Source organism: Singulisphaera rosea (assembly GCF_054877945.1).
This window is the reverse complement of record NZ_JBTYIP020000008.1, coordinates 288357-337545: the sequence shown is the minus strand read 5'-3', so window position 1 is coordinate 337545 and position 49189 is coordinate 288357. Positions and strand designations below refer to the sequence as shown.

Genomic DNA, 49189 nt, shown 5'->3' with positions numbered 1-49189 from the left:
TCACGGTCCCGCTCGGGTTGAAGCCCCCGCTGATGATCGCCTTGTCGGCGATCGAACTGCCGACGGTGGTCGAGGCGGGCTGCTGGATCGTGACGATGGAGGGCGATGCGGGGCTGACGATGACGGGTTCATCGGCGACGCCGCTGATCACGCTGGAGTTGTTCGAATCACCGTTATAGGTGGCGACCCAGTAGTCAGTGCCTGTGGCGGTGGCGGTATAGCCGGCGCTGGTTGCGACGCCGCCGACCAAGGTCTCGGTGTCGACGAAGAGCGGAGTGCCTGTGGCGTTGGGGTTGGAGTAGAGGCGGAATGTCACGGTCCCGCTCGGGTTGAAGCCCCCGCTGATGATCGCCTTGTCGGCGATCGAACTGCCGACGGTGGTCGAGGCGGGCTGCTGGATCGTGACGATGGAGGGCGATGCGGGGCTGACGATGACGGGCTCGTCGGCGAGGCCGCTGATCACGCTGGAGTTGTTGGAGTCGCCGTTATAGGTGGCGACCCAGTAGTCGGTGCCTGTGGCGGTTGCGGTGTATCCAGCGCTCGTGGCGACGCCACCGACGAGGGTCTCGGTATCCGTGAAGAGCGGAGTGCCAGTGCCCGCCGAGTTGTCGTAGAGGCGGAATGTTACCGTCCCGCTCGGGTTATAGCCGCCGCTGATGGTCGCCGTATCGGCGATCTGTGATCCGACGGTGGCGGTTGCGGGTTGCTGTACCGTCACGATGGAGGGAGATGCGGGGCTGACGATGACGGGCTCATCGGCGAGGCCGCTGATCACGCTGGAGTTGTTGGAATCGCCGTTGTAAGTGGCGACCCAGTAGTCGGTGCCTGTGGCGGTGGCTGTGTATCCTGCGCTGGTTGCGACGCCGCCGACCAAGGACTCAGTGTCAGTGAAGAGCGGAGTGCCCGTGCCGTTGGGGTTAGAATACAAGCGGAAGGTGACCGTGCCGCTCGGGTTGTATCCCCCGCTGACGACGGCCTTGTCGGCGATCTGTGCTCCGACGGTGGCGGAGGCGGGCTGCTGGATCGTGACGATGGAGGGCGATGCGGGGCTGACGATGACGGGCTCGTCGGCGAGGCCGCTGATCACGCTGGAGTTGTTGGAATCGCCGTTGTAAGTGGCGACCCAGTAGTCGGTGCCTGTGGCGGTGGCGGTATATCCGGCGCTGGTTGCGACGCCGCCGACCAAGGTCTCGGTGTCGACGAAGAGCGGAGTGCCGGTGCCCGCCGAGTTGTCGTAGAGGCGGAAGGTTACCGTCCCGCTCGGGTTAGTGCCCCCGCTGACGATCGCCTTGTCGGCGATCGAAGTCCCGACGGTTGCCGACGCCGGCTGTTGGCTCGTCACGATCGATGGCGAAGACAGAAGCGTGTTCATGAAGCTCAGGCTATCGGTCGCCAGGATCCCCTGCTTGCCGCCTGTGGAGGAAGCGCCGTCGACGACGAGGAACATGGCCAGATCTTTGTGGTTCACCGATTCCACCCAGTAGGCCTGCGCCTGGGTCAAGACGGCAGTGAGATCGGCGGCACTGGTCCCCGTGGCTGCGGTGACGTTGGTGAAATTCCCGGTGGGTAGGCCGTGCTGGAAGTCCGGGACGCTCGCATCGTTATCGTACTCGAGTCTCCAGATTGCGAGCTGGAGGGCGGCCGCTTGCACTTTGGTAAGGCTTGTCGTGTCGTATTTGCTGAACAGGTAGGCGATCCGCCCCGAATTATAGAGCTGGGAGCCGGCCGGCGCGTTGCTCGGCAGAGCGGTCGATGTCAAGGCGCTGAGGTCGGTGCTGGGGAGGACCGGGTACGTGTTCGTGCCGAGGGCGAACCCGTTATTGATGTCGATGCAGAAGGTAGGGAACGTGTTCGAGTTGGCCGTGACCGGGAACTGCCCGATGCTGGAGGACACGGTCTGTCCGAAGAACTTGAAGCTAAGGTTCTGATAGTTCGTGTAGGCCGTCGAATTGAAAAGGACCGTGGCGTTCAAGGGAGAGGATGGGAGTGTGACCTTGATGGTCTTCGTGTCGACCACGGACGCGGTGTTGAGCTGGGAGTGGACCTGGGTCCCGGTGTTGGTGTATCCCGTCGGGGCGGTCTCGACGAGTTCGTAGTTGCCGGCAGCCAGGCCGGTGAATTGGTAGGCTCCGGCGGGCAAACTCGGATCGCTGCCCGTGACTCGAGACCCTTCCGGGGTCAGGGAGTTGTCGGGGTTGATCAGGTAGAGGTTGACCGTGGCCCCGTTGAGTGGGCTCCCGCCGCCGTCGTAAGCGATCCCCTGCAAGAATTGTCCCGTGGCGAGCAACTCTCGACGCTCGAGACTCTCCAGATTGAGGCTCAGGCGGTTCGAGGCCGAGGTACGTCGGGAGATCTTCGACGGGCGGCTTTTCCGGATGGAGATCGCTCTCATGGTCGTTTCCCTGGTGGTAGGCGGAATATGATCCTTCGACGCCGGCCTCGACCGGGTCGTGCTCGGTGCGCGCAGCCTCCCCCACGAGGGCGGGCCACGTTCGCTTCAAACCCAGAGGCTGGGATCGCCCGCCGCGAGCGCGCAGCCGGCGAGCAAGGCGTTGGTCGTGGCGTGGGCGACAACAGCGTCGCTCAACTCGCCGCGACGATAGTAAGCGTATGCGTAGAGCATTCCCGCGAGGGTCCCGGCCGCCCACATCTCGTGGAGCGCCCCGAACATCAACGACGAGATTAGAAACGACAGCCAGGTGAACCGGCCGGGGGAAACGTTTAGGAATTCGGTCGCGATCAGGCGACGGGTCAGATAGCCGCGGAATGCCAGCTCCTCGGCCAGGGGCACGGTGACAACCGCGCCTACGACCCGTGATACTTGCCAGAAGACGGCCCAGACCGTCGGTAGGGACGCGAGCCCCTGCCTAAGTTCAGTCGATGGAGGCGTGTGCGGCCTCAGAGCGATCCAAAGGGCAAAGACCGCAACCCCGATGGCGAACGATTCCCAGGACCACGACCATCGGAGCTCGGTGTAGTGGCGCCGGAATGCGCAGAGCAGCGTGCCTGCGGCCAGTACGCGCACCGGGTAAAAGCGGTCGAAGCCCTCGGTGATCGCGGCCGTGACGAGCGTCACGGCGAGGATCGCGAACATCGGCGCGAGGAACACGACCGTGGGGTCGGCCGTCCGGGTCCCCACGGCGATCGTACTCTCCCGCTTGAACACGCCGACGCGCTGCGAAAGGAGGATCAGCCCGAGCGCCACCGCATTGAACGCGATCCAGCCGGCCTGCGAGTGGAACCCGCCACGGGCCAACTCGGGTGACCACCAGGTTCCGATCGCGATGAGAGCCGAGATCCGGAGCACATTGACCAACCAGATCAGGGCCGTTCCCAGCGGCAATAAGAGTAGTGCGGCGGGGAAGCGGAGGGTCCCGCGGAAGAGCCGGAGGTATCCCGCCAGCACGACCAAGATCAGGCCGATCCCCTCATAGCCGGAGCAATGCGGGGCGATCTCGACTTGGAACCCTGGAGTTCCCAGGATGCCCGTCTCGGGGAGGCTGACCAGATCGGGCATGAACAGTCCGAGGAGCTCCTCGACCGTTCGGAAGGTCGCCCACCGTAGTGGCCTCCAGAGTGTCACCGTGAATCGTCCCGCGGCCCAAGCGGCTACGCCGAGCGATGCCCCGACCAGCAGGGCTACCCGGCCGCGACGCCAGAGCGACATCCAGCGTCTCGGAGGAGCGCAGGCCCCGACCCAAAGCCCGATCGCCAAGGAGCCGGTGATGATCCAGGCGGCGACGGGGACAAGGTGCTCGATCCCGTCGCCCTCGAAGAGCCAAGTCGTCAGAGGGATCAACGCCCCGCTGGCCGCGAGGTGGCCAAGCAGGCAAGGCCAGAACCACGGGTGTCGGGAGCCCACCCCCTCCGCCACGGCAGTGCGGGGGGACCTGGACACACCCGAAGCCCACAACACCGCGACCCCCGCGGTGATGGCCACGAGCAGTTGGATCAGAAGCGACGGCCCGATGTTCATCCTGTAAAACCACGCATAATTCGATACCAACTTCTGGGCATCGAACTTTAGCGTGAAGGCGATCATCTCGCCGAAGAGGAGCGCGACCAACAAGGCCTGCCGGACGACCGAAGTCCGCCGCAGTCGGGACGATTCGATAAGCTCGAAGGTCGGAACTTCGATAGGCATTCACGTCGATCCCGATAGAGGTGGTTCGCCAGGTGCGGGCATCGTCGAGCGGCCGCGGTCGACCTGGGAATGTGGTCGTACCGCGGCGCGGGGGGATTACTTGCGGCGGACCCGGTCGGTCAGCATCAGCAGACCGGTGGTGGTCAGGGTTAACGCGCTGAGCATCGTGCCCGGGTCGATCTCCGGCGCCATCAAGGGGGGCACAGCCTGTGCGATGCCGCTCATCGCCGCAAGCAGCAGCGCGAACCCGCCGCCCTTCCTGGCCAAGCGCGTCACCCGACCCGACGATTGTTGATTCATCATGTGGTCCTCGTGCAAGAGTGATAGGAAACGGTCGACGACAAATGGTCCCGCCGGCGGACGGGCCGCCCGGATTTCGCCGTAGCAATGCTCGCGACACGGACCACCTGGGGAGGTCGTCGATCCGGCACGAAGCCCGGGCAGGCTCTCGAGCTGCGACTCGCTACGCGTCGTTGCGTTCCGGCCTTCCGCAGCCGTTCGAGCACGTTTGTCGGCGTACACTCGCGGTGCACACGAGAGCCAAATCTATCGAGACGCATCCGCGCAATTCAAGGGTATGCCGGAAATATTTTTGTCCTAATGCGTATCATGTTGCCCAATTGCCACATCAGTTATCAACGAAAGTCATAGAAGCCGAATGTCGACATCGAATGTCGACAGTACATCTATATGATGGCGACAGGATTCATCGATTAAGATCCCGGTTTTTGGCCGGCGGCGATGCCTTGTGACAAGCAGGTCACAAGCCTGATCCGTCGTCTCCTCTTCCGTATCAAGGATCGACAATCTCTCCCTTCACCCGGGATCGGATCGAGCCCGGACCCGTATGTCAGAGACGTTGTCCGAAGGCATGATCGTACATGCCGCCAGACTGGCGGAGTCTCCGATCGCGAAGTCTCCGTGCATATGAACATTATTGTACATCGATTGTAAAACGTATCGTTGGCCGATGTTGTGGGGGAATCAATGCCCATAGCTCGAATTGGACCAATGAGCAATCGTGCGATGAAGGGTTATCCTAAAGTAACCGGCCGGCTATGGAGCCCTCTTTGTTGGCGACTCGCAATGGGCAGAGGTCCGGCCCGGGGCTAACAGGCAGCCAACGGTGGATTGGGCGCGATGCAGGAGTGGCGATCCTCAAGGGCGGATCTCGCATGCGTTGTACACGTCGGAGGAAGACTGTGAATGGTTCTTCCTCATCGCTGTGGAGCCGATCCCGTTATCGTCCACGCCCTCGGTTGACAGGCACGCCGTGCCCTGAGCAACCGATCCGCAAGCTTCTCTGAAGCGGCTAATCGTCGAGTGGCACTTTTTTGATACAAGCCCGAAGCACCAGCGAGTGAATCTCTTCGATGTCTCGAGAGGCGAATCACTCGCTGGCGCTTCGGGCTTGTAAAGGCCATCCCGCGGGAGCGGTCATGTGGATGTTATCCGAGCATGATGCGCTCTGTGGGAGCTTCTGCCGCCCCAGACGGAGACACGGACAGAGAGGCTTCGTCGTCTCGTCGGGGGCTCATGTTGCCAGACGACAGGAGGTTGCCCTTGAGGGGCAGGAGGAAGAGAAGTGGATGAGTATGTGGTGATGGGAGCGTGATCCCTCGCCCATGTTGTCATGTAGCGGGGGGGGGCGAGCATGCCGGTACCGAGAACGTGCGAAGGATCAGGCGTGGTCGATGCCTTCGGGCGAAGGCGCTGAGGCGTGGGACATCGGGGTGGTGGCGCGGCGGAGGGCTTCGTGGAGGAGAGCGATGACGGTCATGGAGTCGGTGATCTCGCCGCGATTCAACATCGCCCAGACTTCGGGCCATTCGAAGAGACGAACCTGGAGGCGCTCGGTCCCTTCCGGGGCGCTGGTGCCTTGCTCGAGGTGGGTCGCGCGGAAAATGTAGGCGATTTCGTCGCTGACGGAGTTGGACAGGTGCGAGATCGCCAGGAGCTCGAGGCTCTTCGGGTTGAGCCCGGTCTCTTCACGCAACTCGCGGCGGGCGGTCTCTTCGGGGGTCTCGGCGCCGTGGCCTCCGCCTTCGGGGATCTCCCACGAGTAGCGGCCGAGCGGGTAGCGGAACTGACCGACCATCCAGAGTCGGCCCTCGTCGTCGACGGGCAGGACGCCGACGGCCTTGTTCGGGAAGTGGACGACCCCGTAGATCCCGGGCTGGCCGTCGGGACGAAGGACCTGGTCCTCACGCACCGAGATCCACGCGTTTTCATAAACGAGGCGCGTACCGAGGGTCGTCCAGGGATTTTGATGTTCGGGGTCGGACATGACGAAGGTACATCGGATGGGGCTAGGGACGAAGGCCCGAAGTCTCGGGCGAGCGGTGGAGTCTCGCGGGAAGTCTCCCGCTCGATCTCGGATCCGCCCTCCCGCGGCTTCGAGCCTTCGTTGGGGAAAACGTCACGTCAGCTCTTCAGCGAGGCCTTGAGCACGGCGCCCATGTCGGCCGGGCTCTTGGCGACGCGGATGCCGGCATCTTCCAGTGCGGCGATCTTGTCGGACGCCTTGCCCGAGCCGCCGGAGACGATCGCGCCGGCGTGGCCCATGCGCTTGCCGGGAGGGGCGGTCTGGCCGGCGATGAAGGCGGCCAGCGGCTTGGTGAACTCGCCCGACTTCTTGAGCGCAGCGGCCTTTTCCTCGGCGTCGCCGCCGATCTCGCCCATCATGAGGACCGCTTCGGTGTCGGGGTCGGCTTCGAAGAGGCGGAGGGCCGAGACGAAGTCCGTGCCGTTGACCGGGTCGCCGCCGATCCCGACGCAGGTGCTCTGGCCGATGCCGAGGTTGGTGAGCTGCCAGACGCCTTCATAAGTCAGGGTGCCCGAGCGGCTGACGACGCCGACCTTGCCGGGCTTGTGGATATAGCCGGGCATGATACCGATTTTGCACTGGCCGGGCGTGATGACTCCGGGGCAGTTGGGGCCGATGAGGCGGGTCTTGGGGTGATGGGCCTTGAGGTAGGCCACGGCCCTGGCCATGTCGAGGACCGGGATCCCTTCGGTGATCGCGATGATCAGGGGGATGCCGGCGTCGGCCGCTTCGAGGATCGCGTCGGCGGCGCCTGCGGGGGGGACGAAGATCATCGAGGCGTTCGCGCCGGTGGCCTTCACGGCCTCGGTGCAGGTGTCGAAGACAGGCACGCCGAGGGTGTTCCCGCCGCCTCGGCCCGGGGTCACGCCCCCGACGAGGTTGGTGCCGTAGTCGCGGCACTGCTCGGAGTGGAACGCCCCCGCCTTACCGGTGATCCCCTGGCAGATCAGCCGCGTGTTCTTGTCGACCAAGATGCTCATACGTCTAAAATCCTGAGTGGGGCGTGTGCCACACGCCTACGTTTCCCGGGAATCGTCGCCGTGCGGCACACGCGCGACGGATACGTTGGCGTGTCGATTCAGGCAGCCCCTTTGGCGGCGGCAACAACCTTCTGGGCGGCGTCGGTCAGCCCCGTGGCGGTGATGATCTTCCGACCGCTGTCCTCGATCAGCTTCTTGCCGGCCTCGACGTTGGTCCCCTCGAGTCGGACGACCAATGGGACGTTGAAGTCGAGCTCGTCGTAGGCGGCGAGGAGTGCGGACGCGATGATGTCGCACTTCATGATGCCGCCGAAGATGTTGACGAGGACCGCCTTCACCTTGGGCGTGGCGAGGAGGATCCGGAATGCCTCGAGGACCTGGTCCTTGCTCGCGCCGCCGCCGACATCGAGGAAGTTGGCCGGCTCGCCGCCATGGTACTTGATCAGGTCCATGGTGCTCATCGCCAACCCGGCCCCGTTGACGAGGCAGGCGATGTTGCCGTCGAGGCTGACGTAGCTCAGGCCGCTCTTGCTCGCTCGCAGCTCGGCCGGGTCTTCCTCGGCGACGTCGAGCAGGGCCGCGATGGCGGGGTGGCGGAACATCGCGTTGTCGTCGAAGTTCAGCTTGCAGTCGAGGGCGAGGACGTCGCCGTCCTCGGTCACGATCAGGGGGTTGATCTCGGCGAGCGAGGCATCCGTTTCGATGAAGAGGCGGACGAAGTTCTTGAGGAAGGTCTCGCCCTTCTTGGCGGTCTCGCCCTTGAGGCCGAGGACCTGGCAGACCTTCCTCGCCTGGAAGCCGGCGAGTCCCAGTCCGACGTCGATCGGCTCGCGGTGGATCTTCTCGGGGGTGTTGTGCGCGACGGTCTCGATCTCGACGCCGCCTTCGGTCGAGGCCATCAGGACCGGGCATTGCGTGACGCGGTCGATGGCCAGGCCGAGGTAGAGTTCGCGGGCGATGTTGTGGCCGACGGTCACGAGGACCTTGGCGATCGGCTGTCCTTCGGCGCCGGTCTGGTAGGTGACGAGGGTCTTGCCGAGCAGGCTCGCGGCCGCCTCGATGGCCGCTTTGCGCGACTGGACGAGCTGCACGCCTTTGGCCATCCCTTCGGGACGAGGCTTGTGGCCGCTGGCGATCTCGAGGGCTTCCTCGCGGTCGAATTCGGGGCCGACGGCGACCCCCTTGCCGCGACCGCCCGCGTGGACCTGGGCCTTGACCACGATCAGGCCGCCCCCCAAGGTGTCGTACGCCGCGCCGGCTTCCTCGGGAGTCGTGATGACGATCCCCGCAGGGACCGCGACACCGGCGGCCTTGAGGAGGTCCTTGGCTTGATACTCGTGGACTTTCATGATCGCCAAATTCCTAACGTGATGAGTGCCGCCCTGATCCGGTGCGCGCGGGGCTTCCTCGGGGCGGTTTTACCATAGGGATTCCCCCGCCTTCCAGACCCCAGCGGGGCCAGAGTCGTCGAATCACCGGCCCGGGGGCGACCCGGCGATTTCGGCCTTCTCAGCGATCCTTGGGGTGGCGGCGGGTCGGTCTTGGGGGGAGGTCGTTTCCGGGTCGTCGGAATTCCTGCTCCACTTCGCGCTCGATCCTGGCGACGTCGACATCGGTCGGGATCCCCGCCGCTCGTCCGAGCTCTCCCAGGACGTCCGGGGTTTCCTGCAACTCGCTGAACTCGTTGAGCCAGTATTCCGACTCTCTCGGCGACAATGTCTTCTCGCGAGGGGTTTCGGAGTTCTTCGAGGGGGGGAGGTCGAACGGCCGGCGTTTGCGCTCGTCGAGCATGGTGAGGAAGTCGTCGGTGGAGAGGGCCTTGGCCCGTCGTCGCGTGGCCGCGAGGCGGATTCGGTTGTCGGAGGAGACGACCGTGAGCCGCTTGGGGGCCGAGTGCCCGGCGATCAGGGCCTCGATCCGTTCGTCGGCGTCGTCCTCGGCGACGGCGAAGACGACGCGGATCCCCTTGTGGCTCGACTCGCGAGGGAGGTCGCCGGGGGGCGAGGTGGCGTCGAAGACCACGGTCGTGAGGTGCGCGTCGACGGCGCCCAGGGAATCGGCCAGGCCGTTGAGGAACCTGGTCCGGGCCTTGCGGAAGCCGTCGAGGCCGAACCGTTTTCCCATCAATCCCTGGGCATGCATCAGGTTGTAGCCGTCGATGAGGAAACGCATGTCGGGACCGGCGCGACGGCGACCGAGGGACGTTGGAGAACTCTCCTTACCAGTGTCGCCGGTCTTGTTTGAGGCCGCAAGCCCGAGATTGAAAGCGGAGCGGATTCACCACAACGGCACAAAGGGGACAAAGTAGAACGAGAAAGTCTTTTTAAAACCTCCTTGTCTTTGTGCCCTTTGTGCCTTTGTGGTGAATCCTCCCCCGCCTTGATGGATCGAGTGTCAGAGGGTGTAGCGGACCTCGCCGCTCACGATGACGGTGTGGGCGCGGCCCTGGACTTCCCAGCCGCCATACGGGGTGTTCCGGCTCTTGGAACGGAACTTCGAGGGGTCGATGGTCCAGCGGGCCTCGGGGTCGATCAGGGTTACGTCGGCGTCGGCACCCGGGTTGAGGGTCCCCTTGGGGATGCCGAGGAGCTTCGCGGGGTTGACCGTCAGCTTGCGGATGACGGCGGGCCAGTCGAGGTGCCCGGGGGTGATGAGGCCGTGGACGGTGATCGGGATCAAGGTCTCGAGCCCGACGATCCCGAAGGGGGCCTGGTCGAGCTCGCGCATCTTCTTCTCGGGGGCGTGCGGGGCGTGGTCGGTCGCGATGATCTCGATCGTGCCGTCCTTGAGGCCCTCGATCACCGCGTCGACATCCTCTTGCGTCCGCAGCGGCGGGTTCATCTTGAAGTTCGAGTCGAATGTACGCAGCGACTTGTCCGTCAGGGTGAAGTGGTGCGGGCAGGCCTCGGCCGTGACGCGCACCCCACGCTTGATACCATCGCGGACGAGCTCGACCGAGCGTGCCGTCGAGATGTGCTGGATGTGGACGCGGCCCCCGGTGATCTCGGCGAGCCGGATGTCGCGCGCGACCATGATGTCCTCGGCGGCCGCGGGCATGCCGCCGAGCCCGAGCCGCATCGACTCGAACCCCTCGTTCATGACGCCGCCGACGGTCAGCTCCGGGATCTGACAGTGCTGCATGATGACCAGGTCGAACATCTTTGCATACGAGAGCGCCTGGCGCATCAGCGAGGCCGAGGCGACCGGGGCGCCGTCGTCGGTGAAGGCGACCGCGCCCCCCGCGACGAGCTGGCCGAGCTCGGCTAACTCCTCACCCTTCCTCCCCTTGCTCACCGCGCCGACCGGGTAGACGTGGGCCTTGCGCGCCCGCTGGGCCTGGAGGACGACGAACTCCGCCGAGGCCTGGTTGTCGAGCGCGGGGATCGTGTTCGGCATGCACGCGAGCGAGGTCACGCCCCCGGCCAGGGCCGCATCGGCGCCCGTGGCGATCGTCTCGTCTTCCTCGTTCCCGGGCTCGCGAAGGTGGACGTGTATATCGATCAGGCCGGGACAGACGATCAGACCTCGGGCATCGATGACGACCTCGGCGTCCTCATACGACTCGCCGATCGGTGCGATCCGTCCTCGGCTGATCCAGAGGTCGCCGATCCGGTCGATGTCCTGGCTCGGGTCGATGATCCGGCCGCCCGTGATATGGATCGTCCCCAAGGCTCACTCCCATCGGTCTCGAACACGTTCGTGGATTGGTGCGCTCTCGAAACCCGGTTTCTTCGTAAAAACCGGGTTTCTGACACTGTCAACGCCGACGGTCTCCTCGGTTGTCGTCACCTATTCCCTACAGAAACCCGTTCCCTACACAAAGCCGGTTTTTAAGAAAACCGGGTTTCGGGAAGGGTTTTTAGTCCGCCGCGACCTTGGCGTCCATCTTGCCGCTGAGCAGGTAGAGGACCGCCATGCGGACGGCCAGGCCGTTGGTGACCTGGGCGAGGATGGCGGAGTTCGGCCCGTCGGCGACTTCGGGGGTGAGCTCGACCCCTCGGTTGATCGGACCGGGCGCGAGGACGAGGAGATCCTCCTTCGCCTTCTCGACACGCCCTTGCGTGAGCCCGAAGAGCCGGAAGTACTCCGAGACCGAAGGGAAGAGCGCCTTCTGCTGCCTCTCGAACTGGATGCGGAGCACGTTGACGACGTCGCAATGGGGCAAAACTTCGTCGAGGTGATAGGCGACCTCACACCCGATCTGCTCCATCTTCTTCGGGACGAGGGTGGGCGGCCCGCAGAGGATCACCTTGGCCCCGAGCTTGAGCAGACCCCAGATGTTCGACCGCGCCACGCGCGAATGGCTGATGTCCCCGACGATGCCGACGGTCAGACCGTCGATCCGGCCCTTGGCGCGTCGGATCGTCATCAGGTCGAGCAACCCCTGGGTCGGATGCTCGTGGGCCCCGTCGCCGGCGTTGATGATCGAGGAGCGGACGTGCTGAGAGAGGAGGTGGGGCGCACCCGGGGTCGGGTGGCGGACGACCATGACGTCGGCCCCCATCGCCTCGATATTCTTGGCGGTGTCGATGAACGTCTCGCCCTTCGACAGGCTCGAGACGCTGGCGGTGAAATCCTGGGTGTCAGCCGAGAGTCGCTTGGCCGCCAGGCTGAAGCTGGTCCGCGTCCGTGTTGAGTTCTCGAAGAAGAGGTTGAAGACGATCCGGCCGAGGAGCGCGGGGACCTTCTTGCGGCTCCGGGTCGAGATTTCGGCGAACGAGTCGGCGGTGTCCAGGATCGCGACAATCTCGTCGCGCGAGAGGTCCTCGAGCCCCAGGAGGTGCTTGCGATTCCAGGCCAGCGGGGTCGCCGACGCGGCGGGGGATTCCATGGGCGTGGTCGAACTCCCGTCCCTCCCGGGGTCCCGGCCGCCGACGGTCGGCGAAAGGGGCCCTTCTTTCTTTGGAGGGGGTTACTTGGTCTCAACGATCCGGATGATCTCGTCGACCGGGTCGACCGGGGTCACGCGTACGCGGACCCGCTCGGAACGCTCGGTGCGGACGCGAAGGCCGACGATGTCCGGCTGGATCGGCAGCTCACGGTGCCCTCGATCGACGAGCGCCGCGAGCCGCACGAGTGCGGGCCGCCCCAGGTCGCAGACCGCGTTCAACGCGGCCCTGACGGTGCGGCCGGTGTAGAGGACGTCGTCGACCAGGATGATCTCCGTCTGGTCGACCCCGAACGCGATCTCGGTCCCCCGCAGGACGGGCCAACGTTCGCCCTGGTCGAGGTCGTCGCGGTAGAGCGTGATATCCACCGCACCGACCGGGACCTCGGCGCCGATCATCGGGGCCAGGAGCCTGGCGAGACGCTCGGCGATCGGCACCCCCCGACTCCGGATGCCCACGAGACGTAGCGGAGACCCGATACACCTGCCCTGGACGATGTCCTTCGCCATCGCGTCGAGGAGGCCGGCCAGCCCTTCCGCGTCACAAAGGCGGGTGTCCGGCTCGTTCATGGGCGATCTCTCGGGGTGATCGAACCGTCGTCCCTCCTTCACGTTCGGATCGTAGCACTCCTCCCCTCCCCTTGCAAGCCGATGGGGCGGCCCTCGAAAACCTCGGGACGCTCGCAGGATGGTGCTCGAGGGGAACCCCTCGCTTTGCATCAGCCTCCAGCATCATGAGGTTTCCTCGGGATGCTCGGGTCATGCAGGCCGATGGCGAGGCGTCGGTAGAGTTTGCCTGTTTTACCTGGGTTCCGGCGATAAACTTCGGAGTGGTCCAGCATCACGAAGGTCGCTCGGAACGGAAGGGCAAACGCACCTCAGCCTTCGCCCGCTCCGCCTTTTCGTCCGGGGCCAAAACGCTTAGGATGAGGGCGTCATGGATTCGATCCCGCCGGAGGATTCCCCCGCGATGAAGATCATTTTGGCCAATCCCCGAGGCTTCTGCGCAGGGGTCAACATGGCGATCGAGAGCCTCGAGCGCGCGCTCGAATTCTTCGGGGCTCCGATCTACGTGTATCATGAAATCGTCCACAATAAATATGTGGTTGAGCGATTCCTTCGTCGCGGGACCGTCTTCGTCGAGTCGCTCTCGGAGGTGCCCGAAGGCGCCCCGCTCCTTTATAGTGCGCATGGCGTCTCGCCGCAAATTCGGGAGGAAGCGAGGTCCCGAAAGCTCCAGGCGATCGACGCGACCTGCCCGCTGGTCACGAAGGTCCACCTCGAGGCGGTCAAGTATGCGAAGGAAGGGTACACGATCATCCTGATCGGGCACGAAGGCCACGATGAGGTCATCGGGACGATGGGCGAAGCCCCCGACCGCATGATCCTCGTCGAGACGGCCCAGGATGTCGAACACCTCGAGATCGCGGACTCCTCGAAGGTCGCCTACCTGACGCAGACGACCTTGAGCGTCGACGACGCCAACCTCGTGATCAACGCGTTGCGGAAGAAGTTCCCGCAGATCGCCAACCCCCCGAAGGATGACATCTGCTACGCCACGCAGAACCGCCAGGAGGCGGTGCGAGAGCTCGCGAAGCAGGCCGACGTGGTCCTCGTGCTGGGCAGCCAGAATAGCTCCAACAGCAAACGGCTCGCCGAGATCGCCAACGCGCTCGGCCCCCACTCCCACCTGATCGACGGCGTCGCCGAGGCGAAGTCGGAATGGTTCGAGGGCGTCGAGACGGTCCTCATCACCGCAGGGGCCAGCGCCCCCGAAGACGTGGTGCAGGAGTGCGTCGAATACCTCCAACGGCAGTATGGGGCGACGATTCAGGAGGAGCGGATCCGCGAAGAGAACGTCCACTTCCCCCTGCCCCGCTCCCTACGCGAGTTCCTCGCGACGGCCGGTGCGTCAGCCAATGATGCTCAACTGACGGGATGAACCCGTCCGTATCCGTTTGACGCAGACGTTCGGAGGGGAGTCGCCACCACCGCGCCTGTCGGGGTCGGTGGGACAGTTCGAATTGTCGGTGAAGTGCTTTGCTTCACCAGGGGCTATTGGAGCGATTGGCGCCGTCGTCCTTCGCGTGCCACGAGTCGTCCGGCGCGTCGTGAGGCGTGAAATTATAATCCGTCGATGCGAAGAGGAGATCGTCGTCGCGTTCTTCGGCGTCCATCTCCGCGAGCACGCGCGTCGCCTGGCGAGTGGTCGCGATCGTCAGTGCGGTGACCTGGATGAGGGTGATCGCCCAGACCATCTGGAACGCGACGTAGAGTAGTTTCGACTCGGGGTTGAGGAACCCTTTGGCCTGCAAGGGCCAGCCTCGATTCCAGGCGGTCTGTTGGATGAAGTACAGCGTCCAGACCGAGGCACCGGTCGCGGCGAGGGAGCGAGTGGCTTTGCCGGCCTCGGGAGCCTGCTCGACCCCGAAGTGGGCCATGAGGTCGCAGGAAAGACCCGCGACCAAGGCAAACTCGGCCCAACCCAGGGCCTCTCCCAGCGACAGCCGGAGCCAGTGGTGCCCGACCTCGCCGAGGCGGAGCCCCAGGTCATCGCTGTGATTGAGGAACCAGAGGACGAGGTCGATGGCGCACATCAGCACCAAGAAGCCCGCGCGTCGCTGCCAACCCGAGTCGGGCCAACGGCCCCAGAGGAGGTACGTGCCGATCAGGCATCCCCAGACGATCGGGACATCGAGCCAATAAAACCAGGCGGACTGAGTAATCCAGGCGAACGTGTCGAAGTCGATGAATCGCAAGAAGAAGACCAGTGAGGTCAGCGAAGCGAGGATCAAGGCGAAGGCAAGTATCGCGAAGCCCAGGCGGCAAATTCGGTAGGTTTGGCGGAGTCTTTCGTGTTCCTGATCCATGGGAGTAGGCTCGAAGGGTAGGCCTTTCGCGGCGAGTCCCAAGGGGGCGACCCATTTATTCTAAGCGAGGTCGTTCCCCTCGCCAAGCAACTCCCGGCGCTCGCCCAGGGCTTTCGACTCGGCGGGAGGCCATTCCACCGAAAAGCCTAGGGGAAGGGGACCGAGGTCGACGCCGAAGCGGGCGAGCAGGATCCGGGTGATTCGCTCCGAGGTCCATCCGTCGCCGTATGGATTCGCCCTCAATGACCCGGGACGACTCCGGCCTTCGCTCGTCAACGCGGCGCGGACGGCGGACAGGATCGCCTCCGGAACCGTGCCGACGACCTGCACCGTACCGGCCTCGACGGCCTCCGGACGTTCCGTCGTCTCTCGGAGGACAAGGACCGGTTTTCCGAGCGAAGGCGCCTCCTCCTGCACGCCCCCGGAGTCGGTCAGGATCATGACCGCCGCCTTCATGAGCGCGACGAACGGTCGATATCCCACCGGGTCGATCAGGAGGATTCGGCCGTGTCCCCCGAGCCGGTCGAATACGCATCCTCTGACCTGCGGGTTCGGATGGACCGGGAAGACGACGCTCAGGGCCGGCTCGCTGTCGACGAGCTCGCGTAACGCCTGGCAAATCCGCTCGAGCGGGGCGCCGAAGTTCTCCCGACGATGGAGCGTGACGAGAAGGAAGTTTGGGGTCGCCGGCTCGATCGGGAGCGGGAAGTCGCGGTCGGCGGTTTGCTTCAGGGCGTCGATGACGGGGTTGCCGGTGACATGGATTCGGGCCTCCGGGATCCCTTCGCGGAGTAGATTCCGTCGGGCGAGCGGCGTGGGCGCAAAGTGGATGTCCGCGAGGTGGCTCGCGAGGACGCGGTTCTTCTCCTCGGGGAAGGGGTCGAAGGGGTGGCCGGTCCTCAAACCCGCTTCGACGTGCCCGAACGAGGTCTTGTGGTAGTAGCACGCAAGCGCCGAGGCGAGGACCGTCGTCGTATCTCCCTGCGCCAGGACGAGACCCGGTCGGACTCGCTCGAGGTACGCCCCGATCGCCACGAGTGCGCGAGCGGTCAGGCCCGTCAGGTCTTGCCCCGGGAGCATGAGGTCGAGGTCGTCGTCGGCGGAGAGCTCGAAGTCGGCCAGGGCCTGGTCGAGCAAGTCGCGGTGCTGCCCTGTCGCCAGCACCCGGACATCGAGGTGCGCCGCTTCTTTGCGGAGCCGACGGATGAGGGGCGCCATCTTGACCGCCTCGGGGCGAGTCCCCACCGCACACACCACGACCGGTCGCATCCTTCTGGCACCCTCCGTCGAGTCGACTTGGCGACACTTCGCCCCACCACGACGAGTACAACCGCTCTCATCCCTCGGATCAAGCCGCTTTCGCGATCCGACGACTGCTCACGTTTTTCCCTCTCGATTCGCGATACGCCAGTCAGATTTCGACTTGACTGGTTCCTCGATCTGCCTATAGTGATCCAAACGGCTGTTTGAAACAGGCGTTTTGCGATCTGAAGGAGACGGGATGGCGGACGCGGACCAGACGAAAGCACGGTTGCTGGAAGCGGCGGGCGAGGAGTTTGCCGAGAAAGGGTTCGATTCCGCGCGCATCCGGTCGATCTGTGACCGGGCGGGGGCGAACCTGGCGGCGGTGAACTACCACTTCGGGGACAAGGAGCAGCTCTACGTCGCGACCGTCCTGCATGCCCACCATTCGGGGTCCGAGCTGGTCCCCGGCACGGTCTTCGACGAAGGGCCACCGGCGGCCCAGCTCCGGCGTTACATCCATCATTTCTTGAAGAATGTGCTAGATAACACGGAGGGGCGTCGCTGGCACCACGCGCTGATGCTCCGGGAGATGGTCCAGCCGACCTCGGCCTGCGAGGCGTTGGTCCGCGACTCGATTCGCCCGCGATTCGAGAAGTTGAAGGGGATCATGCACCGCGTGTGTCCGGAGGCCGAGGAACGTCGGCTGAACGCGCTGGTCTTCAGCGTGGTCGGGCAGTGCCTGCACTACAAGATCGCGAGGCCGATCTCCGAACGGCTGATCGGCCCCGAAGCGTACGAGTCGTTGGATCTGGATTTCCTCTCGAATCACATCGCGTCATTCACCCTCGCGGCCTTGGGGCTGGTCCCGCCCCTGGACGTCGCGGGGGAGTCGGTCGTCGGTGACGAGGTTTCCGCGGGCTAACGGGAGGGGACGATGTCCTGGATTGCGCTGAAGATGTTGATGGGCGACCGGGCGAAGTTCCTCGGGATCGTCATGGGCCTGACCTTCGCCTCGCTCCTGATCACGCAACAGGGATCGATCTTCTGCGGGCTGATGAGCCGGACCGCCGGCCAGATTTACGACATCACGGGCGCGGACTTGTGGGTGATGGACGCGAACGTCCGTTACATCGACGACGTCAAGCCCATGATCGAAAACAACCTGTACCGAGTCCGAGGCGTCGACGGGGTGAAGTGGGCCGTCCCGCTCTATAAGGGGAACGCCCGGGCCAAGGTGAATTCGAGGAGCCTCGACCCGGCGACCCACCGGATGGTCAAGCACCAGATCATCGAGCAGGTGATCCTGCTCGGCCTCGACGACTCGTCGATGGTGGGGGCTCCGCCGCCGGAGCGGATGATCGTCGGCAGCCTGACCAGCCTTCGACAGCCCGACGCGGTCGTGGTGGACTACACCCGGCTCTCCAAGCTCTATCCGGGGGAACCCTGGGGGGAGCTCGAGAAGAAGGCGCCGATGGGGATCCGGGAGAGGGCCTCGCGGTTCGTCACGAGGGTTGCCGAGACCCCCGGCGAGGTCATCGACACCTTCCGACAGGCCCTCGGCTACGCCCCGGCCCTTTCGGCCAGCTCGGGCGTCCACGCGAAGCCGGACGACGCGGAGCGCGCGAAGCAGAAGGCATTCTACAAGCGGTTCCTCGGCCGGGAACTCGAGATGAACGATCATCGGGCGATCATCGTCGGGGTCTGCGAGGCCACGCGGACGTTCCAGTCGAACGCCGTGATCTACACGACGTATTCGCGTTCGAAGCTCTTCGCTCCGCAGGAGCGGAAGATCCTCTCCTACGTCCTGGCGAAGGCCGAGGAGGGCGTGAACCCGGCCACGGTCGCCGAGTCGATCCGGCGCCAGACGGGACTTAAGGCGAGGACGAGCCAGGAGTTCATCTGGGACACCATCATGTACTACGCCAAGTACACGGGGATCCCGATCAACTTCGGCATCACCACGTTGCTTGGGTTTCTGGTCGGGACGGCGATCGCCGGGCAGACCTTCTACAACTTCACGCTCGAGAACCTCAAGCAGTTCGGCGCCTTGAAGGCGATGGGTGCGACCAACCTCCGGATTGTGGGGATGATCCTACTCCAGGCGATGATCGTCGGCCTGCTCGGGTACGGCATGGGGGTGGGGCTGGCCGCCTGGTTCGGGAAGTCGACCCAGGGGGGTGAGCTCGCCTTCTATACGCCCTGGGAGCTGCTGCCGATCACGGCGGCCGCCGTCGTCCTGATCTGCATCCTGTCGAGCGTCCTGAGCGTCCGCCGAGTGATCGTGCTCGAGCCGGCGGTCGTCTTCCGAGGGTAACAGGTCGGTCAGCCCGAGACCGTTGATCACATGATTGTTTGATCTCGAATTCCCAAGAGTAGGAGGGGTGAGCCTCCATGTCGCATCCAGGGATCGTGACCGCGGGGGCCTCGCGGCCCAACACGGCGGCCGGCGAAGTGGCCGTCCGGATCCGGGGCGTATCCAAGCATTTCGGGGCGGGTGATCAGCGCGTCCTGGCGCTCCAGGGCGTGGACTGGGACATTTACCAGGGCCAGATCTCGATGATCGTCGGCCCCTCCGGTTGCGGCAAGACGACGCTCTTGTCGGTGATCGCCGGGATCCTCGACTGCGACGCCGGTGTGGTGGACATCTTCGGCGAGCGGGTCTCGGCGATGAGCGACCGGGGCAAGACGCGGTTCCGTGCCCGGCACATCGGGTTCGTCTTCCAGCAGTACAACCTCTTGCCCGCGTTGACCGCGGCCGAGAACGCGGCGATCCCGCTGGTGATCGCCGGGTGGCCCAAGGATCGGGCGGTCGCCCGGGCCCGGGACGTCCTCTCTTCACTCGGGATGGGCAAGAAGACCGAGAGCCTGCCTTCGCAGCTTTCCGGGGGCCAGCAGCAGCGTGTCGCGATCTCGCGTGCCCTGGTCCACGAGCCGAGGCTGGTCGTCTGCGACGAGCCGACCGCGGCTCTCGACCACGAGACGGGCTTGACGGTCATGGAACTCCTCCGCGAGGTCGCCGTCCGGCCCGATCGGGCCGTCGTCATCGTCACCCACGACAACCGGGTGTTCCACTTCGGCGACCGCATCGCCCACATGGACGACGGCAAGATCGTCGAGGTCGAGGAGCGGGACGGCGAGGCGGCCGCCTGAGCCTCGCATCCATTCCCCCTACGAAGAAATGAGTGGTCGGATCATGCTCAATAAATATCTGCTCCCGTTCTTTGCGGTCTTCGGCGTCCTCTTCGCGATCTTCACCGTGGTCCAGGCGAGGCAGGCGCCTCCGGTCTCGCACCCCGTCGTGATGCCCCCGTCCCACCCGTCGATGAAGTCGATCGCGGGGGCGGGGCTGGTCGAGGCCAAGAAGGAGAATATCCCCATCGGCACGAACGTCCCCGGCGTCGTCTGGGAGGTGTTCGTGAAGAAGGGGGACCTCGTCAAGAAGGGGGACCCCCTGTTCCGGGTCGACGACCGCGACCTGCGGTCGATGCTCAAGGTCCGCGAGGCCGACCTGGCCGCGGCCCAGGCCCAACTCCACAAGCTCAAATCCGCCCCCCGACCGGAAGACATCCCCCCGGCGCGTGCGGCCGTCGAGGAGGCGAAGGCGAAACTCTCCGACGCCGAGGCGGCGATGGGGCGTTCTGAGCGACTCCACCAGCGCCAGATGCTCGCCTCAAGTGACTTCGATAAGGACCGCTACGCCTTCTTTGCCGCCAAGGGTGCCGCCGCCAAGGCGTCGGCCGACCTCGAAAAGATCCTGGCGGGGACCTGGAAGGAAGACATCGACGTCGCCGAGGCCGCCGTTCTGCAGGCACAGAGCCAGGTCGAGAGCATGCGGATCAACCTCGAACGTTGCACAGTCAAGGCCTTGGCTGACGGTCAGATCCTCCAACTCAACGTCAGGCTCGGCCAATTCGCCGCGATGACCTGGAACGAGCCGATGGTCGTCCTGGGCGACGTCCAGAGGCTCCACGTCCGCATCGACATCGACGAGAGCGACCTTCCCCTGTTCGAGAAGGGGGCCGAAGCGATCGCCACTCTCAAAGGGCGTTCGCAGGTGCGGTTCCCGCTCAACTTCGTCTACGTCGAGCCTTACGTCATCCCCAAGAAGAGCCTGACCGGCTCCAACTCCGAGCGGGTCGACACCCGGGTCCTCCAGGTCGTCTACGCCCTGCCCGACCAGCGTCCCGTCGACGTCTACGTCGGCCAGCAGATGGACGTCTATCTCAAGGCGGCCAAGGCCCCGAAGGGTGTTTCGCTCGACGCGAGCCCCGACAACAAGCTCCCGTTCGACGACGAGCCCACGACGGGAACGTCCTCGGCCTCCCGGGTCGAAGCCACCCCCGTCCAACCCTCGACGCACTGATCGCGAAAGAGCTTGCGCCGATCTCGAGCCAATCAAATGGAGGTCGGTTTAGTCTCGAGGGGCACTGAATCGTGAAGTTCTAGGCTCATGTTCAGTGGGTGTTCCTCGATCGTGCGACGCATGAGAATCGGTGGGCAGTGCCCACCCTACGGGAGAGGGGTTCCCTTTCGTGTAGGGTGGGCACTGCCCACCGATTCGATTTACTCTGCCGAGTCGACATCCCGCACTTGCTCAGGAGCGAGGAGCAGTCGCGCGCCTTGCCTTTCGCTTCGGCTTCGGTTCCGTCGTCGGCTCGTCGGCCTCCTCGGGCGACTCTTCGGCCTTCGGCGGTTCTGCGGCGATCACTCGAAAGCGGACGGACTGGGTGACGGGCGGCGTCTTCGCGAGGAGGTCGTGGAGGATGATGTCGTACTCGTATTCGCCGGGCTTCAGCCCCTTCAGGCTGAAGGTATTCCGGTGATAGATGGGGTATGGGGTGTGGTCGACCGTGAATTCGTAGTCGAGAAGCTTGGCCTTTCGGAGTAGCACGGCCTTCTCCCCTTTTCGACGAATCTGACCATCCTGGGAAAGATGGACATGGTACGACGACTTCGCCTCTTCAACCTTGAATCCGTGCGGGCGGTAGTAGACGAGTAGCTTCTCGTCGCTCGTCAACTCGGGACCGGGGAGGGGCTCGTAGTCCTCGTAGCCTTTGATGGAGAGGCACGCGATGCCAGGCTCCATCGTGAGAGTCCCCTTGGCTTCGGCAGCCTTCTCTCCCTCGGGGGCGTTCGTCTTCGTGGCAGAACTCGTCTTCTCCTCGGCCTGAAGGGCCGGTGACAGGCACAAGGCGACTCCGAGGAGAATCCCGAAGGCCCCAACGGGCCCAGCGTGCGTCGACTTCATCGCGGCAGCCTCCACGCGTGATGAACCTATTGCGCAGATTAGCTGAGGATCACGAGCGACGCAACGTTTCGGAGGCAGGTCCTCGCGGCTTCACTTGCCTCACGAACCCTCAACGAGAAGCCTAGACGAGGCACGCTCGCCCTGAGTCTCCCGACTCGGTCGTGAGGACGGTCCCCCGGTAGAGTCGATGGTTGCGTCGCAGAGAGAGATCCCTGGTTTCAGCGGTGTCTCTGGGACGCAGCCATCCTCTCTATCAAGGGGAAGGCTCGGCTCGAGTCGGTGCGGGTTACCAGGGACGTCCGCGCGGACGCAAGCTTTCGAGGAGGGAGCGGAAATGATCACCGTCTATCCCGAGGCCGTGATTGACGGGGACGTCGGGAACCGAGGTGATGAGGGGCGTTGAGAGGGGGGAGGGAAGGCATACCTTGCCGGACGATTCAGGTCGAGGCAACCCGCAGAGTTTATCGGCCCGGAGGGGAAAACTCTGAGTCTCGGGGGCTCTGCGGAGGAGAATCGGGGATTGAGAGGGATAGCGGGGCGAGGGTGTTTTGGTAGGAAAAGATGTGAGATCGGCGGCGTCGATCGGGCCGATGTACAAGACGGTCACCCAAGGGATGGGTGACCGCCTTGCGTAGGGACGGAATCGATGGTTCAAGATCCGAACTTCCGCTCACTTCTTTCCACGTCGACGGAGCCGCGTCGCGGCGCCGCCGGCGATGAGCGACCAGGCGAGCCAGGTCGCGGGTTCCGGGACGTTCTGCTGGGAGAACGACGGGACGTGGAGGAAGCCGCTCGCCTCTTCGCCGATCGGACCGTCCTGGGCGGAACCGGCATAAACCTGGATCCAGAACCCTTGGGTCGGGTCGAGGCTGGGCGAGATCTTGCTGAAGTTGTTGACCGTGAACTCGAAGCCGGGATGGCTCGCCGAGGGGTCGAAGGCCAGCGCCCCTTGGTTGCTGGACAGTCCCGACCCGTAGTTGTACTGGATGCCCTGGTTGGCCGTCCCGGCGTAGGACGCGACGGTGAAGCCGTCGAGGCCGGCGGGATTGGCCACGGATTTGTCGGCGGGGACACCGGCCACGGCGATGAGCGCCCCGGCCGTGCCGCTGCTGCTGGGGTTGTTGCCGGCGAAGCCGACGGTGATGGACTTGTCGCCGCCGAGGCTCGCGGGGTCGGAGCCCCCCATGCCCGCGAGCGTCTGCTGCCAGGCCGGCCCTCCGGAGCCGACGGCCGAACCTGCGATGCTGTAGGTATTCACGCCCACATACATCGTGTCCGACTTGGAGTCATAGGCGAAACGGATGTCCTTGATCGCATACCCGTTGATCAACCCGGCGCTGGTCATCCCAGCGGGCTGGAAGATCGTATTGAGCGGGTCGCTGTCGACTCCGACCGTGGCCACGTTCGGATTGGTCTTACTGAAGTCGCTCTCGACGTTCCCTGTGAAGTTGATCGCGTCGGCGGAAGCTGTGGTCGCCCCGATCATCGCGAGTGTCAACAGGGTCCATCGGAAAGAATGGCGATGCACCATTTACGAGTCTCCTTCCACGTAAAGGTCGATTCGTCCCGCGTCAACCGCCGCGAGCAAGAGACCCGCGCTGACCTGGGGACAGGAACACCTCCGGAACCACTGCGGCTCGAGTTCGTCGGAGTTTAGCTTCAACCGTGAAGACTTACCTAGGCGAGCGACTTCGCAACGCCGGGCCTTCCGAATCGCACGGCCGATCCGCGACCGTCGACCGGGAAGCCCTCCATGTATGGGTCCAGCCCAAGGGGCGACGGGCCCGTGAGAAAGGACGATGACGCAATGTCACTGATTTCCAGGCTGCTCCATGCCGTTCAATCGTGGCGGCGTCGTCCCAGCGGCACTCGTGCCGCCAAACGGGCCGCCGTTGCGATGGAACATCTTGATCATCGGCAGCTCATGACCGTTAACTTCACCGGAAACGTTATAGCCGATTTTGCCCCTACAGCCACCCAAAACTCCGTTTTCCTCCCGGCGGACAGCACCAACAACACCCCGGGGATCCCCAATAACTTGGTGCCCCTGGTGCCGGTCTCGGGTTTCTACATCTCCGGGATCGCCGTCTCCTACGACCCGACCGCGGACGTCCTCAGCATCGGGCTGCAACAGCCCCCTGCCACGGGACTGAACGGGACGGGCCCGTCGGTCATCGCCGGCGACGCCGACGACAACGGGAACGATGGGACGGTCAACCCGGCCGTGACCGCCATCTCCCCAGGCTTCACGGATTTCGCCGACTTCGGTGGGTCGGAGTACATGGGGGCCATCCTTGACCTCAACAACGACGGCACGCCGGACGTTGTGGCGGGATACGCACTCAACGATACCCGCACGCCGAAACAATATCAGGTGGCCCAGGCAGGGGTCAATGCACCTTTCAACAACTTCGGGCCGATGTTGTCGCAGTACATCGGCAACGTCTACAAGGTCAATTCCCCCGTCAATCCGAGCCTCGAATTCTCGATCGATCACTTCTCCCAGCTCTACACGCAAGAGACGGGATTGACCTTGTCGCCCCAGACCGTCATCAGCATGGGGGCGATGGCGGGCTCGAGCAATGACGGCGGCATCGGCGAGGAATTCTTCCCTCTCCAGTCCTTCACGGTTCCCACGCCGACGCCGACCCCCACGCCGACCCCGACCCCCACGCCGACCCCATGCCCCCCGGTCTCCCCGGCGATCCAGATCAATCCGCACTCGAACCATCATATCAACACGGCTCACCCGACGGACATCCGTGTCACCGTCTTCGGAACGTCGGGTTTTGATACGACCAAGATCGACCCGGCCACCGTCACGTTCGGCGGGGCCCACCCGATCTTCTCGTACAACCGCGACGTGAACCACGACGGGTTCATCGACGAGACCTTCATCTTCAAGGGGAACCAGGTCAACCTCCCCTCCGGGATCACGACCGGGACGATCTCGGGCTCGCTGGTCGACGGGACGACCACCTTCACGAGCTCGCAGAAGATCTTCAACCGCACCGACTCGTACTACTCGGCGGGCGAAGTCGCCGCGGGCCAGGCGCGACAGGCGTCCAACCCCGGCAAGATCGCGACCCCGCTCCAGGTACTCCAACGGAATGTCGAACGGGTTGGCGACAAGGTCGTCTATTCGAACCCGAGTGGGGTCACAGCCTCCTCGACCGGGACGTCCGCCAACTCGATCAGGGCCGCCTCGACGAGCTCGGCCGGGCCGGTCGTCACGATCCGGAAGCGGCAGGTCAACCAGGGTGCACGAGTCTCGACTCGCGTCCCCGCCCGCCTCAAGGCGAGCATGAATAACTTCATCAACTCGTCGGCCTCGAGCGTCTCGTCGAGTGCCTCTTGAGCTTTGGCCCCGCGACGGCACCCACGAATCGGACGACGTAGACCGCGCAAACGTGGATGTCCCCCGGACCCCGCCTCGTTACAATGACGGTGGCGGGGCGAACGAAGGGCCCGCGAGTTGAAGGGCCCCACGAATCCTGGCCAGACCTTAGGGACATGCCCGGGCCGCCGCGACGACCCCTCGGTTCGGCGGCCCGGGCATGTCCACGAGCGTCGGGTCGGGAGCGCCCGGGTTCGAGAAGGTCGGCGGCCCGGGCCGCAGGGGGAGCCATGTTGAAGGTGAATGAACGGATCAGCATACCCCTCGAGGAGTTCCGCTGGGAGGTGTCCCGATCGGGCGGACCTGGGGGACAGAACGTCAACAAGGTCAACTCCAAGGTCCTGCTGCGGTGGACCCCGGCGACCAGCCCGAGCCTCCCCCCCGGCGTCCGCCAGCGGCTCCTCGCCTCCCTCTCCGGGAGGTTGACCCGCGAGGGCGAGCTACTCGTCACCTCGCAGCTCACCCGCGACCAGTCCCGGAACCTCGCCGACTGCATGGGCAAGCTCCGCGCACTCGTGCTTGCCGTCGCCGAACCGCCCAAGATTCGTCGGCCAAGTCGACCCACGCTCGGCTCGCAAGTCCGGCGCGTCGAGGCCAAAGGGCGACGATCCGAGACCAAACGCTTGCGCAAGAAGCCCGATCTCGATTGAACCGACCCCCCCGCGGGCGTCATCCACGGAGGAACACGATGGCCGACTTCTCTCCCCATCAGCAAAAGATCATCAAGCGTTATTACCGCAACTTCGACTCCATCCAGGCGCAGCGACTTGCGGAACTCGTCACGGAGCTTTATCTGTCCGAGGGGAAGAAGCGTGAACGACTCTGGAAGCAAGTCGGCGAGACCCTGACGAAGCTCGAGTTCCCGGCGTCCCGGATCGAACACCTTCTCCAGAAGAAGGACCCCGCCCTCCTTCCCGGCATTCTCAAAGAGCTCGAGGGCAAGGCGTCCTGACGCCCCTCCGGAACATTCCCCTCGCAACATCTCTGCGTGGGCGGGTCCTCTGCCACTCAACTCGGCACCCGCCGGGCCAATTAAGGCGTCCCTCGCTCGGGCTTTGTCGACCGGAAAAGATCAACCGACTTGTTCGCTTCTGTTTTTAAAGACGCGAACGAGTCCATTTCTGCCCCGTTTCGATCCGTGGTCGTCGCCCTAAGATCGCCCGATTTGAGGGTCGACCGATGTGGTTCCCGCCTAACGCAACGTCCATGCAGGCAAGGAGTCAGGCGCGTAAGGCTCGCGCTGATTGCGGTCTTGTCGATGCGTTGCCGATGTCACGCCTGTCTGGATGGATCGGAGAAAATCGAAGTCTGCGCGAGACTTTCGCGTGTCGCACGATTGTCGCGACGGTCGGGAAAAGATTATTCCGACGACCCCTTGACGCGAGTTGACGAGGAAACGAAGGTTTTGTAAATTTTCGACAGTTTGCTCATCCGTCAATCACATGGATTCTTGGACGACTGCCTGGCTTTTTCAGGAATCTCGTCCGTGATTCCGTCGAATCCTCGGACGTTCGTTGGCTGCGCCGACCTGGACTCTCACCGAATTGAGGACGCTCACGATGACGTTAGCTCAGCGAGTGCGAGACTATCGCTACTCCAAGGGATGGGGACCCGACGAGTTGGCGAGCCGGGCCGCGATCTCGCGGACCGCGCTTTATCAAATCGAGAGCGGGAAGACGGAACTGCCGAGGGCGGGAACTCTGCGTCGGATCGCGCTCGCCCTCGACGTCTCGATGGAGACGCTCCTGGGTCACTCGGATGAGGGGGCGGCGGCCGCGGCGACCGGGCGTCGGAGCCGGGGTCAGGGTGATTGGGTCCCCTCCGAAGGCGGTGCGCTTGCCCTCCCCGCGCACAAGCCCGCGGCGACCGTAGAAAACCTCGATGGTTCGCGCTTCGCGGTCGAGACGCAGACGCCAATCCCGTTGGCTGCGGCAGCCCCGACCGATGGGCTCGTCCCGCAGCGGGAACGCGACCTGGCGTGGAAGCTCCATGAACTGTTGGCGTCTCCCCTTGGCGAAGGGATCGCCCGGATCGTGGAAGAAACGTACCGGTTGCTCCCCCGCAGAAGCCACCCGGCCTGAATGACCCCGAGGATCGGACCTCGGTCGGAAAAAAAGGGTAGAATGTCTCAAGGTTCGTCGGTGAGCGGCCGAATTCCCGTCCCGCTCGGCGGCCGAAGGCACCCTTGAGACGCGATCATGAATGGCCTTGCCTTCTCTCGCATCGGGCGATGGCTCGGGATCCTCGGGCTCGTCCTCGTCAGTATTCACGACGCTGAGGCCGGAGGCCTCTTTCGGAAGCGGAGCCGAACGGTCTCTTCCCCCCCCCGTTCGGTGGTCCCGACGACTCACGCGGTGACGCCCGCCCCCCTGGGCACGTTCACTCCGACGCCGTACATGACGGTCCGTGGTAATTTCCCGACCGGTGGCGGCTACTCGCCCAACGACTCGTTCGGCGACACCTCGATGGACATCTACGGCCCGATGTCGGCCTTGCGCTCGACCGCGGCGCCCGTGACCACCTACGTCCGCGGTTATGACGGCCGCACGACGATCCAGGAAGGGACGGCCTTCTCGACGCCGAACCTGCCGACCAATTCGCCCGTCGTCTACCCGACGCAAAACTCCTACTACTACCGCCCTCGCACGTCCGAGGATCCCCCGTGGTGGGATAAGGGCCTGAACTGGATCGACCAGAACTGAGTTCCGTCTTGGATCCCCGGCCCAGTTCGCGAGATCGGAGCCGGGGTCACCCGGGGAGGGCGCTACGTTCCCGCATCTTCCCGAAGCGATGGTAGGCGATGCCCACCCTACGAGATCATGTGACGACCTGTCTCAACACTGTCTTGTATGCATCGACCTCGCCGGCCCAGTCCCACCGTTTCTCCCCTCGAGGTCCGTCTCACTCCACCGGTCTCGCTCTCCTTCCTCGTCATTCCGGCGGCTCGAGGCGCTGGCGGAGTCGGACGAATTTCTCTCGAAGGTCGGCGCCTCCGAGTGCCGGGTAGAGGATTCCGGTCCCGTCGATCAGCTTCAGGGCCTCTTTTTCTTTCCCGGAGCGGTAGTAGGCGAGGCCGAGGCCGTAGCGGGCCTCGAACCATCGGAGCGAACCACTCGGCACTCGTTGCATCCGGAGACGCTGGACATCGGCCGCGAGTCGCCAGGCGTCGAGGCGCCCGTAGGTGTCCGCGAGCTCCTTGAGGAAGCGATCTCCGAGGGGGGGAGGAGTCGTCGGCCAGTGTGACAGCGACTCTCGCGCCCGTTCGTCGTCGCCGCAGAGGAGATACGCTCGCGTCTGGCGGATCCGGAACTCGTGGAGCTCGACGGGTGTCAGCTCCTTTTCGTTTTCGAGGCCGCGGCTCAGCAGGATCCGGAGCAGGAGCCCGAAGCGTCGCATCTGGAGATCCCATGGCGAATCCGTCGCGGCGTAGTCGACCAGGCGGATCGCTTCGAGGAGATCGGGGGCCCGGGATCGGCCGATCTCGTTGCGGGCTTCGAGCTCAGCCTCGAGGAAGTGGCTTTGCTCGGCCACGGCGACGATGTGCAGGCGTCTGGCTCGTTCCCTCTGGTCGGCGTGGCCGGCCGAATGTTGGATGGCCTCGCACAAGGAGCGGGCCTCGTCGGGGTGTCCGGCGTCGGGGGTCAACTCGAGTCGGACCTTCGCAAGGTCGATCGCGGTGCGCTCGCCCGGAGACCGGCACTCGGCCGAAGTCGTGTTGAGGAAGGTCTTGGCGTCCTCGTAACGTGACTTGATCAGGTCCCGGTCGTTGTTGATCCGCTGGTTGTCGAGGTCGTCCTGGCGAATCTCGGCGAGGGCGAGTCGCGAGTCGAGCCAGTGGGGGGTGCCCTGGGGGATCTCCATCCAGAGGGCCTTCGCCACGTCGGTCTCAGAGGACGCGAGCCGGAGCTTTCCGAGCAGCCAGCGGGCCTGGTTCGCGGTCGGATCCTTAGGGAAGTCGCGGATCTGGGCCTCGAGGGCCGAGACGTAAGATGCTGGCGATGCGCCGGGCAACCTCCGCTCGAGGGCCTTACTCCGAGCCAGGATCCGCAGGATTCCCGCCTTGATGCGCGCGGCACCGGCGTCCTTGTCGTCGAAGATCTTCGAAAACACGGCGTCGGCTTCGAGGAACGATTCCCGCTGGAAGAGCATCGCCCCGGCGCGGAGGCGGAGGGTCGTGGCCTGGGTCTTGTCGTCGAGTGTGTCCGCGCGGTCCGCCGCCTTCGACTCGAGCGAGGCCGCACGAGTGAGATCTCCCATGGCGGAGGCCCCTTCGGCCAGGATTTCCCACGCCTCGGGGCCCAGTTCGCTACCAGGCGTGGTCAATCCTTTGGCCAACGCGATCAGGGCGAGCTTGGCCTCCGGGTCGCTCGACCCTCGAAGCGACCCCATCCGCCGAAAGAGATTCGCTTCGACGCCGGAGCGCTCGGGACCGGCGACCGTCGCGCGGGATTGGGCCAGGCCGACCTTGACCGCGAGCAATCCTTTGAGCGACTCGCCGACCGAGGATCCATCGATCGCTTTGAATGCGTCGTCGAACTGGGTCCGGTTGATCTTGATGGCGATTTTGGTCTCGAGCCGATCGACTTCGGGAGGTGCCGGCGAGGCGTTCGCGGCGAGATCCAAGGCCGTCTCGGCCTCGCTCGCCTTTCCCAGGCGGCACAGGAGCTGGGCGCGGAGCAGGTTGACGAAGCCCTGGAGCATCGGCTCGGCGATCGATTTCTCAACGACGCCGAGGGCTTCGTTCTCCAACTCTCGCCTCGGGTCGCCCCCTTCGGGCTCGAAATCGGCACGATCGGCGAGGGCCTGGGCGAGTCGAAACCGGATGTTCTGCGCGAGGGCGTCGTTCTCTTTCGCCCGGGCCTTGGCCAGCGCTTTGAGCCGGGAGATGACCACGTCGAGGTTCTCGATCGCCCGAGTGCGTGCATTCAAGTCGGTCGGGGCGAGCTCCCATTGCTGTCCCCAGAGCCGGGCCCTGGCCCAGAGGAAGACCGCCGCATCGCATTGGAACTGGTAGGCGAGCGGGTGTCCGGGATTCTTCTTCTCGAACTCGTCCAGGAACTTGATCGCTTCCGTCCAATGCGTGCGACGGATCTCTGCCGTCGACGCCGCCTGGGCGGCCCGGTCGAGCGTCGAGGCGATCTCCTGGGCCATCTGCTCCCGGATCCCGATCGCGAGTAGCGGATCCTCGGCCTGCTTTCGGAGCATCGCCAGGTGGGCGTCCAACTCGTCATCCCCGCGAGTCACACGCGCCGGGAGGATGACGACGAGTAACCCGGCCAGGATTCCGACGATCGCCAGGCTCGCGACACGACTCTGCATGACCTTACCTCGAGGGAGTCGAAACCCGTCGTCCGGGCCGCCGGCCTGCCGACCGATCACCCTTCCGTTCCTATCCTACGAAACGCGTCACGCGTTTTTCCGAAGCAATTCCGCGATGGCTCGTCGGTACGACGATTCGGAGTCGGTGCGGACGTTCGCGACCGACGGCTCATATCCCCCTTCGGCGAAGCAACGCTGGAGGGGAATGTACCAGGGGCCTCCGTCGCCGTAGGCCGCCGTTGCCAGGAGCGTGTCGGGGCGCTCACGCTGGGCCTCGAGCTGGTACTCGACGAAGGTCTCCGCGGGCAGGTGCAGGAGGGTGGCTCCGCCGAGATCGAGGCGAGAGAGGGTGATGGGTCGACCCGTTGCGGCCCGGGTCAACCAACCACACGTCATCGCCGAGCGGTTGCGGTTGACGGTCGTCTCCTTGGGGTCGGCGACGACCGCCTTGAGCCGATCGAGGTCCAGATCCTCCCTCGTCCCGAATCGGAATGGTGCCGTCGTCCAGTTGACACTGTCGAGCGGCCGGGCCTTCGACGCGGCATTGGTATCCGCGGCGGCCATGGCGGAGTGGACGCGGCTGGCGAGGATGTCCCGGTTGGCGTGGTCGCCGTCGTTGTACTTGCCCGCCGTGATGTTGCCAGACGAGCCCGTGAAATAGACGTGGAGCGTCCCCGGCTCGTCCTCGTCGCGACGTTGCCTCGCGAGCCCGACGAAGTCGCTGGTGACTCGGCCGTCGCCGTAGTAGCTCATCGGGTGGACCGAGTAATAATAGAGCCGCGCGAGCGGCCGATCACCCTGGAAGAAGCCGACCGACTTGAGCATCGGGTCGATCGTGCCCTCCGGCTCGGCGCGGGCCACCGGGTCGCTCGTCGCGCTCGTCCGGGTGAAGCGGATCTTGCCGTCGGGGCCGATGACTCGCCGGTTCGAGGCCACTTCGCGGACCTCGGCCTGGCCGGCCCGGATGTGCGTGAAGGGCTGGGCGGGTGTGAGCGAGCGCCGAACCTCGTCCGCCGAGCGTTTGATGAGTTCGTCCACGTACCGCTCGTCATACAGCAGGGGCGAGGCCCCGGCCTTCTTCAGGAGGGCGTTGCCTTCGCGATCGATGAACGGGGCGTTGTGTTGGTGGACGCAGTGGAGGGCCACGCGGTCGGGCGTGGTCTGGGCGGCCTCCGCGAGGGCTTCGGTCCAGAGCCGGTGCGACTCGTCCATCACCCCGGTCCAGTCGAGCGCCGCGAGGACGATCGGGAGGCCCCCGCCGAGGAGTACGACGCCTCGGAGCCAGAGCGGGTCATCGACACCGACGACCGGCTTGATCCAGCCGCCGCAAAGGGGGTGGCCGACCGGCGGCGTCGCGTCGACACGGAACGTGGCGAGGTGGAAGGCGAGCATGGCGGGCGCTCCGGCGGGAAGGTGGGGGGAGGTCCGTCGACGACTCCGGACTCTATCGAAATCGGGTGGACCATGATACGGTCATGAGGGTTTTACCAGCGGCTGTCTCGCCCAACCGCCTCCCCCATCCCCCCTCCTCGCGATGGTCCCGATGCATGAACCTTCCGTCGCCGTCGCCTGGAAGCACGTGACCAAGTCATATGCCGATGGCCATCAGGCGCTCCAAGGGGTGGACCTGCACGTCGACCGAGGTGAGTGCCTCGCGATCCTCGGCACGAGTGGTTCCGGGAAGACGACGCTGCTGAAGATGGTCAATCGTCTCATCGAGCCGACATCGGGCGAGATCCTCGTCCGAGGGACTTCGACCAGGGACTGGGACCCGATCGAGCTTCGGCGCTCGATGGGCTACGTCATCCAGGACGTCGGCCTGATGCCCCACCTGGATATCCTCGCGAATGTGGGCCTGGTCCTGAAGATCCGAGGACGTCCCCGCGCCGAACGCCTCGCCCGGGCAAAGGCCCGGTTGGAACTGGTCGGGCTCGACCCGGGCCGATTCGGCAAGCTGATGCCCCATGAGCTCAGCGGCGGTCAGAGGCAGCGAGTGGGTGTTGCCCGTGCCCTGGCGACCGACCCCGACCTGATCTTGATGGACGAGCCCTTCGGGGCGCTCGACCCGATCACGAGGCGGGAGATCCAAGACGAGTTCCGCGCCCTGCAACGACGCCTGGGGACGACGGTCATCTTCGTCACCCACGACATCCGCGAGGCCTGCCGGGTCGCCGACCGCCTCGCCCTCGTCGACCACGGGTGCCTGGTGCAAGAAGGGCTCTCGGCCGACTTCCTCGAGCGTCCCGCCAGCGACTTCGTCCGCTCCTTCTTCGAAGACGCCGGTGCGGTCGGCCCTTCCTCGTCTCCGGGAGCTCGCCGATGACCGGCCTCTGGACGCTCTTCCTCGCCGAGCGGTCGGCCTTGCTGGAGGCGACCGCGGCCCACCTCGACCTCGTCGTCGAGTCCCTCCTCCTGGCGGTCCTGGTGGGCGTGCCGCTCGGGATCCTGGCGACGCGGTCGAAGGCCTTCGAGCGGGTTATCGTCGGCGTCGCCAACGCGCTCCAGACGGTGCCGAGCCTCGCCCTGCTCGGGTTCTTGTTGATCGTCTTCCAGGGGCAGATCGGCAAGCCGCCAGCCAGGGCGGCCCTGGTGATCTATGCGCTGCTGCCGATCATCAAGAACACGATCCTCGGCCTACGGAGCATCTCCCGAGGCGTCGCCGAGGCGGCCCTCGGACTCGGCATGACCCCCTGGCAACGACTCCGGCTCGTCGAGCTGCCGCTTGCGGTGCCGATCCTACTGGGTGGCATCCGGGTCGCCACGGTGGCCTCGGTGGGCATGGCCACGATCGCCGCCGCCATCGGTGCAAAGGGCTTGGGGAGCTATATCTTCCGAGGTGTCTCGCTCGCCGACCCCCGGCTGATCCTCCTCGGGTCGATCCCGTCGGCCCTCCTGGCCCTGGCCTGCGACGCCTCGCTCGGGGAGATCGAGCACGCACTCGACCCGACGAAACCGCGCCGGTCTCGTCCTCGCGAGCTCGCGGCGGCGTTGGCCGTCGTCATGCTGCTCGGCGTGGCCGGTTGGGGCTGGTCGCGTGACCGACCCAATCGCTCCGGGACGCCGACGCTGGTGATCGGGTCGAAGGACGGCAGCGAGATGATCCTGCTCGGACATATGCTATCCGACCTCGTCGAGGCCAACACGCCGATCCGGGTCGATCGCCGGTTCAACCTCGGCGGGACCCTCGTCTGTTACGAGGCCCTGAGACGTGGCGGACTCGACGCCTACGTCGAATACACCGGCACCGCGCTCACGACGATCCTCAAAGAGCCGCCGAAGAACGATCCGAAAGCTGTGCTTCGCGAGGTCCGCGACGTCATGGCTCGACGCGACGGGGTCGATTGCCTCGACCCGTTCGGCTTCGAGAACACCTTCGCGATCCTGATGCGCCGGGAGATGGCCGAGCGACTCGGTATCCGGACGATCTCGGACCTCCGGGAGCACATCGGCACGATCCGCTCCGGCTTCGGACCCGAGTTCATGAACCGGCCGGACGGCTATCCGGGGCTGATCAAGGCCTATGGCCTCGCCTTCTCGAACGCGCCTCGGGAGATGGATCGCAACTTGCTGTACCAGGCCGTCGCGCAGGACTCGATCGACCTCGCCGCGGGCGACTCGACCGACGGCCGGATCGCGACCCTCGACCTCGTCTCCCTGGTCGACGATCGTCGCTATTTCCCGCCCTACGAGGCCGTCCCGCTCGTGCGGGACGAGATCTTCAAGCGTCACGCCGGCCTGAAGGACGTGCTCGATCGATTGGCCGGCCGGATCGACGCCGACACGATGCGGAAGTTGAATCACGAGGTCGACGGCAAGCACCGCGATCCCGCCGAGGTCGCCCGGGAGTTCTTGAAGGCCTCGGGACTGCTGCCCGCCAAGGGGCGTTGAGAGACATGGCGAAATCCAGGCCGGCGCCGGGTTGTTCTTCCCGACGCCGGACCCGAGGTGGAGGCGATCACGCCAGGCTGGGTTTCTCTTCCTCGACCTTGCTCCCGATCTCCTGCTCGCGGAAGAGGAGTGCGAAGGCGATCATGCAGATGATGGTGAGGATGAAGGGGCCGAACCAGATGCCGGTCCAGTCATCCTTGAACGAGCCGTCCGGCTGCTTTACCTTGTAGAAGTCGCGAACGACGCCCGTCAGGACGCTGCCGACGACGGTCCCGAGGCCATAGATCACGAAGATCAAGAGGTTCTGGGCCGAGGCCTTGATGTCGTTGCTGGCGGCCTTGTCGACATACATCTGGGCGACGACGAAGTAGAAGCCGAACGCGAAGCCGTGGAGGCCGATGGTGGCGATCATCAGCCACTTCGGCTGGCCGTAGGCCGACAGCCCGAACCGGAGCGCCCAGGCCCCTGCCCCGATGAGCATCGTGTTCTTCACGCCGAGCTTAGCGACGGCCAGGGGGACGAAGAGCATGACGAGCGCTTCGCCGAACTGCCCGAAGGTCATGTACGCGCCGGCGTCGGTGGCGGGGATGCCGATCGACTCGAGGAAGGTGTTCTCGCAGGCGAAGTAGTAGGCGAGCATGATACCGATCAGCCCGGTGATCACGACGAGGACCGCGAAGGAGCGATACTTCATCAGTTCGAGGCACTCCAGGACGGCCGACTTCTTGTCGATCGGGTCGGTGTCCTTGGCGGGGCTGGGCGGCGTGTGAGGGAGCGTGAGGCAGTAGATCGCGTAGACGATCGAGACCACACCCGGCAGTCGCAGGCAGTCGCGGAACTGCGGCTCGCCGATCCAGGGGATCGCGAAGACCGGCTTGAGGAGCGGCACGACACTGGCCTGCCAGGTCTTCAGGAGCGACTCGTAGGCCGAATGCTGCCCGACCGCGTCGAGGATTTGCTGGTAGAATCCAAGTTTGTTGTAATCCATATACATGGGGAACAGGAGCCCGGCCGCGATCCAGCCGACCGTTCCCCAGACGCGGACCCCGGGGAAGCTCGCCTGGTTGTTGTCGCCGAGGCTCCGGAATGTGATCGAGTTCGACAGCCCCATCGTGGGCATGAAGAGGTTGCAGTAGAGGAGTAGCAGGATGAAGATCGGCCAGAAAGTCGTCGCGTAGGCGGCGAGGACCAGCAGGATCCCCCCCACGAAGTGGGCCAGGGCCATGACCTTCTCGGTCGCGAAGTAGCGGTCCGCCAACTGCCCGATTACGAACGGGCCGAAGATCGACCCGAGCCCGTAGACCGAGAAAATCCAGCCGATGTGAATCACACTCAGCTTCAGGTCATTCTCGCCGAGGTGCTGGGCCAACGTCGGCAGCCAGACCCCGAAGACGAAATACTGCAAGAACATCATCACAGACAGGCGGATTCTCAGACCGAGACCCATGTTTGATCACTCCGGAGCGTGGGCAAGATCGGGCGGGGCGGGTGTTGCGCTCTCCCTGGCGAAGTTAGCGAATGTACCCGTCGCGGTCGCGACTTGCCAATCTCTTCTCCGGAGCGCGACGAACACGAGGGAATTCGTCGAGACGACGGCTCATCCGTGGAGACGAACCGCCGTCCGATTGTGATATTAAGGGGGCGAAGGCGAAGCGCCGAGGCTCAGGAATTCTTGCCGCCGAAGATCAGTGAGAGCACCTCGGAGCGAGTCGCGAGCCGCTCCTTGAAGGCCCCGCGCATCGCGCTGGTGACGAACGAGCTGCCCGGTTTGCGGACCCCTCGTATGGTCATGCAACTGTGGCTCGCCTCGATGACCACGGCGACGCCCTTGGGGCCGAGCTCCTTCATGAGGAGGTCGGCCACTTCCTCGGTCAATCGTTCCTGCATCTGCGGGCGCTTCGACAGGACCTCGATGACGCGGGGGATCTTCGACAGCCCGACGACCTTGCCGTTGGGGAGGTAGGCGACGTGGGCCTTGCCGGTGAAGGGCAGGAGGTGGTGCTCGCAGAAGCTCTCGAACTGGATGTCCTTGACCAGGACCATCTCGTCATACTTCTGCGTGAATAGTTTTTGGAGGTGGACCTTGGGGTCCTGGTGCAGCCCCTGGAAGACCTCGGCGTACATCCGCGCGACGCGATCCGGCGTCTCGACCAGCCCTTCGCGGTCGGGGTCCTCTCCCACGGCGATCAAGATCTCGCGGACGGCGCTTCGGATGCGTTCGAGGTCGACGGGCGGTTTGGACACGAGGCAATCTCTCGTACGTTGACGTTCTTGAACTTGAAGCTTGGAGCCGTCGTCGGGCAGGCACGCCCTCGGTACGAGGGCATCAAACTTGGACGGAGGGATCGATCAGGGCGTAAGGTCCTCTCCGAAGCTCGACCGGGCGTGGTGGCCGACGACGATTAACGGGTTCGTAAACCATGGTGGTTCATGGTTTTCCGATAAACGGACGGTCAACCATTGTAGGTTGGGCCGGGGGGGAAATCAAGCGTCCCAGGGGGGCGAGGCCCGTCGGCCTCGCGAGGGACGGAGGGCACACTCCGAGCCGCTAATTGGCGCTGAATGGCGGCGGAAACGCCCGGGGATGACCGTTGGCACGAGTGCCGTCGTTGGCGAGGATGTCGGCGAGGAGCGTCAGCAGTCGATCCGCACGATGGCCTGCGTGGGGATCGGCGAGGAACGCCTGCTTGATCGAAGGCGGGATCGCGAGCGCATAGACGACGAGGTCGGTCAGGACGCCCAAGGGCAGGACCGCGTCGAAGATCGGCGCCAGGTCCGGCTCGGCGCCAGGGCCACGGGACTCCATGACCTGACGGAAGAGTGTCAGCAGGGCGCTCCGGCGCGGGTCGTTCGGGCCGTGGTTGTCGATGTCCTCGAGCGCTTTGGCCTCGGCGAGTCGGTACAGGCGGTTGCTCGAGATTTCGCGGAACAGGCGGACCCGCTTCATCCCCATCAGGAGGAGGTTGAAACGCCCGTCGGGGAGCCGTTGATGCTGGATGATCCGGCCGAGGCAGGCCACATTCTCGACGGGCGGAACGCCGAGTCCTCCGGTCGTCCCCGGGTGGCCGAGCTGGACCATCGTGATCAGCTTGTCACCGCTCGCGATCGCGTCCTCGGTCATCTGGAGGTAGCGAGGCTCGAAGATGTGGAGCGGCAGGACCGTGTGAGGGAAAAACACCAGGCCCGATAGGGGGAAGAGCCGGCATCGGTCGTCGAAACCCTCGAGGTCGTCGGGTTCATCCATCGCGTCTCTCGTTCGGAAATCAAGTGTGGAAGCTGGAGGAGTTCACGGCCCGAGTTCGATTCCCCCTTCGCACTCGGACGATCTCCAAAGATTTATTGTATTTCTCCTGGCCCGACCGGCAAGCACGAGCCGACGATTGTCTCCACCGAAGGTCGGCGTGGCGGTCTCGTGGACGTGGCGAGGACCCCCTGCCCCGTCCCGAGATTGACGATCCTGGGCGGTCGCCTACGATGACCTTTCGGTGTCCTCCACGGTCTTTCCGACGTGTCCCGAACGATGGAATGCGATGCCTCGAGCGAAATCGCCTAGCCCCGACCCGTCCCTCCAGGCGAAGCGCGTGGTCAGCTCGCTGACGAAGCTCTATCCCGTCGTCAAGTGTGCCCTCGATCATCGCAACCCGTTCGAGCTTCTCGTCGCGACCATCCTGTCGGCCCAGTGCACCGACGTCCGGGTGAACATGGTCACCCCGGCTCTCTACGAACGCTTCCCCGATGCCCCCGCGCTGGCCAGGGCCGACCTGGCCGAAGTGGAAGCGTTGATCCATTCGACCGGGTTCTTTCGAGCCAAGGCCAAGAATCTCGTGGCCATGGCCAACGGGCTGGTGGAGCGTCACGGTGGGGAGGTCCCGGACGACCTCGACGCCCTGACCGCCCTCGCCGGCGTCGGGCGGAAAACCGCGAACGTGGTGCTCGGGAACGCCTTTTCCATCGCCTCGGGCGTCGTCGTCGACACGCACGTGAAGCGGCTTGCGTTCCGCCTCGGGTTGACGACGAACAAGGATCCGGTCGCCATCGAGCGCGACCTCGTCGAGATCGTCCCCAGGAAACACTGGGTGGACCTGAGCCACCGGCTCATCGAGCACGGGCGCCGGACCTGCGGCTCGCTGCGACCGAAGTGCGACGAGTGCGCACTCGCCGAGCTCTGCCCGAAATCGGGCGTGCGACGTACGGGTTCCGCTTGACTTCGCCCGAGCAGGCACCGCGACTGCCCGACCCTCCGGTGGATGGCCGGCCGCCGAGATGTCCTCGACGCACCGTCATATTCGCTCTTTGTGAAGAATCTCCCATTTCTTGCCGGGATCGAGTATCCTGGCACAACATCCGCAGGCCGCTCAATTCCTCGGCATGTTCGATTCCGGATACCCGCCAAAATGCATGTACTCGACATCTTCAAAGCCCATCCGACCACCTTCAGCTTCGAATTCTTCCCGCCCAAGACCGACCGTGCGTCCGAAGATCTCTTCACCCACATCGCGGCGCTCCAGACCTTGCAGCCGTCGTTCGTCTCCGTCACGTATGGCGCGGGGGGATCGACACGCGAGCGGACGCACGACCTGATCATCCGGATCCAACGCGAGACCAACCTGACGGCCGTCTCGCACCTCACCTGCGTCTGCCACTCGCTCGAGGAGATGGAGGCAATCCTCGACCGCTACGCGGAGTCGGGGATCGAGAACATCCTGGCGCTCGGCGGCGACCCGCCCCGGACGAAGGCGAACTACGACCGTGCGCAAGATGCGTTCCAGTATGCGGACGAGCTCGTGACCTTCGTCAAGCAGCGGAAGAACGCCCCCGGCCCTCACGGCTTCGGGATCGGCGTCGCAGGGTTCCCGGAAGGGCATCCCTCGACCCCGAACCGTCTCAAGGAGATGGACAACCTGAAACGCAAGGTCGACGCGGGAGCGGATTATATCTGCACCCAACTCTTCTTTAGCAATCAGGATTTCTACGACTTCCGCGAGCGTTGCGAGTTCGCGGGGATCCGGGTGCCGATCTTGGCCGGGATCATGCCGATCACTCGTGACTCGAACATCAACCGGATGGCCGAGCTCGCGCTCGGGGCCCGATTTCCCGCTAGGCTCCTCAAGGCGATCGACCGCTGCGGATCCGAGCCCGAGTCGATCGACAGGGTCGGCATCCACTGGGCGACCGAGCAATGTCGCGACCTGCTTGACAACAACGTCCGCGGGATCCACTTCTACACGCTCAACCGGTCGGACGCCACGCGTCGGATCTATGAGAACTTGGGTGTGAAGGATTCCCTCGCCTTGCGGGGTGGCTGAGCCCGAGGGCCTGCGATGGAAAGCTCCTTGACCGGTCGACTCAAGGCCGAGGCCCTTCGGCTCGGCTTCGACCAGGTCGGGATCACGCCCGCGGTCGCCCCGTCGACTTATCCGCAGTATCGAGCGTGGCTCGACTCCGGGAACGCGGCGGGCATGGGCTACCTCGAGCGGCAGGCCGAGGCCCGTTCCCATCCCCGCCACATCCTCGACGGCGCCCGTTCCGTGGTCGTCGTCAGCGTCGTCTACGGGCGCCCCGAACACGGTCCGCTCGGCCCGCATCAGGCGAAGGTGGCCCGGTACGCCCGAGGTGCCGACTACCACGAGTGGCTCTGGCGACGGCTCGAAGCCCTGCTCGACTGGCTCAGGCAGGAGTGCCCCGACGCTCGGGGACGGGCCATTGCGGACACCGCGCCCCTCTTGGAGCGGGACTTCGCGAGGATGGCCGGCATCGGTTGGTTCGGCAAGAACACGATGCTCATCGACCGCCGACTCGGCAGCTTCACGGTGCTTGGGTCACTCCTCGTCGACGTCGAGCTCGAGTACGACGCCCCGAAGGAGTCGGGTTATTGCGGGACGTGTACCCGTTGCCTGGACGCCTGCCCGACGGGTGCGTTCGACGGCCCGTATCAGCTCGACGCCCGCCGCTGTCTCAGCTACTGGACGATTGAGCACAAGGGGGCGATCCCGGATGAAGTCGCGTTGACGCTGGACGACTGGGTCTTCGGTTGCGACGTCTGTCAGGACGTCTGCCCCTGGAATCGCAAGGCTCCCGAAGGTCGCGCGGAGGCCCTGGCGCCGAGCCCCGAGTGGACCCCCCCCGATTTGATCGACTGGTTATCGCGCGAGCCATCGGCGTTTTCGAAAGACCTGAAGCGCTCGGCGATGTCACGCGCCAAACGCTCCGGTTTGCTGCGGAATGCCGCCCTGATCCTCGGGACGCGCCGAGAGCCCGCCGCCGTCCCGGTGTTGATCGATCGGCTCGACGATGCCGACCCGGTCGTCCGGACCGCCGCGGCCTGGGCACTGGGGAGGATCGCGACTGTCGCGGCGATCGACGCCCTCGAGGCCCGTCGACTCGATCCGGAGCCGACCTTGCGACTCGCGGTCGAGCGAGCCCTCGCGGCTTCCGACCGTTGAGAAGGGGGAGATGGCTCTCCCCCTTTCCTTGCCCGGTCGACTGTCGAGGCCTCGCCTCTCGAAATCACGAAGGGTTGTAGCTCACGGGGTTGAGCGTGCCGTTGACGTCCTGGCCAAACGAATCCTTGGACTGGACGGAGAACACGTTCGACCCGAGCACCAGGCCCACCTGGATGGAGTAGTTCCCGGTCGGGTCGGCGATGGTCGTGGTCACCGAGGGCGTGGTGCTGCTGGTGTTGGTGTAGGTGATCGTCGACCCCGGGGTGGCGGTCCCGGTGAACGTCGCGGTCGGGTTGGTCGTCGCCCGGGTGCTCGGGCTCGTGACGCTGTTCGGGTCGAGGTTTGCCTGGACGACGGGCGAGACCGTCGTACCGACGCCCATGTTCTGGAGCGCATAAGCAATGTCGATCTTGCCGATCCGACCGTCTCGGTTCGCGTCGGCCGAGAAGGTGTATTTGGAGCTACCCGCCTTGGCACCGAGCTCCGACTTGACGGTTGCGAGGTCGCTCTTATCGACCTTGCCGTCGCCGTTCGCGTCGCCGGGCAAGTAGAAGCCGACCAGGAAGTTGCCGACCGACTTGTCCTCGCCGTCGACGTCGACCGTGTAGGTGATCGGCTTCGACGGCTGGTGGGGATACAAGGTGATCGGGACGAGGACCGCGCTGGTCCCATTGCCGTTGGCGACCTGTGAGTGCGAGACATGCGGCGCGTACACGGAGTGGAACGCCTGCGGGACGATATTGCCGTGCGGATCGGTGATCGAGGTGATGAACGGCTTCACCGTCGCGCCCGAGTCGACGGCGACGTCCACCCCGAGGGCGATCTTGCCCTTCGGCAAGGTGAAGTTCGCGGGATCGATGGTGAACGGGATCGAGGTCGTCTCACCCACGGTGGTGATGGCACCGGGTATGATTGCGAAGGTGTCACCGGCCCCGGAGGTCAAGAGCGCGCGAGGCTCCAACGGCTCGGGCTGGAATTGGACTTTCCGAGTTCGGCGGGGGGATCGCTTGAACGGGTTCATAGGCCCTCCTTGGCCAATTCCCTAGACATCGTCCGACTGACCAGGTGGAGAGGTTACGACTGGGCATCACTGCAGGCCGTCCTCAACCGTCGTCGGAGTGAGGTGAAGAAGCCGCTCGCGTCGAAGGAACGAGCGACGATCAGGACGACATGATGGGATTCGTCCTACCCACCCGATGCGGCGCCGGAAGGCTCTGCCCCAGCGTCACCGGCCTTTCCTGATCAGTATCGGCCGGAGAATCGTTTCTCTCCACCCAAACGCGCCAGGCGGCCGCAAAATAAACGACCATCCCCGACCAGAGGAACATCCCGTACCCCTGGGCGATCTTGTGGCCGGCGGCGATCTTGTCCCCCTGCCCCCGCGTGAAGAGCCCGCCCAGTTCGGACGACGTCGTCGCCATCAAGAGCGCGGAGAGGACGAGCGTCCCCGCGATCGCCATCCGCCCCCAGCCCGAGATCTTGGGGGAAGCCACGCGGTACACCAGGTACGTGTAAGGTAAGAGCATGGTCACGAAGTGATGCTTCCAGCTCCGCTCCGAGACGAAGAGCATGGTCAAGACGACCAGCGCGAATTCGCCGAGGAGTCGGGGGTCGTCGCGGCGCTGGGCCTTCGTCCGGCAGAGGATCGCCAGCATGGCCACCATGCCGATCGATACCCCCTTCACGATCCATTTGACCGTGGACGGGGCCCACGCGACGAAGTTGAGCTGGTCGAGGTGGAGGTCGTAACGACCGTCGCCGGTCTTGGTGTCGGTCAGGAGCCTGGTCAACACCCCGATGAGCGACTGGTTGATCTCCTGGGGGCTGACGAACCCCTTGGAGATGAACGGGCTCAACATCTTCTGCCACCACGTCGCGAGGCAGATGCCGTTGAACGTGGGGCCGATGACGAGGCTCGGGATGATGAGGAGGAAGATCCCCATCCCCAGGCAGGTCGACCCCACCGTCCTCCATGAACGTTTGTAGAGGAAATAAGGCACGAAGAGTGCCGGCGTGACCTTATAAGAGATGGCGAGTGCGAGGATGAGGCCCGCGAGGACGTCGTAGCCCTTGCGCCAGGCGTAGAGCGTCGTGACCACCAGGAAGAGGATGATCAGGTTGTTGTTCGCGTGGTGGAGGTCGCTCATGATCGGCCGGAGGCTGAGCAGGATGACCGGCCCCTGGACCCAGGACGGGAGCGATTTCGCCCCCGGCGGACGGACCATCCGGAAGCAGAGCCAGATCGAGAGGCTCGTGAGCGCGGCCTTGAGGACGAACCAGGTCATGGCCCCCTCGACCTTCGGCAGCACGGCCAGGGGATAGAGCGTGATCGGGAAGATCGGAGGATTTGGGAAAATCACGGTGTCATAGATGTTGACACCGGCCATGAACTGGAGGACCTGGGGTCGCCATCGGATGAAGGCGCTCCGGTCGTCGGCAGCCTTATCCTTGTAGATGATGGCGGCGCCGATCGCGGTGATGAGCGCCGCGATCCAGACGGCGCGGCGGAAGTGGCGGTCGAAGTCGGGGACCGCCTCGGTAGCGACAGGTGGCACGGCTCACTCCTTCCCTGGAGATGGGGCCACTCGAATCGACGACGTCCTCTCGTCCCGACTGCGTCGACGTCAACGACCCGGGCCGGGGGGTGTGGCCGGCGGGAATCGGACTTCGAACACCACCGGCCCTTTGACCGGCGCGCGAAGTCGGATGAAGGGGACCGGGTCATCCTCGAGAAACACCGGTCCCCATGACGTCGGCGGATCGGCCCGCAGACACGGGACCGAGTGATACCGCAGCACAACCGACCCGTCAAGGTCAGGCTTCGCGTCTTGGACCTCCAATCGGCCGGACGTCGCCTTGACCGTGGCCTCGCCGCGAATCGTGGCGCCGGGGAAACCGACCACGCGGCCGATCAATAGCGTGCCGTCGTCGTCGAGCACTTCCACCAGGTCGGGATTCGATCGGCAGAACCCGCGGGCCTTGGGGGTCCAGCAGAGGATTGCCGAGGGGCGGTAGAGCTTCGCGTAGCGGACGAAGTGGTCGCGTCCCCAGTTGTCCTTGCCGAAGAGCTTGTCCTCACCGAACTGCGTGAAGTTCGACGCCAACGAGGCGTGGAGGTAGGGCCCTCCCAGGACCTCGACCCCGGTACGCTCGGGCAGGAGGCCGCTGAATCGCCCCCCTTGGAACGGGTCGGGGACGTCCTTTATGGCGAATCCCCCTTCTTCGTAAAGGAGGCGTTCGCCCGGCTTCACGTAACGTTTGACGCGTCCAATCACCCAGTTCAGTCTTGGGCTCGGCCGACTCGAAAGGAATGGCTCGCCGGAGAGCCGGGGCTGCACAGCCCCAACCAGGATTGGGAAAAACAGCCGGATTCCCACGACCAGCAGGCCGACCGCGGCCCAGTCGTCGAGTCTGCACCGACCATCCCCTCGCATCCGCGCGAGGATCTCGAGCAATCCGAGCCCCGAGGCCAGCGCCAGGCCGGAATAGCAGGCATAGGTATGCCGCCCTGGTTGCAGGAAGTCGAGCGATCGGAATCCCCCGGCGAGGTAGCCCCAGAAGACCCCTGCCCCGACGAACCCCGCGAGGCCGAGGCTCGGTATCCGACCGCGTGCCATCAGCAGGGCAAGGATTCCGATCGAGCCGAGAGCGAGGAGGACGCTTTCAGCCGGCGCCTCCGTGGTCAGGATCTGGACGAACCGGGTGGAGACGCCCTCGGGGTGGGCGAAGGCGAAGTCGCTCGCCCCCTTCGTCGAGGCGAGCCAGATCCCGGGAACCCACCAGAATGCGTTCGAGACCAGGACCACAAAGGGAATTGCCCAAACGCCGACGTGCCGGGCACGGCCGAGACTGGGCTCCAGATTCTTGCTCAGGATCGTCGAGCCATAGGCGAGGAGGACGCCCGGGACGATGAGCATCGCGGTGGTGAAGTGGACGAGGACGCTCGCACTCATCAAGACGGCGGTGGCCGCCCAGAGTCGCCCACCTCCGCTTTCGAGGTAGCGACAGAAGGCCCCCAGGGATGCGAGACCCAGGGGCACGGCCAGGAAGTAGGGGAGCATCCCGAACATCACGTAGTTGATCGGGAAGTCGGTCCAGATGTACGTGAGGAACAGGATGAGCGAGAGCGCGATCGCCTCGGGGCGCAACCGCCAGAAGACGCCGGCGAGGACGAACATCCAGGGAACGAGGGCCGCCGAAATTAGGACGTAGAGCTTGTAGGCGAGCGCCGGGTTTTTTCCGCCGAAGAGGGCGAGGACGAGCTCGGGGAGCGTTGACGAGGACGGGAAGACGACGCTTTTGGCATAACCCGACATGAAGCTCGGGTCATACCCTGCCGTGGTCCCGGTCGCCTTCAGGAAACTCCGAGTGACCAGGGCCGTGTGGTAGTAGAGGGAATGGTCGTTGCGCCAGAGGGGCCAACCATTGACGAGCCCCTCGTATTTCCCAAGGCCGACCCAGATGGCCCAACCGTGGAGGGCACACACCAGGACGACGCAGGTCCAGCCGGCGGGCCTCGACATGCCTCGCCATGCGGGCAGCCTCATCATGGGAATGGACCTAATCCAAAGGGGTTCTGGGGGTGAGCGCGGGGAGAGGGACGGCGATTGCGGCACGGGGCACCGATCGGACGGCGATCCCCGCAAGTGCGGCCCGCAGGATTCGAACCTGCAACCAAGGGATTCAAGGCGTCCTCGCGTTTCCGCGAGGCTTGGACTATCTCACCCTCCTCGTCCTCGTTGCGAAGGCGAGGAGGCCGGGCGCTCGTCGGCGGGGGTTATCGTTGGGACTCACCCCGCTAGTCTCTGAACCGTCCTGGCCACCTAGGCCCGACCAGGCTTGGCTGCGGATTGCCATGCCCCTGGCAAGATTTCTAATGTCAAGGGTTTAGGTTTCCCGCAATTCACCCGGATCGCGTCCGGAGGTTACCCCCCGGCGCCACCTTAATTGATGAGTCCCCTGCTCTGCCGTTGAGCTAGGGCCGCCTCCACGAGACATCTTCTCCCCACTCGTTGCCCGATTCAAGACGATTCCGGAAAACCCGAAAACGCGGAAGGGCGGCCTCCGGATGGGGGCCGCCCTCGTGACTCGCGAAACGTCATTCAAGCCGACTTCAACGGTCGGTATGCGCGGCGACCAACTCGGACTCGTCGCGGTGATCGAGGACCGCGCTCGAGGTCGCCCGTGTTGAGCGGGCCACCTTCGGAAGCTTGATCGAATGAGCCAGGCCCACCAGCGACAAGGCGCGGATGCCGATGTAGGTCATGTCGAGCTCCCACCATCGCATCCCGTGGCGGGCCGAGGTCTGATATGCGTGGTGGTTGTTGTGCCAGCCTTCGCCATAGGTGCAGAGGGCAACCCACCAAAGATTCGTGGAGTGATCACGAGTCTCGTGTGTCCGATAGCCCCAGATATGGGTGGCGGAGTTGACCAGCCAGGTCGTGTGGAGGACGAGGACCGACCGGACGAAGAACCCCCAGACCAGCCAGGGCATGCCGCCGATGGCGTAGAGCGCCCCGGCCGTGAGCAGCGGGAAAATGAAGTGGTAGGTGTCGAGCCAGCGGTGGACGGGGTCTTTGTTGAGGTCGGGCGCCCAGCGAGCATAGTACTCGGGGGTGTGGTCGGCCGTGATGTCGGGCGTGATGAACCAGAACATGTGCGCCCAGCCGAAGCCCCGGTTCGGACTGTGGACGTCGTCTTCTTCGTCGGAGTGGGCGTGGTGTCGGCGGTGGTCGGCGACCCAGCCGATTGCCCCACCTTCCGAGGCGCAGGTGCCGATCGCCGTCAGGACGTACTCGAACCACTTGGGCCGGGTCGCGAAGCTCCGGTGCGTGAGCAGCCGGTGATAGGTCATGCAGATGCCGATACCGCCCGTCAGCCAGTGCATGAAGATGCAGAGGGCGACCGCCTGCCAGGAGAAATAAGCCGGGACGAACGCGAGGAGAGCCCCGAGGTGCAACACGCCGATCCAGATCACCGGACCCCAGGAGATATGCGAGCGAGTGGAGGACGGTGGAGCGGCCGCTGTAGTAGTCATGCTGAACCTTTGATTCCTGGAAGCCGAGCCGATCGTCTCAATACGGTGGGTGGTCTCTTCCCTCGTCTCGAAACGCCCGGAAGGATGTCCCTTCCTCGGCGGCGTTCCACTCGACCCTCGGTCGGCACCGCGGACCCTGGGCCCACCCGCCTGTTCTTACCCCATAAGGACAGCGACGTTCTTGGGGATCGCTCGCTCGTTCCAAAGATTGGGGGACGTCATGGGACGGGGAGGTCGGGATTCGGAGGGATGGCTATATGAATGTCGCGGAACGAGTCTACACGATTCCCCTCGCACGACAAGGGCGAAATCGGCGAAAATCCTAGGGGTCTGACCACTTACACGCCAGCGGCCGAACCTGCCGTTCGGCCCGGTCTTGCGGGGATTGCCATGCGCGGGGTCTATTGCGACGGCTCGACGGTCCGGCTTCGCCTCGACCTGCCGACGACACACGCGGGGGGTGACGAAGTCGTCCTGGCGGTCAGGGCCGTCGGGATCTGCGACACCGACCTCCAACTTGCCAAAGGATACATGGGCTACCGGGGCATCCTCGGGCACGAGTTCGTCGGCGAGACCGAGGCGGGCCGCCGGGTCACCGCCGAGATCAACAACGCCTGTCACCAGTGCCCAACCTGCCGCGCCGGCCGGCCGCAACATTGCCCGAACCGTACGGTTCTCGGCATCTTACGTCACGACGGCGCGATGGCCGACCTCGTTGCCGTCCCCTCGGGAAACCTCCACGACGTCCCCGACTCGATCGACGACGACCAGGCCGTCTTCATCGAACCCCTGGCCGCGGCCTTCCGGATCGGCGAGCAAATCGACCTCGGTCCCGGGACCCGGATGGCCATCCTCGGCGACGGCAAACTCGGACTCCTCTGCGCCTGGGTCGCCCGACTCTCCGGCGCCAGGGTCACTCTTGTCGGCAAGCATCCGTCCAAGCTTGCACTCGCGGGTGAGGGGATCGACACCCGCACTCTCGATCAGGTGGAGACCCTCGCCCGTTCGTTCGACGTGGTGGCCGACTGCACCGGGTCCCACACAGGGCTAACGACCGCGATGGGACTGGTTCGGCCCTGCGGGACCCTCGTGCTCAAGACGACCGTCGCCGGCGCATACACGGCCGACCTTTCGGGGATCGTCATCGACGAAATCCGAGTGGTCGGCTCACGTTGCGGTCCCTTCCCGAAGGCGATCGCCGCCCTCGCGAATCGACAGGTCGACGTCCGGCCCCTGATCGGGGCCCGATTCTCACTCGACGAGGCCGAGGCTGCCTTCCGTGCCGCGTCGGAAAAAGGCGCACGGAAGGTCCTTATGACCGTTCGTTGAGAATAGATAAAATTGTACTATGATTAGTCATTGGTTTGGTGCCCCGCTCGAAACCGGGGCCTATCTTAAGGATCGGACTCGGTCGAGGTGCGAAATCGGTACCGGAAGCGGCGTATCTCGGGTAGCACCGATTGGAACAACCGGTGCTACCCGAGATTGAGGGGAGCCACATCGCTTAGACGATGCGTGTGACCACACCACCTCGCTGCTCGAGCCGACCGAGTTTCGAGACCGGGAATGGCCTGTTTTTGTTTAGATGTCGATGTCCTTGGCGGTGTACGCCTCGGCCATGATGAACTTGAAGCGGGCTTCGGGTTCCTTGCCCATGAGGTCGGTCACGGTGCGTTCGGTGTAGTTGCGATCGTCTTCGGGCACGGTGACACGAAGGAGCCGGCGTCGCGCGGGGTCGAGCGTGGTCTCGAACAGGAGCGCGGCGGGCATTTCGCCCAGGCCTTTGAAGCGGGTGATGTTCGGCTTGGCGTTCGAGGGGAGCCTGGAGAGGATCAGGTCGCGGGTGGCGTCGTCGGCCGCCCAGTGCGTCTCCTTGCCCCAGGTGACCTTGTAGAGCGGCGGGCAGGCGAGGTAGACGCGCCCGTCGCTGAGCAGGCCGGGAACGTGGCGGTAGAAGAACGTTAGCAGCAGGGTTGCGATGTGATGGCCGTCGCTGTCGGCATCGGTCAGGAGGATGACCTTGCCGTAGCGGAGCCGAGCCGCGTCATAGTGGTCGTCCATCCCGCAGCCGAGGGCGCTGATGATGTCGGTCAGTTCCTTGTTATCGAGCACCTTGGCCTTGCCGGCCTGTTCGGCGTTGAGCACCTTCCCCTTGAGCGGGAGGATCGCCTGGGTGTCGCGGTCCCGCCCTTGCTTGGCGGAGCCGCCGGCCGAGTCCCCCTCGACGATGAACAACTCCGACTCTTCGGGGTTGGTGCTGTCGCAGTCGTGGAGCTTGCCGGGGAGGTTGAGCCGGTTGCTGATTGCCGTCTTCCGCCGGACCTGAGAGGCCGCCGCTCGGCTCGCCTCGCGGGCCTTCGCGGCCTGGATCACTCTCTCCGCGATCGCCTCGCCGACGCTCTTG

Annotated in this window: 40 protein-coding genes (1 of these 40 running past the window's edge); 16 read left to right on the top strand and 24 right to left on the bottom strand. The window is 64.8% G+C overall.

The features are described 5' to 3' along the window. From ACYOEI_RS16980 to pyrR, 10 genes are all read right to left on the bottom strand, one after another. Positions 1 to 2392: SpaA isopeptide-forming pilin-related protein (locus ACYOEI_RS16980; protein ID WP_462850716.1), on the bottom strand; the 2392-nt coding region annotated here is incomplete at its 3' end. Between the two features lie 105 nt (positions 2393 to 2497). Continuing rightward, positions 2498 to 4144 (bottom strand): exosortase E/protease, VPEID-CTERM system, encoded by a 1647-nt coding sequence (gene xrtE, locus ACYOEI_RS16975; RefSeq protein WP_462850715.1) that lies wholly within the window; start codon positions 4142 to 4144, stop codon positions 2498 to 2500. A 96-nt stretch (positions 4145 to 4240) separates the two neighbouring features. Further along, a complete protein-coding gene (locus tag ACYOEI_RS16970; RefSeq protein WP_462850713.1) occupies positions 4241 to 4447 on the bottom strand; it encodes a hypothetical protein in 207 nt (68 codons plus the stop codon). A 1378-nt stretch (positions 4448 to 5825) separates the two neighbouring features. After that, positions 5826 to 6431 carry an NUDIX domain-containing protein gene (locus tag ACYOEI_RS16965; RefSeq protein ID WP_462850712.1) on the bottom strand — a complete coding sequence of 202 codons (606 nt, stop codon included), beginning with the start codon at positions 6429 to 6431 and terminating at the stop codon, positions 5826 to 5828. A gap of 137 nt (positions 6432 to 6568) precedes the next feature. Next, entirely contained in the window at positions 6569 to 7450 is an 882-nt protein-coding gene (gene sucD / locus ACYOEI_RS16960; RefSeq protein ID WP_462850711.1) for a succinate--CoA ligase subunit alpha, read from the bottom strand. A gap of 98 nt (positions 7451 to 7548) precedes the next feature. Further along, positions 7549 to 8799 (bottom strand): ADP-forming succinate--CoA ligase subunit beta, encoded by a 1251-nt coding sequence (gene sucC, locus ACYOEI_RS16955; RefSeq protein WP_462850710.1) that lies wholly within the window; start codon positions 8797 to 8799, stop codon positions 7549 to 7551. A 160-nt stretch (positions 8800 to 8959) separates the two neighbouring features. Then, positions 8960 to 9622 (bottom strand): NYN domain-containing protein, encoded by a 663-nt coding sequence (locus ACYOEI_RS16950; protein WP_462850709.1) that lies wholly within the window; start codon positions 9620 to 9622, stop codon positions 8960 to 8962. A gap of 222 nt (positions 9623 to 9844) precedes the next feature. Continuing rightward, on the bottom strand, positions 9845 to 11119 hold the full coding sequence (locus ACYOEI_RS16945) for a dihydroorotase (RefSeq protein ID WP_462850708.1): 1275 nt from the start codon (positions 11117 to 11119) through the stop codon (positions 9845 to 9847). 190 nt (positions 11120 to 11309) lie between these two features. Further along, on the bottom strand, positions 11310 to 12281 hold the full coding sequence (locus ACYOEI_RS16940; protein ID WP_462850707.1) for an aspartate carbamoyltransferase catalytic subunit: 972 nt from the start codon (positions 12279 to 12281) through the stop codon (positions 11310 to 11312). Positions 12282 to 12362: 81 nt separating this feature from the next. Beyond that, positions 12363 to 12908 (bottom strand): bifunctional pyr operon transcriptional regulator/uracil phosphoribosyltransferase PyrR, encoded by a 546-nt coding sequence (pyrR, locus tag ACYOEI_RS16935; RefSeq protein ID WP_462850706.1) that lies wholly within the window; start codon positions 12906 to 12908, stop codon positions 12363 to 12365. Positions 12909 to 13308: 400 nt separating this feature from the next. Between pyrR and ispH the strand changes: the two genes are divergently transcribed. Beyond that, positions 13309 to 14280, top strand: coding sequence for a 4-hydroxy-3-methylbut-2-enyl diphosphate reductase (gene ispH / locus ACYOEI_RS16930; protein ID WP_462850705.1), 972 nt, complete (start codon positions 13309 to 13311; stop codon positions 14278 to 14280). A gap of 103 nt (positions 14281 to 14383) precedes the next feature. Here the strand turns inward: ispH and ACYOEI_RS16925 are convergent, their stop codons facing one another. Together ACYOEI_RS16925 and wecB are read right to left on the bottom strand one after the other, a co-directional pair. Continuing rightward, positions 14384 to 15208, bottom strand: a complete 825-nt coding sequence (locus tag ACYOEI_RS16925) for a hypothetical protein (protein ID WP_462850704.1) — start codon at positions 15206 to 15208, stop codon at positions 14384 to 14386. A gap of 60 nt (positions 15209 to 15268) precedes the next feature. Continuing rightward, on the bottom strand, positions 15269 to 16477 hold the full coding sequence (wecB, locus tag ACYOEI_RS16920) for a non-hydrolyzing UDP-N-acetylglucosamine 2-epimerase (protein WP_462850703.1): 1209 nt from the start codon (positions 16475 to 16477) through the stop codon (positions 15269 to 15271). 232 nt (positions 16478 to 16709) lie between these two features. Between wecB and ACYOEI_RS16915 the strand changes: the two genes are divergently transcribed. The 4 genes from ACYOEI_RS16915 (at position 16710) to ACYOEI_RS16900 (ending at position 20816) form a co-directional block, all read left to right on the top strand. Next, on the top strand, positions 16710 to 17375 hold the full coding sequence (locus ACYOEI_RS16915) for a TetR/AcrR family transcriptional regulator (RefSeq protein WP_462850702.1): 666 nt from the start codon (positions 16710 to 16712) through the stop codon (positions 17373 to 17375). 12 nt (positions 17376 to 17387) lie between these two features. After that, on the top strand, positions 17388 to 18767 hold the full coding sequence (locus tag ACYOEI_RS16910; RefSeq protein WP_462850701.1) for an ABC transporter permease: 1380 nt from the start codon (positions 17388 to 17390) through the stop codon (positions 18765 to 18767). Positions 18768 to 18844: 77 nt separating this feature from the next. Then, positions 18845 to 19603 carry an ABC transporter ATP-binding protein gene (locus ACYOEI_RS16905; protein ID WP_462850700.1) on the top strand — a complete coding sequence of 253 codons (759 nt, stop codon included), beginning with the start codon at positions 18845 to 18847 and terminating at the stop codon, positions 19601 to 19603. A gap of 43 nt (positions 19604 to 19646) precedes the next feature. Continuing rightward, a complete protein-coding gene (locus ACYOEI_RS16900) occupies positions 19647 to 20816 on the top strand; it encodes an HlyD family secretion protein (RefSeq protein ID WP_462850699.1) in 1170 nt (389 codons plus the stop codon). A 231-nt stretch (positions 20817 to 21047) separates the two neighbouring features. Here the strand turns inward: ACYOEI_RS16900 and ACYOEI_RS16895 are convergent, their stop codons facing one another. Beyond that, complete coding sequence (locus tag ACYOEI_RS16895) at positions 21048 to 21701, bottom strand: hypothetical protein (RefSeq protein WP_462850698.1); 654 nt, start codon at positions 21699 to 21701, stop codon at positions 21048 to 21050. A gap of 670 nt (positions 21702 to 22371) precedes the next feature. Beyond that, complete coding sequence (locus ACYOEI_RS16890; protein WP_462850697.1) at positions 22372 to 23232, bottom strand: hypothetical protein; 861 nt, start codon at positions 23230 to 23232, stop codon at positions 22372 to 22374. 510 nt (positions 23233 to 23742) lie between these two features. Here ACYOEI_RS16890 and ACYOEI_RS16885 point away from each other — a divergent pair. The 5 genes from ACYOEI_RS16885 (at position 23743) to ACYOEI_RS16865 (ending at position 27800) form a co-directional block, all read left to right on the top strand. Beyond that, positions 23743 to 25059, top strand: coding sequence for a hypothetical protein (locus ACYOEI_RS16885; RefSeq protein WP_462850718.1), 1317 nt, complete (start codon positions 23743 to 23745; stop codon positions 25057 to 25059). 269 nt (positions 25060 to 25328) lie between these two features. After that, the gene (gene arfB, locus ACYOEI_RS16880) at positions 25329 to 25748 is read left to right on the top strand and encodes an alternative ribosome rescue aminoacyl-tRNA hydrolase ArfB (RefSeq protein WP_462850696.1); all 420 of its coding nucleotides are present in this window, start codon (positions 25329 to 25331) and stop codon (positions 25746 to 25748) included. A 38-nt stretch (positions 25749 to 25786) separates the two neighbouring features. Beyond that, entirely contained in the window at positions 25787 to 26050 is a 264-nt protein-coding gene (locus tag ACYOEI_RS16875) for a hypothetical protein (protein WP_462850695.1), read from the top strand. Between the two features lie 607 nt (positions 26051 to 26657). Further along, a complete protein-coding gene (locus tag ACYOEI_RS16870) occupies positions 26658 to 27179 on the top strand; it encodes a helix-turn-helix domain-containing protein (RefSeq protein ID WP_462850694.1) in 522 nt (173 codons plus the stop codon). Between the two features lie 117 nt (positions 27180 to 27296). Beyond that, positions 27297 to 27800 carry a hypothetical protein gene (locus ACYOEI_RS16865; RefSeq protein WP_462850693.1) on the top strand — a complete coding sequence of 168 codons (504 nt, stop codon included), beginning with the start codon at positions 27297 to 27299 and terminating at the stop codon, positions 27798 to 27800. Positions 27801 to 28029: 229 nt separating this feature from the next. On the opposite strand, the gene ACYOEI_RS16860 is transcribed toward ACYOEI_RS16865, so the two are convergent. Both ACYOEI_RS16860 and ACYOEI_RS16855 read right to left on the bottom strand, forming a co-directional pair. Beyond that, positions 28030 to 30477: a hypothetical protein gene (locus ACYOEI_RS16860; protein ID WP_462850692.1), complete on the bottom strand. Its 2448-nt coding sequence runs from the start codon at positions 30475 to 30477 to the stop codon at positions 28030 to 28032. A 27-nt stretch (positions 30478 to 30504) separates the two neighbouring features. Beyond that, a complete protein-coding gene (locus tag ACYOEI_RS16855; protein ID WP_462850691.1) occupies positions 30505 to 31809 on the bottom strand; it encodes a hypothetical protein in 1305 nt (434 codons plus the stop codon). Positions 31810 to 31960: 151 nt separating this feature from the next. Here ACYOEI_RS16855 and ACYOEI_RS16850 point away from each other — a divergent pair, with 151 nt between their 5' ends. Both ACYOEI_RS16850 and ACYOEI_RS16845 read left to right on the top strand, forming a co-directional pair. After that, complete coding sequence (locus tag ACYOEI_RS16850) at positions 31961 to 32740, top strand: ATP-binding cassette domain-containing protein (protein ID WP_462850690.1); 780 nt, start codon at positions 31961 to 31963, stop codon at positions 32738 to 32740. Next, positions 32737 to 34305: an ABC transporter permease/substrate-binding protein gene (locus ACYOEI_RS16845; protein ID WP_462850689.1), complete on the top strand. Its 1569-nt coding sequence runs from the start codon at positions 32737 to 32739 to the stop codon at positions 34303 to 34305. Before ACYOEI_RS16850 ends, ACYOEI_RS16845 begins: the two co-directional genes overlap by 4 nt. Positions 34306 to 34372: 67 nt before the next feature. On the opposite strand, the gene ACYOEI_RS16840 is transcribed toward ACYOEI_RS16845, so the two are convergent. The 3 genes from ACYOEI_RS16840 to ACYOEI_RS16830 form a co-directional block, all read right to left on the bottom strand. Next, complete coding sequence (locus ACYOEI_RS16840; protein WP_462850688.1) at positions 34373 to 35752, bottom strand: MFS transporter; 1380 nt, start codon at positions 35750 to 35752, stop codon at positions 34373 to 34375. Positions 35753 to 35967: 215 nt separating this feature from the next. Continuing rightward, positions 35968 to 36549 (bottom strand): GTP cyclohydrolase I FolE, encoded by a 582-nt coding sequence (folE, locus tag ACYOEI_RS16835; protein ID WP_462850687.1) that lies wholly within the window; start codon positions 36547 to 36549, stop codon positions 35968 to 35970. Positions 36550 to 36853: 304 nt separating this feature from the next. Further along, the gene (locus ACYOEI_RS16830; RefSeq protein WP_462850686.1) at positions 36854 to 37549 is read right to left on the bottom strand and encodes an LON peptidase substrate-binding domain-containing protein; all 696 of its coding nucleotides are present in this window, start codon (positions 37547 to 37549) and stop codon (positions 36854 to 36856) included. Positions 37550 to 37835: 286 nt separating this feature from the next. Here ACYOEI_RS16830 and nth point away from each other — a divergent pair, with 286 nt between their 5' ends. The 3 genes from nth to queG all read left to right on the top strand — a co-directional run bounded on the left by nth (position 37836) and on the right by queG (position 40748). Further along, entirely contained in the window at positions 37836 to 38510 is a 675-nt protein-coding gene (gene nth / locus ACYOEI_RS16825; RefSeq protein ID WP_462850685.1) for an endonuclease III, read from the top strand. 189 nt (positions 38511 to 38699) lie between these two features. Next, the gene (metF, locus tag ACYOEI_RS16820; RefSeq protein ID WP_462850684.1) at positions 38700 to 39611 is read left to right on the top strand and encodes a methylenetetrahydrofolate reductase [NAD(P)H]; all 912 of its coding nucleotides are present in this window, start codon (positions 38700 to 38702) and stop codon (positions 39609 to 39611) included. A gap of 15 nt (positions 39612 to 39626) precedes the next feature. Next, positions 39627 to 40748, top strand: a complete 1122-nt coding sequence (gene queG / locus ACYOEI_RS16815; protein WP_462850683.1) for a tRNA epoxyqueuosine(34) reductase QueG — start codon at positions 39627 to 39629, stop codon at positions 40746 to 40748. 64 nt (positions 40749 to 40812) lie between these two features. Here queG and ACYOEI_RS16810 read toward each other — a convergent pair whose 3' ends face one another. From ACYOEI_RS16810 to ACYOEI_RS16795, 4 genes are all read right to left on the bottom strand, one after another. Next, the gene (locus ACYOEI_RS16810) at positions 40813 to 41769 is read right to left on the bottom strand and encodes a dockerin type I domain-containing protein (protein WP_462850682.1); all 957 of its coding nucleotides are present in this window, start codon (positions 41767 to 41769) and stop codon (positions 40813 to 40815) included. A gap of 139 nt (positions 41770 to 41908) precedes the next feature. Beyond that, on the bottom strand, positions 41909 to 43303 hold the full coding sequence (locus ACYOEI_RS16805) for a glycosyltransferase family 87 protein (RefSeq protein ID WP_462850681.1): 1395 nt from the start codon (positions 43301 to 43303) through the stop codon (positions 41909 to 41911). 69 nt (positions 43304 to 43372) lie between these two features. Further along, positions 43373 to 45298: a hypothetical protein gene (locus tag ACYOEI_RS16800; RefSeq protein ID WP_462850680.1), complete on the bottom strand. Its 1926-nt coding sequence runs from the start codon at positions 45296 to 45298 to the stop codon at positions 43373 to 43375. Positions 45299 to 45861: 563 nt separating this feature from the next. Beyond that, positions 45862 to 46785 carry an acyl-CoA desaturase gene (locus ACYOEI_RS16795; RefSeq protein ID WP_462850679.1) on the bottom strand — a complete coding sequence of 308 codons (924 nt, stop codon included), beginning with the start codon at positions 46783 to 46785 and terminating at the stop codon, positions 45862 to 45864. A 390-nt stretch (positions 46786 to 47175) separates the two neighbouring features. Here ACYOEI_RS16795 and ACYOEI_RS16790 point away from each other — a divergent pair, with 390 nt between their 5' ends. After that, positions 47176 to 48114, top strand: a complete 939-nt coding sequence (locus ACYOEI_RS16790) for an MDR/zinc-dependent alcohol dehydrogenase-like family protein (RefSeq protein ID WP_462850678.1) — start codon at positions 47176 to 47178, stop codon at positions 48112 to 48114. Positions 48115 to 48366: 252 nt separating this feature from the next. On the opposite strand, the gene ACYOEI_RS16785 is transcribed toward ACYOEI_RS16790, so the two are convergent. Next, positions 48367 to 49189 carry the 3' end of a DNA gyrase/topoisomerase IV subunit B gene (locus tag ACYOEI_RS16785; RefSeq protein ID WP_462850677.1) on the bottom strand. 1100 nt of this gene lie beyond the right edge of the window, so only the last 823 of its 1923 coding nucleotides appear in the window; its start codon lies beyond the right edge, outside the window — the gene reads right to left on this strand; it ends in the stop codon at positions 48367 to 48369.

What these genes read in the sequence shown, in the direction of transcription:
- xrtE (WP_462850715.1), bottom strand. Translation starts at nt 4,144, where the DNA reads ATGCCTATCGAAGTTCCGACCTTCGAGCTTATCGAATCGTCCCGACTG.
- ACYOEI_RS16970 (WP_462850713.1), bottom strand. Translation starts at nt 4,447, where the DNA reads ATGATGAATCAACAATCGTCGGGTCGGGTGACGCGCTTGGCCAGGAAG.
- ACYOEI_RS16965 (WP_462850712.1), bottom strand. Translation starts at nt 6,431, where the DNA reads ATGTCCGACCCCGAACATCAAAATCCCTGGACGACCCTCGGTACGCGC.
- sucD (WP_462850711.1), bottom strand. Translation starts at nt 7,450, where the DNA reads ATGAGCATCTTGGTCGACAAGAACACGCGGCTGATCTGCCAGGGGATC.
- sucC (WP_462850710.1), bottom strand. Translation starts at nt 8,799, where the DNA reads ATGAAAGTCCACGAGTATCAAGCCAAGGACCTCCTCAAGGCCGCCGGT.
- ACYOEI_RS16950 (WP_462850709.1), bottom strand. Translation starts at nt 9,622, where the DNA reads ATGCGTTTCCTCATCGACGGCTACAACCTGATGCATGCCCAGGGATTG.
- ACYOEI_RS16940 (WP_462850707.1), bottom strand. Translation starts at nt 12,281, where the DNA reads ATGGAATCCCCCGCCGCGTCGGCGACCCCGCTGGCCTGGAATCGCAAG.
- pyrR (WP_462850706.1), bottom strand. Translation starts at nt 12,908, where the DNA reads ATGAACGAGCCGGACACCCGCCTTTGTGACGCGGAAGGGCTGGCCGGC.
- ispH (WP_462850705.1), top strand. Translation starts at nt 13,309, where the DNA reads ATGAAGATCATTTTGGCCAATCCCCGAGGCTTCTGCGCAGGGGTCAAC.
- ACYOEI_RS16925 (WP_462850704.1), bottom strand. Translation starts at nt 15,208, where the DNA reads ATGGATCAGGAACACGAAAGACTCCGCCAAACCTACCGAATTTGCCGC.
- wecB (WP_462850703.1), bottom strand. Translation starts at nt 16,477, where the DNA reads ATGCGACCGGTCGTGGTGTGTGCGGTGGGGACTCGCCCCGAGGCGGTC.
- ACYOEI_RS16915 (WP_462850702.1), top strand. Translation starts at nt 16,710, where the DNA reads ATGGCGGACGCGGACCAGACGAAAGCACGGTTGCTGGAAGCGGCGGGC.
- ACYOEI_RS16910 (WP_462850701.1), top strand. Translation starts at nt 17,388, where the DNA reads ATGTCCTGGATTGCGCTGAAGATGTTGATGGGCGACCGGGCGAAGTTC.
- ACYOEI_RS16905 (WP_462850700.1), top strand. Translation starts at nt 18,845, where the DNA reads ATGTCGCATCCAGGGATCGTGACCGCGGGGGCCTCGCGGCCCAACACG.
- ACYOEI_RS16900 (WP_462850699.1), top strand. Translation starts at nt 19,647, where the DNA reads ATGCTCAATAAATATCTGCTCCCGTTCTTTGCGGTCTTCGGCGTCCTC.
- ACYOEI_RS16895 (WP_462850698.1), bottom strand. Translation starts at nt 21,701, where the DNA reads ATGAAGTCGACGCACGCTGGGCCCGTTGGGGCCTTCGGGATTCTCCTC.
- ACYOEI_RS16890 (WP_462850697.1), bottom strand. Translation starts at nt 23,232, where the DNA reads ATGGTGCATCGCCATTCTTTCCGATGGACCCTGTTGACACTCGCGATG.
- arfB (WP_462850696.1), top strand. Translation starts at nt 25,329, where the DNA reads ATGTTGAAGGTGAATGAACGGATCAGCATACCCCTCGAGGAGTTCCGC.
- ACYOEI_RS16875 (WP_462850695.1), top strand. Translation starts at nt 25,787, where the DNA reads ATGGCCGACTTCTCTCCCCATCAGCAAAAGATCATCAAGCGTTATTAC.
- ACYOEI_RS16870 (WP_462850694.1), top strand. Translation starts at nt 26,658, where the DNA reads ATGACGTTAGCTCAGCGAGTGCGAGACTATCGCTACTCCAAGGGATGG.
- ACYOEI_RS16865 (WP_462850693.1), top strand. Translation starts at nt 27,297, where the DNA reads ATGAATGGCCTTGCCTTCTCTCGCATCGGGCGATGGCTCGGGATCCTC.
- ACYOEI_RS16855 (WP_462850691.1), bottom strand. Translation starts at nt 31,809, where the DNA reads ATGCTCGCCTTCCACCTCGCCACGTTCCGTGTCGACGCGACGCCGCCG.
- ACYOEI_RS16850 (WP_462850690.1), top strand. Translation starts at nt 31,961, where the DNA reads ATGCATGAACCTTCCGTCGCCGTCGCCTGGAAGCACGTGACCAAGTCA.
- ACYOEI_RS16845 (WP_462850689.1), top strand. Translation starts at nt 32,737, where the DNA reads ATGACCGGCCTCTGGACGCTCTTCCTCGCCGAGCGGTCGGCCTTGCTG.
- ACYOEI_RS16840 (WP_462850688.1), bottom strand. Translation starts at nt 35,752, where the DNA reads ATGGGTCTCGGTCTGAGAATCCGCCTGTCTGTGATGATGTTCTTGCAG.
- ACYOEI_RS16830 (WP_462850686.1), bottom strand. Translation starts at nt 37,549, where the DNA reads ATGGATGAACCCGACGACCTCGAGGGTTTCGACGACCGATGCCGGCTC.
- nth (WP_462850685.1), top strand. Translation starts at nt 37,836, where the DNA reads ATGCCTCGAGCGAAATCGCCTAGCCCCGACCCGTCCCTCCAGGCGAAG.
- metF (WP_462850684.1), top strand. Translation starts at nt 38,700, where the DNA reads ATGCATGTACTCGACATCTTCAAAGCCCATCCGACCACCTTCAGCTTC.
- queG (WP_462850683.1), top strand. Translation starts at nt 39,627, where the DNA reads ATGGAAAGCTCCTTGACCGGTCGACTCAAGGCCGAGGCCCTTCGGCTC.
- ACYOEI_RS16810 (WP_462850682.1), bottom strand. Translation starts at nt 41,769, where the DNA reads ATGAACCCGTTCAAGCGATCCCCCCGCCGAACTCGGAAAGTCCAATTC.
- ACYOEI_RS16800 (WP_462850680.1), bottom strand. Translation starts at nt 45,298, where the DNA reads ATGATGAGGCTGCCCGCATGGCGAGGCATGTCGAGGCCCGCCGGCTGG.
- ACYOEI_RS16795 (WP_462850679.1), bottom strand. Translation starts at nt 46,785, where the DNA reads ATGACTACTACAGCGGCCGCTCCACCGTCCTCCACTCGCTCGCATATC.
- ACYOEI_RS16790 (WP_462850678.1), top strand. Translation starts at nt 47,176, where the DNA reads ATGCGCGGGGTCTATTGCGACGGCTCGACGGTCCGGCTTCGCCTCGAC.